Source organism: Pseudoclavibacter sp. RFBA6, assembly GCF_002931575.1.
GTDB lineage: Bacteria > Actinomycetota > Actinomycetes > Actinomycetales > Microbacteriaceae > Pseudoclavibacter > Pseudoclavibacter terrae.
Window position 1 is genome coordinate 1 of the sequence record NZ_PSUA01000001.1, and the last position, 57671, is coordinate 57671.

General features: G+C 66.9%; 51 protein-coding genes (1 of these 51 running past the window's edge). 20 read left to right on the plus strand and 31 right to left on the minus strand.

Annotation, left to right across the window (positions count from 1 at the left end; translation table 11 throughout):
- Window positions 1-878 precede the first annotated feature (878 nt).
- The gene (locus C5C17_RS00005) at window positions 879-1757 is read right to left on the minus strand and encodes a hypothetical protein (RefSeq protein WP_104251333.1); all 879 of its coding nucleotides are present in this window, start codon (window positions 1755-1757) and stop codon (window positions 879-881) included.
- The gene (locus C5C17_RS00010; RefSeq protein ID WP_258065744.1) at window positions 1750-2328 is read right to left on the minus strand and encodes an RNA polymerase sigma factor; all 579 of its coding nucleotides are present in this window, start codon (window positions 2326-2328) and stop codon (window positions 1750-1752) included. The genes C5C17_RS00005 and C5C17_RS00010 overlap by 8 nt, the downstream gene beginning before the upstream one ends.
- 190 nt (window positions 2329-2518) lie before the next feature.
- Here C5C17_RS00010 and C5C17_RS00015 point away from each other — a divergent pair, with 190 nt between their 5' ends.
- Complete coding sequence (locus C5C17_RS00015; RefSeq protein WP_104251335.1) at window positions 2519-3238, plus strand: CHRD domain-containing protein; 720 nt, start codon at window positions 2519-2521, stop codon at window positions 3236-3238.
- Window positions 3235-3939, plus strand: a complete 705-nt coding sequence (locus C5C17_RS00020) for a class F sortase (protein ID WP_258065745.1) — start codon at window positions 3235-3237, stop codon at window positions 3937-3939. Before C5C17_RS00015 ends, C5C17_RS00020 begins: the two co-directional genes overlap by 4 nt.
- Before the next feature lie 147 nt (window positions 3940-4086).
- On the opposite strand, the gene C5C17_RS18405 is transcribed toward C5C17_RS00020, so the two are convergent.
- Window positions 4087-4257, minus strand: coding sequence for a hypothetical protein (locus C5C17_RS18405; RefSeq protein WP_181028404.1), 171 nt, complete (start codon window positions 4255-4257; stop codon window positions 4087-4089).
- A 249-nt stretch (window positions 4258-4506) separates the two neighbouring features.
- Here C5C17_RS18405 and C5C17_RS00025 point away from each other — a divergent pair, with 249 nt between their 5' ends.
- Window positions 4507-5172 carry an RNA polymerase sigma factor gene (locus tag C5C17_RS00025; RefSeq protein WP_104251337.1) on the plus strand — a complete coding sequence of 222 codons (666 nt, stop codon included), beginning with the start codon at window positions 4507-4509 and terminating at the stop codon, window positions 5170-5172.
- Window positions 5173-5327: 155 nt separating this feature from the next.
- The gene (locus C5C17_RS00030; protein WP_146079023.1) at window positions 5328-5858 is read left to right on the plus strand and encodes a hypothetical protein; all 531 of its coding nucleotides are present in this window, start codon (window positions 5328-5330) and stop codon (window positions 5856-5858) included.
- A 36-nt stretch (window positions 5859-5894) separates the two neighbouring features.
- Here the strand turns inward: C5C17_RS00030 and C5C17_RS00035 are convergent, their stop codons facing one another.
- Both C5C17_RS00035 and C5C17_RS00040 read right to left on the minus strand, forming a co-directional pair.
- Window positions 5895-6674, minus strand: coding sequence for a MerR family transcriptional regulator (locus tag C5C17_RS00035; protein WP_181028405.1), 780 nt, complete (start codon window positions 6672-6674; stop codon window positions 5895-5897).
- Window positions 6671-7915 (minus strand): MFS transporter, encoded by a 1245-nt coding sequence (locus C5C17_RS00040; protein WP_104251340.1) that lies wholly within the window; start codon window positions 7913-7915, stop codon window positions 6671-6673. Before C5C17_RS00040 ends, C5C17_RS00035 begins: the two co-directional genes overlap by 4 nt.
- A gap of 231 nt (window positions 7916-8146) precedes the next feature.
- On the opposite strand from C5C17_RS00040, the gene C5C17_RS00045 reads away from it, so the two are divergent.
- Window positions 8147-8419, plus strand: coding sequence for a hypothetical protein (locus C5C17_RS00045; protein WP_104251341.1), 273 nt, complete (start codon window positions 8147-8149; stop codon window positions 8417-8419).
- Here C5C17_RS00045 and C5C17_RS00050 read toward each other — a convergent pair.
- The 5 genes from C5C17_RS00050 to phnD are packed head-to-tail and all read right to left on the minus strand — an operon-like array spanning window position 8392 to window position 12442.
- Window positions 8392-9111, minus strand: coding sequence for a TetR/AcrR family transcriptional regulator (locus C5C17_RS00050; RefSeq protein ID WP_258065746.1), 720 nt, complete (start codon window positions 9109-9111; stop codon window positions 8392-8394). The genes C5C17_RS00045 and C5C17_RS00050 overlap by 28 nt on opposite strands.
- Window positions 9108-9881: a tyrosine-protein phosphatase gene (locus tag C5C17_RS00055; protein ID WP_104251342.1), complete on the minus strand. Its 774-nt coding sequence runs from the start codon at window positions 9879-9881 to the stop codon at window positions 9108-9110. The genes C5C17_RS00050 and C5C17_RS00055 overlap by 4 nt, the downstream gene beginning before the upstream one ends.
- On the minus strand, window positions 9878-10720 hold the full coding sequence (gene phnE, locus C5C17_RS00060) for a phosphonate ABC transporter, permease protein PhnE (protein ID WP_104251343.1): 843 nt from the start codon (window positions 10718-10720) through the stop codon (window positions 9878-9880). The genes C5C17_RS00055 and phnE overlap by 4 nt, the downstream gene beginning before the upstream one ends.
- Window positions 10701-11552 (minus strand): phosphonate ABC transporter ATP-binding protein, encoded by an 852-nt coding sequence (gene phnC, locus C5C17_RS00065; RefSeq protein ID WP_181028406.1) that lies wholly within the window; start codon window positions 11550-11552, stop codon window positions 10701-10703. The genes phnE and phnC overlap by 20 nt, the downstream gene beginning before the upstream one ends.
- Window positions 11549-12442, minus strand: a complete 894-nt coding sequence (gene phnD / locus C5C17_RS00070) for a phosphate/phosphite/phosphonate ABC transporter substrate-binding protein (RefSeq protein ID WP_104251344.1) — start codon at window positions 12440-12442, stop codon at window positions 11549-11551. The genes phnC and phnD overlap by 4 nt, the downstream gene beginning before the upstream one ends.
- Window positions 12443-13260: 818 nt before the next feature.
- Between phnD and C5C17_RS00075 the strand changes: the two genes are divergently transcribed.
- A complete protein-coding gene (locus tag C5C17_RS00075; RefSeq protein ID WP_181028407.1) occupies window positions 13261-14487 on the plus strand; it encodes a toll/interleukin-1 receptor domain-containing protein in 1227 nt (408 codons plus the stop codon).
- Between the two features lie 102 nt (window positions 14488-14589).
- On the opposite strand, the gene C5C17_RS00080 is transcribed toward C5C17_RS00075, so the two are convergent.
- The 4 genes from C5C17_RS00080 to C5C17_RS18290 form a co-directional block, all read right to left on the minus strand.
- Window positions 14590-17754, minus strand: coding sequence for a type I restriction endonuclease subunit R (locus C5C17_RS00080; protein WP_104251346.1), 3165 nt, complete (start codon window positions 17752-17754; stop codon window positions 14590-14592).
- A complete protein-coding gene (locus tag C5C17_RS18410) occupies window positions 17751-18893 on the minus strand; it encodes a restriction endonuclease subunit S (RefSeq protein WP_181028408.1) in 1143 nt (380 codons plus the stop codon). The genes C5C17_RS00080 and C5C17_RS18410 overlap by 4 nt, the downstream gene beginning before the upstream one ends.
- A 125-nt stretch (window positions 18894-19018) precedes the next feature.
- Complete coding sequence (locus C5C17_RS00090; protein WP_104251347.1) at window positions 19019-21007, minus strand: class I SAM-dependent DNA methyltransferase; 1989 nt, start codon at window positions 21005-21007, stop codon at window positions 19019-19021.
- Window positions 21008-21102: 95 nt separating this feature from the next.
- Window positions 21103-22233 (minus strand): hypothetical protein, encoded by a 1131-nt coding sequence (locus C5C17_RS18290; protein ID WP_146079024.1) that lies wholly within the window; start codon window positions 22231-22233, stop codon window positions 21103-21105.
- Window positions 22234-22582: 349 nt separating this feature from the next.
- On the opposite strand from C5C17_RS18290, the gene C5C17_RS18810 reads away from it, so the two are divergent.
- The 3 genes from C5C17_RS18810 to C5C17_RS00105 all read left to right on the plus strand — a co-directional run bounded on the left by C5C17_RS18810 (window position 22583) and on the right by C5C17_RS00105 (window position 25971).
- Entirely contained in the window at window positions 22583-22747 is a 165-nt protein-coding gene (locus C5C17_RS18810) for a hypothetical protein (RefSeq protein WP_258065750.1), read from the plus strand.
- 417 nt (window positions 22748-23164) lie between these two features.
- Window positions 23165-24436: a Fic family protein gene (locus C5C17_RS00100; protein ID WP_104251348.1), complete on the plus strand. Its 1272-nt coding sequence runs from the start codon at window positions 23165-23167 to the stop codon at window positions 24434-24436.
- Window positions 24437-24603: 167 nt separating this feature from the next.
- Window positions 24604-25971, plus strand: coding sequence for an APC family permease (locus C5C17_RS00105; protein WP_104251349.1), 1368 nt, complete (start codon window positions 24604-24606; stop codon window positions 25969-25971).
- Window positions 25972-27550: 1579 nt separating this feature from the next.
- Here C5C17_RS00105 and C5C17_RS00115 read toward each other — a convergent pair.
- The 10 genes from C5C17_RS00115 to C5C17_RS00160 all read right to left on the minus strand — a co-directional run bounded on the left by C5C17_RS00115 (window position 27551) and on the right by C5C17_RS00160 (window position 40928).
- Window positions 27551-29182, minus strand: a complete 1632-nt coding sequence (locus C5C17_RS00115) for a fucose isomerase (protein WP_104251351.1) — start codon at window positions 29180-29182, stop codon at window positions 27551-27553.
- Between the two features lie 32 nt (window positions 29183-29214).
- Complete coding sequence (locus C5C17_RS00120) at window positions 29215-30717, minus strand: FGGY-family carbohydrate kinase (RefSeq protein ID WP_104251352.1); 1503 nt, start codon at window positions 30715-30717, stop codon at window positions 29215-29217.
- Window positions 30718-30808: 91 nt separating this feature from the next.
- Window positions 30809-31792: a LacI family DNA-binding transcriptional regulator gene (locus C5C17_RS00125; protein WP_104251353.1), complete on the minus strand. Its 984-nt coding sequence runs from the start codon at window positions 31790-31792 to the stop codon at window positions 30809-30811.
- Window positions 31793-31944: 152 nt separating this feature from the next.
- Complete coding sequence (locus C5C17_RS00130) at window positions 31945-33483, minus strand: sialidase family protein (RefSeq protein WP_104251354.1); 1539 nt, start codon at window positions 33481-33483, stop codon at window positions 31945-31947.
- 33 nt (window positions 33484-33516) lie between these two features.
- Complete coding sequence (locus tag C5C17_RS00135) at window positions 33517-34383, minus strand: dihydrodipicolinate synthase family protein (protein ID WP_104251355.1); 867 nt, start codon at window positions 34381-34383, stop codon at window positions 33517-33519.
- 71 nt (window positions 34384-34454) lie between these two features.
- On the minus strand, window positions 34455-35717 hold the full coding sequence (locus C5C17_RS00140) for an ABC transporter substrate-binding protein (protein ID WP_104251356.1): 1263 nt from the start codon (window positions 35715-35717) through the stop codon (window positions 34455-34457).
- Between the two features lie 66 nt (window positions 35718-35783).
- Window positions 35784-38468 carry an alpha-L-rhamnosidase gene (locus tag C5C17_RS00145; protein WP_104251357.1) on the minus strand — a complete coding sequence of 895 codons (2685 nt, stop codon included), beginning with the start codon at window positions 38466-38468 and terminating at the stop codon, window positions 35784-35786.
- Window positions 38465-39286 carry a carbohydrate ABC transporter permease gene (locus tag C5C17_RS00150; RefSeq protein WP_104251358.1) on the minus strand — a complete coding sequence of 274 codons (822 nt, stop codon included), beginning with the start codon at window positions 39284-39286 and terminating at the stop codon, window positions 38465-38467. The genes C5C17_RS00145 and C5C17_RS00150 overlap by 4 nt, the downstream gene beginning before the upstream one ends.
- A complete protein-coding gene (locus C5C17_RS00155) occupies window positions 39286-40251 on the minus strand; it encodes a carbohydrate ABC transporter permease (RefSeq protein WP_219820439.1) in 966 nt (321 codons plus the stop codon). The genes C5C17_RS00150 and C5C17_RS00155 overlap by 1 nt, the downstream gene beginning before the upstream one ends.
- Window positions 40248-40928, minus strand: coding sequence for a GntR family transcriptional regulator (locus C5C17_RS00160; RefSeq protein WP_258065755.1), 681 nt, complete (start codon window positions 40926-40928; stop codon window positions 40248-40250). Before C5C17_RS00160 ends, C5C17_RS00155 begins: the two co-directional genes overlap by 4 nt.
- 143 nt (window positions 40929-41071) lie before the next feature.
- On the opposite strand from C5C17_RS00160, the gene C5C17_RS00165 reads away from it, so the two are divergent.
- The 5 genes from C5C17_RS00165 to C5C17_RS00185 all read left to right on the plus strand — a co-directional run bounded on the left by C5C17_RS00165 (window position 41072) and on the right by C5C17_RS00185 (window position 45349).
- Window positions 41072-42025, plus strand: a complete 954-nt coding sequence (locus C5C17_RS00165; RefSeq protein WP_181028409.1) for an ADP-ribosylglycohydrolase family protein — start codon at window positions 41072-41074, stop codon at window positions 42023-42025.
- A 138-nt stretch (window positions 42026-42163) separates the two neighbouring features.
- Complete coding sequence (locus C5C17_RS00170) at window positions 42164-42748, plus strand: hypothetical protein (protein ID WP_104251361.1); 585 nt, start codon at window positions 42164-42166, stop codon at window positions 42746-42748.
- 102 nt (window positions 42749-42850) lie between these two features.
- Window positions 42851-43900, plus strand: coding sequence for a PLP-dependent cysteine synthase family protein (locus C5C17_RS00175; RefSeq protein ID WP_104251362.1), 1050 nt, complete (start codon window positions 42851-42853; stop codon window positions 43898-43900).
- 73 nt (window positions 43901-43973) lie between these two features.
- Complete coding sequence (locus C5C17_RS00180) at window positions 43974-44567, plus strand: TetR/AcrR family transcriptional regulator (protein WP_104251363.1); 594 nt, start codon at window positions 43974-43976, stop codon at window positions 44565-44567.
- On the plus strand, window positions 44564-45349 hold the full coding sequence (locus C5C17_RS00185) for an SDR family oxidoreductase (protein WP_104251364.1): 786 nt from the start codon (window positions 44564-44566) through the stop codon (window positions 45347-45349). The genes C5C17_RS00180 and C5C17_RS00185 overlap by 4 nt, the downstream gene beginning before the upstream one ends.
- Before the next feature lie 65 nt (window positions 45350-45414).
- Here C5C17_RS00185 and C5C17_RS00190 read toward each other — a convergent pair whose 3' ends face one another.
- Complete coding sequence (locus tag C5C17_RS00190) at window positions 45415-45771, minus strand: zinc ribbon domain-containing protein YjdM (RefSeq protein ID WP_104251365.1); 357 nt, start codon at window positions 45769-45771, stop codon at window positions 45415-45417.
- A 135-nt stretch (window positions 45772-45906) separates the two neighbouring features.
- Here C5C17_RS00190 and C5C17_RS00195 point away from each other — a divergent pair, with 135 nt between their 5' ends.
- Window positions 45907-46287 carry an SdpI family protein gene (locus C5C17_RS00195; protein WP_181028410.1) on the plus strand — a complete coding sequence of 127 codons (381 nt, stop codon included), beginning with the start codon at window positions 45907-45909 and terminating at the stop codon, window positions 46285-46287.
- A gap of 50 nt (window positions 46288-46337) precedes the next feature.
- On the opposite strand, the gene C5C17_RS00200 is transcribed toward C5C17_RS00195, so the two are convergent.
- From C5C17_RS00200 to C5C17_RS00215, 4 genes are read right to left on the minus strand one after another with little or no spacing between them, the layout of a single operon-like run.
- Window positions 46338-46640: a cupin domain-containing protein gene (locus tag C5C17_RS00200; protein WP_104251367.1), complete on the minus strand. Its 303-nt coding sequence runs from the start codon at window positions 46638-46640 to the stop codon at window positions 46338-46340.
- Between the two features lie 41 nt (window positions 46641-46681).
- A complete protein-coding gene (locus C5C17_RS00205) occupies window positions 46682-46882 on the minus strand; it encodes a hypothetical protein (RefSeq protein ID WP_104251368.1) in 201 nt (66 codons plus the stop codon).
- Window positions 46883-46919: 37 nt separating this feature from the next.
- Window positions 46920-48062, minus strand: coding sequence for an NAD(P)-binding domain-containing protein (locus C5C17_RS00210; RefSeq protein WP_104251369.1), 1143 nt, complete (start codon window positions 48060-48062; stop codon window positions 46920-46922).
- Window positions 48055-48546 (minus strand): MarR family winged helix-turn-helix transcriptional regulator, encoded by a 492-nt coding sequence (locus tag C5C17_RS00215; RefSeq protein WP_104251370.1) that lies wholly within the window; start codon window positions 48544-48546, stop codon window positions 48055-48057. The genes C5C17_RS00210 and C5C17_RS00215 overlap by 8 nt, the downstream gene beginning before the upstream one ends.
- A 96-nt stretch (window positions 48547-48642) precedes the next feature.
- Here C5C17_RS00215 and C5C17_RS00220 point away from each other — a divergent pair, with 96 nt between their 5' ends.
- The 5 genes from C5C17_RS00220 (at window position 48643) to C5C17_RS00240 (ending at window position 51971) form a co-directional block, all read left to right on the plus strand.
- Complete coding sequence (locus C5C17_RS00220; protein ID WP_104251371.1) at window positions 48643-49731, plus strand: LLM class flavin-dependent oxidoreductase; 1089 nt, start codon at window positions 48643-48645, stop codon at window positions 49729-49731.
- A complete protein-coding gene (locus C5C17_RS00225) occupies window positions 49724-50494 on the plus strand; it encodes an NADPH-dependent F420 reductase (protein ID WP_104251372.1) in 771 nt (256 codons plus the stop codon). Before C5C17_RS00220 ends, C5C17_RS00225 begins: the two co-directional genes overlap by 8 nt.
- Before the next feature lie 96 nt (window positions 50495-50590).
- A complete protein-coding gene (locus tag C5C17_RS00230) occupies window positions 50591-50773 on the plus strand; it encodes an antitoxin (RefSeq protein WP_104251373.1) in 183 nt (60 codons plus the stop codon).
- A gap of 216 nt (window positions 50774-50989) precedes the next feature.
- Entirely contained in the window at window positions 50990-51517 is a 528-nt protein-coding gene (locus C5C17_RS00235; RefSeq protein WP_104251374.1) for a hypothetical protein, read from the plus strand.
- 61 nt (window positions 51518-51578) lie between these two features.
- Entirely contained in the window at window positions 51579-51971 is a 393-nt protein-coding gene (locus C5C17_RS00240) for a hypothetical protein (protein ID WP_104251375.1), read from the plus strand.
- A 131-nt stretch (window positions 51972-52102) separates the two neighbouring features.
- Here the strand turns inward: C5C17_RS00240 and C5C17_RS00245 are convergent, their stop codons facing one another.
- On the minus strand, window positions 52103-56722 hold the full coding sequence (locus C5C17_RS00245) for a metallophosphoesterase (protein WP_104251376.1): 4620 nt from the start codon (window positions 56720-56722) through the stop codon (window positions 52103-52105).
- Window positions 56723-56912: 190 nt separating this feature from the next.
- Window positions 56913-57671: the 3' portion of an NAD(P)/FAD-dependent oxidoreductase gene (locus C5C17_RS00250; RefSeq protein ID WP_104251377.1), read on the minus strand. It continues 570 nt past the right edge of the window; the window shows 759 of its 1329 coding nt (coding positions 571-1329); its start codon lies off the right edge, out of view; it ends in the stop codon at window positions 56913-56915.

Here is a 57671-nt window from a genome sequence, read left to right on the forward strand (position 1 = left end):
CCCATCCGGAAGACCCGCCAGCTGACACCGCGCCTCGAGCAGCGCATCCACCACAGCCGTCTCCGTCGACGACTGACGATGCGCTTCCTGCTCCGACTGTGATGCCACGATAACCTCCCCCAAGATCACCACCAGCCTAGCTGATTGGACCCGTTCAATCTAGCTACGAACAGGAGTTTTCTGACGTAATTCGATGATAGATACGAAGGGTGTCCTTGGTGTCCGGCATGTCCGGCGGCACACGGGTAGCTGCGAAGTCTCGAGCTGTTCGCCGTTGCAGCACGCACTGTGGCCGAGCCGACTCTCTTTTCCCGTTCAGCAGACCACGGACCACCGACGCTGCGCACCACGGCACTTCGGTCCGAGTTGCCCGCACGTGTCGCCAGGGGCAGTTGTCCCTGAACAGATCCTGCCGCGGTGCGCCGTGTCGGCCTGTCGATAGCGTCCGCTGGCGTTCGCGCGTCGTCTGAAGGCGCTCCTGTGTCGCGCGCGTGCTGTCTGCTGAGAATGTCATCCCGCTCGCAGACAGCCGAGTCATCGTGCGGTTTGCTGGCGCCGTGTGCCGGTGTGCCGGTGTGCCCGTGTCCCCGTGGCGCTCGAGAGCCGCGCCTACGCCCGCGTGCTGCACTTGTGTTCGCGTGCTGCACTCGCGTTCGCGTGCCGCGCTTGCGCTTGCTGACGCCGTGTGCCCCCATGGCGCTCGGAGCCCACTTACGCCCGCGTGCCGCGCTTACGCCCGCGTGCCGCGCGGCCGCTCGCGTCCCGGGCTCCTTGTGTGAAGCTCCCGTGACATTGGCGCGACCCCGTGCTAACCGCCTGTCGCCGTGCGTCCGCGCCCCTCCCGCAGTCGACCGCGCGACTCTGAAAGCGTGAGCCGGTTACCCTTCGACTCGCGGCAACGCGGCCGATGCCACTATGTCGCCGCTCTTTGCGCGGATCTCCACGCTCGTGACCTCCTCGCGGAGTGCGGCCGCGTTGACGGCGCAGTTGATCTCGACCTCTGAGCCCAAAAACGTTCCCGAGCCGACGTCTTCGCCGGCGGCATCGACGACGACCACCGAGTAGAACTCGCCGCTCGGCAGCCCGTTGACGGTGAGCAGCGTCTCGGTGCCCCAGGTGTGCGCGACGACGCTGCCGTCGATCTCGACGCCGTCGGGTTCGCCCTGGAAGTCGACGGGCTCGACGGCGCCGAGCGTTCCGGGGTCGCCGATCGGCGGCGGCGTCTCGGGGCGGGGGAGGAAGGAGCCGCCGACGACGCCGACCACGAGGCCGACGGCGGCGATTCCTGCGAGCATGGCGCCTCCGAAGCGTGGGCGACGCAGCGGAGTGACAGGCGCGGCGTCCGCGGGGTCGGTTTCGTCGGCTTCGCCGCGTCCGCTCGCTTCGTCAGTGCCGTTGCGAGCGTCGACGGCGTCAGCCGAGCCGGCAGCTCTGGTAGGCCCGTCCGCTTCATCTGCCCCAGTTTGACCACCGGCGGGCGTGGCTCGGTCTCCGTCACTGAGTTCGCGACTGTCGACGCCGCCACCTGCCCCGATCGCCAGCACGGCGTCACGGAGAACGTCGCTCGGCGTCGCGTCCAGCCATTCGGGGCGCCCGGAGACCTGCCCTGTCAGTGTCCGAAGCTCCGCCAGCTCGGCGTCGATGGTGGGGTCGGATGCGCGCATCCGCTCGAACTCGGCAGCCTCGTCGGTGGTGAGCTCGCCGACGAGGGCGGCGGCGATGAGCTCGCCGCGGCGGCCTGCGGTGTGGTCAGTCACGAGCTCCTCCGGATTCGTCGAGGTGGCCGCGGACGGCGCGGAGGCCGTAGAAGACGCGGGTGCGGAGGGTGGCGACGGGCACCCCGCAGCGGGCGGAGAACTCAGCGTAGCTGTAGCCGGTGAGGTGGATGGCGATGATCGCGTCGCGCTGCTCGTCGGGCAGGAGGGCGAGGGCTTCCGTGAGGCCGAGCCCCGTGAGCGGGTCGAGGGTTTCGGCTGGCACGTCGCGGCTCGCCGCGGATGCGTCGTCTGCGGAGATCCGGGGCAGCCGGTCGCGCGCGCGCAGGGCGTCGGCGATGACATTGCGGGCGATCGCGAACAGCCAGGTGCGCTCGCCGCCCTTCGCGGGGTCGAATCGGTCGCGTGCTCGCCAGGCTCGGAGGAACGTCTCCTGCACGCAGTCCTCGGCAAGCGCGCGGTCGCGCAACGCGTTGATGGTGAAGCCGAGGAGTACGCTGCCGTGGTCGCGGAACGCAGAGTGGAGATCGAACGAGTGCGGCGCATCCGCCATGCGTGCGCATCCTCTCGTCGTCGACCCCCTGGCGCGGTCAACGATAACGGCAGCGCTCACGGCAACTCCCTCCGGCGACTCAACTGCGGTTGGTAGAGGGGTGTACTGCCTGACGGCCCGCCGCGTTCAGGGCGCCCCCGAAAACTCTTGCGAAAAAGTTTGAGCTCGGATGAACGCGGATGCGCTGAGTCACGTATGCCCCTGTACGACGGCTCCACCGGGGAGCTGCGAAGCAGGAAGGCACCCCCTCATGCCCAAGCACACGTTCGCGAAGTCGCTCACCCTCGGCGCCACAGCTGTCGCCGCCATCGCGCTGGTCGCCGCCGCTCCCGCCACTGCCGAGACGGAGGTCGCCGAACCCGACTCCTTCACGAGCGCCTACACGGTCATGGCCACCCCGGATGCGGTCATCAACAACGACGGCGACATGACGCCGGGCGAGCCCGGATCGATGGGCCAGTTCGACTTCCGCATCAACTCCGACCTGAACATCATCTGCTACGACATCACCCTCACGGGCGTGACGGGCGAGTACGAGAGCCCCGCGAAGACGGCCACGCACATCCACGAGGCCGCCGAGGGTCAGGCTGGCCCGCCGCGCATCGCGTTCCCGAACCCCACCGACAACGGTGACGGCACGCGCACCAGCAGCGGCTGCCTCGAGGGTCCGTTCACGACGGGCATCAACAGCGACGCCGGCACGGACACGGGTGAGGGCTTCACGCTCAAGCAGATCGAGGCGAACCCGGCCGGCTTCACGGGCGACTCGCACACGGCTGACTTCAAGGCAGGTGTCGTGCGTGGCCAGCTCGTGCAGGTTCCTGTCGGCGGCGTCGACACGGGTGCTGGCGGCGCTGCTGCCGGTGGCCTCGACGCGACGACGCTCGGCTTCCTCGGCCTCGGCGGTCTCGCCGTCGTCGGCGCGGCTGGCGTGGCGGTTGCGCGCAAGGCTCGCGCAGCGGGTCAGTGACCAGGAACATCTCTCGAAAGCCGGGGCGCGCGCTGCGCGTCCCGGCGCTCGTCGTCGCGGCCGCGCTCCTGTTGAGTGGATGCGCGGCCGCGGCGGGCGGGGACGGATCGGCTCCTGAGGTTGCCCAGCCTTCACCCGCGGCAGTCGAGGCGGCGCCATCCAGTGCCCCCGCGACCATGTCACCGACGACCTCGGCCCCCGCACCCGAAACCCAGCCGCCGGCCGGGGCCGGCGGTGTCGAGGTCATGCCGGAAGGCATCGAGCCCACTGCCGTCTCGATCCCCGCCATCGACGCCGAGGACACGCTCATCGACCTCGGTATCGCCCCCGACGGGAAGATGGAGGTGCCCGTCGACTTCGATGAGATCGGCTGGTTCACGGGCGGTGGCAAACCCGGCGGTCGCGGCCCCACCGTCATCGCGGCGCACGTCGACGGCCTCGCCGGACCCGCCGCGTTCTTCCGGCTCGACGAGCTCGCTCGAGGCGACGTGGTGAGCGTGACCGACGCCGAGGGCGGGGTCACGAGCTACGAGGTCACCGAGGCCGTCACCGTCGAGAAGGTTGACTTCCCGACGGCACGCGTCTTCGGTGCCGTGCCCGGCGACGAGCTCAGGCTCATCACGTGCGGCGGCTACTTCGACCGCGACGTCGGGCACTACGACAAGAACGTGGTCGTGTTCGCGACGGCGGTCTCAGGCTGAGACCGGCAGTGGCTGCGCTGCAAGAAGCGGTGATTGGGGTCGGAGTGTGACCGGCACGGACGTGAGTCCTACCGGCTGTCATGTTTCAGGCCAACGGTGCCGGTGAGGTGGGTCTGGACCATGCGACCGTGAGCGGGACGGGCCGGTTCAGAACAGCGTCGTGATGGCCGTGATGATGCCGACGCTGATGACGAGGCCCGTGCCGCAGATCGCGAGCGCCTCCAGGGGGAGGGTCCTGCGCTGGTAGGCATCCCAGAAGCCGTCGCCGACGATGGCCTGCCGGCTTTCCGTCTCCTGGTCGATGCTCGTGTCCGTCATATAGCTAGTCTAACTAACTATTACCTCGGCGCAAGACACCTGCCGATGTGAGCGAGGAAGAACACGGTTGAGCATGACTGGCAAACACTGGGTCGACGGGGTCCGCAATCCCTTTTCGCGTCCGTTCCGAATGGATGGCAGACGCGGTGCCGCGTCCGGGTTCCGCATGCCGCTCGCCCCAGCGGGGGACCCTCGGTTGGCGACAGGACAGGGCCCCCAAGCTCTGGGCTGTTGGAAGTGAGGTCCACGATGTTGCTCGCGATTGACGCGGCGCCGCAGCTCCCTGAACTGCAGGACGCGCCCACCGCATCCGCTGCCCACGTGGCGACAGGCTCGCAGCGGGCGCGGGCGCTCTCGCAGTTCAGGAGCGTTGCCGCCGCCGATGACACCGACGAGTTCTTGGCCGGGCTCGCCGCCCTCGGTGACGCGCACGCCTTCGACCTGCTGGTGCAGCGCTACCGCACGCTCATGTACGTGTGCGCGAGGCGACGCCTCGGCTCGGACGCGGAGGCCGACGACGTCGTCCAGGAGTCGCTCGCACACGCCTGGACGAAGCTCTCCACGCTCAAGGACCTCGCCGCCGTCCGCTCGTGGATGCTGCGCATCGTCGCATCCAGGAGCGTCGACGTGCTCAGGCGGCGCCGGGAGCACGACCGTGTCGAGGAGGCCGAGTTCGCGGCGCCCGACGACGGGTCGCCGACAACCAACGCGCAGCTCGCGCTCCTCTCCGCGGCCCTCCACATCGCCCTGTCCAACCTTCCCGAGCCACAGCGCCGATGCTGGGTGCTGCGCGAGCTCGAATCGCTGAGCTACCAGGAGATAGCGGACGAGCTCGAGCTTCCGGTCAGCACCGTTCGCGGGGCGATCGCGCGTGCACGGAAGGCCCTCGCGGTCGCCATGGCCGAGTGGCGCTGATCGGGGCGTAAGCCGGCCGGTGACCGCTGGTGTCGGCAAGCGCTCGCGGGTCTGTGCGAGCGACCGTGACTTGCGGTTGGTCACGAGCATCCGGCCTCGCCGGCGACGCCCGCCGCGCATTGTGGCTCGGGCCGGCGTTCTCTAGGCTCGTCCCCATGAGGGCGACTCGTGTGCTTGCCGTGCTGGGCGCATCCGTCATGTCGCTCGCCGGGTTCGCGGGGTGCATGAGCGAGGTGACCTACACGCGCAATGGCGTCGAGGTGACCCCGGATGCGGAGCTCGTCGAGTCTGGCTACGCCGACATCGACCCGTGCAGTGCGATCTCGGACGAGACACTGAAGGCGGCCGGGTTCGCGACTCCGTCGGCTGCACAGACGCTGTCGCCGGACCCGGACTGCGAGTGGCGCGACGGCATGAAGTCGGCGCCGACGCTGCTGCTGTGGGTGGATGGGCCGACCGAGGCCGACGAGCTGTCGGAGGCCATCGAGGTGAGCGGCGTCGAGGTCGAGGTGTACTTCCAGGCGGGCGCCTCTGGCCGCTACGTGGCCCGGTTCGACGACCTCACGCTGACGCTCAACGCCGACCTCGAACTCGAGGGCGAGTTCGACGAGAACTCCGATGCGTTCGGGAAGGACATCCTCGCGCGGGGCATCACCGACGCGATGGAGGCGTACGGGAAGCTGTGAGGGCGGGCACGAGCCGCACGCGGGCCGCGCAGCCGCTCAGGTCGGCGTGACCTCGGGTGCCTCCTCGAGCGGGGGCGCGTCCAGCCGCTCCCCGACGATCGCCATCGCTCGCTGCTGCACGGGGTTGAGCACCGAGGCCGAGTAGTCGTCGAAGAGGCCGGCCGCGTCGGTCAGGTCGAGTTCCGGCGCATCCGCTCGCAGCGACTCGACGACCTGCGCGAACGTCGAGACGAAGCGTTCGATGAAGGCGTCGAACGTGCCGTCGCTGGTGTGGTCGCCGAGCTGATGGAACTCGGCGGTGATCGCGACGATCTGCGGCACGAGGGCGGGGTCGCTGAGCTGCTCGTAGTAGCCGACCAGGTGCGGCATCCCCTCGTCGCCGACGAGGTGCGCGAGGAGCACGGTCTGGTCGCGATCCATCTGCTCGAGCTCGGGGGAGAGGCGGCCCGAGAGGGTTCCCATGAAGGCGGCGAGCTCCGGCGGCAGATCCGGGGTCGTGGGGAGGCCGCGCAGCTGCGCGATGAGGGCCCGCTGCGCGGTCAGCCGCTCGATCTGCGCCGCGAGCTCCGCGTCGAGCCGGTCGAGCATCGCGGGCGCATCGCTGCCGTGCTCATCGAGGAGGGTCGGCATGTCCTCAAGGGCGATGCCGAGTGCGGCCAGGCGGCGGATGCGCAGCACCCGGATGAGGTCGTGCACCCCGTACTGCCGGTACCCGTTGGAGGTGCGGGGTGGCTCATCCAGCACCCCGACCTGGTGGTAGTGCCGCAGCGCGCGAACCGTGACGCCGGCGCGGCGGGCGAGCTCGCTGCTGTTCATCGCACACCACCCGCGTTCACGCTGACTGCCTGGGGTTCCAGTGTACGAAGCGGGCGGGCGGCGAGGCCGTAGGCGAACGCGCATCCCCACGCCCCGAGCAGCACAAACGCGGCCACATTGACGTTCGCGTACTCGGTGAGTACGGCCGCGAGCATGATGCCGACCGACGGGGCCGCCGTGGTGAGCGCGTTCTGGGTGCCCATGATGCGGCCGCGCAGCTGCTCGGGGATGCGCTCGATCATGAGCACGCCCATGAGGCTGCCGAAGAGCCCGCTTGCGAGACCCATGACGAAGGCGCCCGCGAACACGACCCACACCGAGCTGAGGAGGCTGATGAGTCCGATGCCGACGGTCGTGCCGATCATGCCGACCACGAACCACGCGCGACGTGGGCCGCGGGTACCCGCGATCGCGTAGGTGCCGCCGCCGACGAGCATGCCGAGAGCGAGCGCGCTGAGCACGAACCCGAGGAGCCCCGGCTGCTCGACCAGCGTGAAGTAGACAGGCAGCACGAGTCCCTGGAGCCCCGCGAGCACGAACACCGACACGAGGCTGAGCGCCGTGGTGGCGACGAGGAAGGGACTGCGGAAGAGGGCCCGCCAGCCGTCGCGCAGCTGCGACCATCCGCTGCCGACCGGGGCGGATGCGCGGGAGCCGTCGTCGGCGACGATCACGCCGACCGCCCGCGGGATGAGGAGAGTGATGAGGGCCGCGAGGAGGGAGGTGGCGGCGGTGATCCAGAGCACGGTGGAGCCGTCGAAGAGCACCATCAGGGTTCCGGCGGCGGCGGGGCCGATGAAGATGGCGACGGCGCTGAGGCTCTCGCGCACGCCCATGAGGCGTTCGGCGCTGATGCTGCCGTGGCGCACGATCGCGGGGAGCAGTGCTTCGCGGGCCGTCATGCCTGGCACGTCGCCGAGAGACCCGATGATGCCGAAGAGCACGAACCAGCCGAGGTTGAGTCCCGAGACGAGGTCGATGAGCGGGAGCGCCGCGATGGAGGCGGCGGAGATGAGGTCGGTGACGACGGATGAGGTGCGCCGGTTGATGCGGTCGATGACGACCCCCATGAAGAGGCCGGCGAGCACGGCCGGGATGGCGGTGGCCGCCGCGACTGTTCCCGCGCCGAGCGCACTGCCCGTCGTCGAGAGCACGATGAGCGGGAGGGCGATGCCCGCGATCGAATTGCCGAGCAGGGACAGGACGTGCGACGCGAGGTAGGTGACCGGGAGGAGGTTCATGGACCCCAGCAGAAACTATGACGTTGGGGCGGGGTCAAGCGGGCCTTGCGACTGCGCTCTGCGCGGCCTCTCTGATGGGTACGAACTCGAACCAGGCCCTGTCCGGCGGGCTCCAGCGCAACTTCGGTGCTTCGATGGAGGAAACGCTCATGCGGGCGCGAAAGGCTTGATCCTTCAGAACGACTGCGGCCCACCTGCTGTGATGCTGCATCTCGCCGAAAGGAAGAACTCATGAGCCTTCGAAAGAACATCGGATCCGTTGTTGTCGCCGCCGGACTTCTGGGTGGGGTCAGCGTTGCGCTCGCTCCAGCCGCGAACGCGGCCACGCACCGTCAGATGGTCTATGGAAGCACGCTCTACGAGTGCCAGAACAGCCTCAACAACGCGGCGAACACCTACGCGAACGCTGGCAAGGACATCACCGGTGTCGACAGCTGCGTCAAGAACACCCAGACCGCTGGCGGCTTCAACAACTATTACGGCTCTGTGCTCTGGGACATCTGATCCCCCGCCGGGGGCTGCACCTCCATCCCGCGCCACGCCACCTCGAGCCCCGCGCGGCATCGGGCTCGGGCGGCTGGGTCGTCGAAGCGGTCGCCGCGAACGACGAGCTGGTAGTAGAAGATGCCGGCGATGAGGTCGAAGCAGGCCTCGACGTCGAGGTCTGCGCGCAGCGACCCCTCGGCGATGCCGGCGCGGAGGGCGTCTTCGATGGGTCGGCGCCGCACGGAGACGTGCGACTCCCAGTACGCCTGCTGTAGCGCCCGGTCGCTCATGACGAGGCGGATGCGCTGCCGGAACCGCTGGTCCGGGTACCTGGTCTCGTCGAGCTGGGCGGATGCACCCATCAGGAACTCGAAGATGCGCGCCCGCAGGTCGCCGGGCTTGGCCAGGGGTGGGGGCACCGTGCGCCCGACGTCGAGGGCGTCCGCGATGAGGGTCGTCATCGACGGCCACCGTCGGTAGAGGGCCGCCCGACTCACGCCGCTGCGCTCGACGACCCGCGACACGGTCACCGCCTCGTCGGCGTCGATGATCGCCAGTGTGGCGGCCAGGATCTGCCCGTCGAGTTCCTCGGTGCGGGGTCGACCGGGGCCGCGCCGCGCCTCGGCGTCCTCGCCCGCGGACGGGTGCGCCGCGGCGCCCGCATCCAGTTCCGCGGATGCGGGCGTCATGGCCGTTGCGGTGGACGTCACGCCAGCGCCTTCGCACGGAGCTGCGTGACGGTCGCATCGGTGAGCCCGGCCGCACGGAGCGGCGCGAGCGGGTCACCGTGGCGCTCGCGGAGGCGGGCGAGGAGGATGCGCATAGACACGTCCATGGGCTCGGCCCCGTCGAGGAGGGACCCGTTGAGCTTCGACACCTCTTCGAGGTCCATGCCGAACTTCGCGAGCAGCACGCTCATCGTCGGGCCGATGCGAGTCAGAATCGCGCGCATGTTGGCGTCGGTCTTCGCGTAGTCGCGCACGATGTCGTCGTCCGCCGTCCCGAGCGCGAGGAGCAGCATCGCGGCGAGGACACCGGTGCGGTCGCGGCCGGCCGCGCAGTGGAAGGCGGTGGCGCCGGGGGAGACGGCGATGATGCCGAGCGCCGTCGCGAGCTGCGGCGCGGCCGTCTCGACCATGAGCGCATACATCTCACCCATGCCAGCGTGTGCGCTCCCGTGCTCGTCGGCGGCGGGGATGCCCCCGCCGACGCTGCCCATCAGGGGCAGGTGGTGGTAGGCGACGGCGTGCGCGGCGAGCGGGCCTCGGCCCGTGAGCGCGACCTCGTCTGTGGTGCGCAGGTCGATGACCGAGGTGAGTCCGCCCGCGGTCAGCTCGCGCGCATCCGCTTCGGTGATGACGGACAGGTCGTCGGCGCGGATCGCGAGGCCCTCGCGGAGGGTGCCGCCGGCGATGGGGGTGCCGCCGAGGTCGCGGAGGTTGACGGGCGCGGAGAGGGTGATGTCGAGCGTGGTGGTCATGTGAGTCGCTTTCGGATGAGGGCGCTGCCCTGGTCGATCAGCGTGACGAGCACGATGATGCAGATGATGATGGCGCTGAGGTGTCCGTAGTCGTACATCTTCATCGCCGTGGTGAGCTCGAGGCCGATGCCGCCGGCCCCGACGAGGCCGAGGATGGTGGCGCCGCGCACGTTGCCCTCGAAGAGCAGCAGCGTGTACGAGACGAGCAGCGGGGCAGCCTGCGGGAGCACTCCGTACTGGATGAGCTGGCGGCGGGATGCGCCGACGGCCTGCATGGCCGACATGGGGCCGCGGTCGACGGATTCCATGGCCTCGGCGTACACCTTGCCGATGGAGCCGATCGAGCCGAGCGTCATGGCGAGGATCCCCGCGAACGGCCCGAGGCCGACGGCCGAGACGAACATGAGCGCGAACACCAGGTCGGGCACCGAGCGGATGATGTTCATCACCCAGCGGGCCGGGTAGTACATCCACTTCGGGGCGATGTTCGACGAGGCAGCAAACGCCATGAACAGCGACAGCACGGCCCCGAGGACGGTGCCGACGATGGCCATCTGGAGCGTCTCGATGAGGAGCGCGAAGATGGTGCCGAACTTCGAGAAGTCGGGCGGGAACAGGCGCGAGAGGAACTCGCCCATGTTGATGGCCCCGTCGCCGAGCTTCGCGAAGTTGAACTCGGCGCCAGCGAACGACCACAGCAGCACGATGACGGCGACCGGGATGCCGAGCATGAAGCGCGCTCGCGGGGTCGAGAAGGCGCGTTCGAGGCGGTCGCGCTCGGCGGTCGTGAGGGCGGGGGCCGCGGATGCGCGGGGCGGCTTAGGCGCGGTGGTCGTCATCGTGGGCCTCCTCGTCGTCGTAGAGCACGGAGAGCTTGTCGGCGTCGAGCGCACCGGTTGGCGCGGAGACGAGCATCTCGCCGTGGCGGAGGCCGATGATGCGGTCGGTGTGGCGCAGCGCGAGGGGCAGCACGTGCAGGCTCACGAGCACGGGGATGCCGTCGCGGGTGGCGATGTCGCGCAGCAGTTCGAGCACGGAGTCGGCGAGCTTCGGGTCGAGGGATGCGACGGGTTCGTCGGCGAGGATCACCCTCGGCTGCTGCATGAGTGCGCGGGCGATGGCGACGCGCTGCTGCTGGCCGCCGCTCAGCGAACGGGCGGGGTCTTTCGCCTTGTGTGCGATGCCGACGCGGTCGAGCAGCTCCATCGCGCGTCTGCGGTGTGCGCTGCTGAAGCCGCCGACGAGGTTCATGGGGCCGGCAGTGTGGAGGGTGCCGGTGAGCACGTTCGTGAGGACGCTGAGGCGGGGGATGAGGTTGAACTGCTGGAAAACTTGCCCGACGCCGGCGCGCAGCTGCCGCAGCTCGCCCCGGCGGAGGTTGGTGACGTCGTGGCCGGCGACGCGTGCCGTGCCGCCCGTGATGGGGGCGAAGCCGGTCAAGCTGCGCATGAGTGTCGACTTGCCTGAGCCGGATGCGCCGAGGAGGGCGACCATCTCGCCGGGGTGCAGGTCGAGGTCGACGCCGTCGAGCACGGTCGTCTCGTCGTAGGCGACCTGGAGGCCGCGCACGGTGACGAGGGGGAGGCGGGCGAGCGCATCCATGTCGCTGGTGGTTGTGGTTGCTGGTGCGGGCGCAGTGTTAGCGCTGGGTGCTGGGGCGAGGTTCGTCATTCGAGGTCCTCGAGCTGGACGCCGGCGACGCCTGCGATCTCGACGAAGCCGTCGAAGACGGAGGGCTCGGGGTTCACGGAGACGGGCAGTCCGATGAAGCCGGAGCCGAGGGCGCCGAGGGCCTCAGCGTTCTCCTCGACGAAGACGGCCTGGATGGCGTCCTGGATGACGGTGCGCTTCTCGTCGCTGAGCTCGGGGCTGCCGAGGACGCTGCCCATGACGGGCATGGGTGCGCTCTCGCCGACGCCGCGCCATTCGCCGTCGGCGAAGGGGAACATGGGTGCGCCGAGTTCGGTGAGCATGATGGAGGTGCAGGCGGCGTCGACCTGGCCCTGTTCGAGGGCGGCGAAGGAGCCTTCGTGTCCGCCGGCGAAGATCGCCTCGTAGTCGGTGCCCTGCTCGAGGCCGGCCTCGTGGAGCATGTGGACGGGCATGAAGTACCCGGAGCTGGAGGCCTGGTCGGCGAAGGCGACGGTCTTGCCCTCGAGGTCCGTGAGCTCCTGCACGGGGGAGTCGTTGAGGACGACGCAGGTGGACACGGGGTCTTCGCTGCCCTCCCAGGCGAGCAGCGCATCCACTTCGCCCGTGTTGACGGCGAGGGCGGACGGGAAGCCACTCATGATGCCCATGTCGACGTGGTCGGCGCGGATGGCTTCGACGACGCTGAGGTAGTCGGGCACGTCGGCGACCTCGACCGTGTAGCCGGTCTCGGCTTCGAGGAGTTCGACGAGGGCGTCGATGGGGTTGGCCTGCGTGGGGTCTTCGCCGAGAGGGATCGTGGCGATCGTGATGGTGGTGTCGTCGGCGGTGGCTTCAGCGGTCTGGCAACCCGTGAGGGCGAGGGCGCTGACGCCCATGATGCCGAAAGCGAGGAGCGGAGAACGGCGCATGTTCGGGGTCCTTCCGAGGGATGCTCCCGAGATTTCGAGAACACCGGTATGCAAACTCGCGAAGGTGACCGGCAATTACGAGACCGGTGGACTGGAAATTGGCGTGGAGGTGAACAGTTGGGGCGGGGGTGAGGCTGCTGGCACTCTCAGTGGCGCGAGTGCCCGGAGGAAGCGTTTAGCCTCAAAAAGGTCTCCGGCGACAAAGTGCGGGAGGAGAGATGCTTGGTCGGTTGTTCTCGGCACCCCGGGGGGTGATCAGATGTTTGCGATCCCGCGAATCAGCCGAGGTCGCGTCCAGAGGTCAAGTTGAAAAACGGGCGCGCGGCGACTGAGGCGGTCGATGACTCAGCCTCATGAACAATCTAGTGAACTTGGCTGGGCTGGTAGTTGCCGGCGCGACGGCGCCAGCATCAGGAAGCTATCGATTGCGGAGAGCATGATGAGCGAGCGGGCGTTGACGTCGACCGATTTGGCTAGCAGTCAGAAGAACTGAGATGGGAATCGCGTGACCGCCGTCAGCTTCATGCGGTCCAGCAGGAGTCCTGAACTGGCTTTTGACCTGTGGTGCGGGCGCAAGCCACCTGATCAAAGTCGCACATGTATCCCCGGGAGTCCCAGTGCGGTGCATGAATCGCGGGTGATGTTGGGTAATTCAGTCGACAGGACCACTCTGATTCAGCGTTGCGCCGCCGTGGAGGAATTGTGCTCTTGCCATCGCGGTGCAGAAGCGAGCAAGATAGTCTAGCGGACCAATGCGCGTTCGAGATCGCCGTGGCAGTCAGTTCGCCGCGAGTCGAGCTAGCTGGAGGGGGAGCATCATGTCGGGTGGCGGAAAAGGTCGAACGCGGCCGTCTGAGGGGCGTCAAACTACGGGTCGTCGCAGTGATCCTAAGACCCAAGGTGCTAAGTCTCGGACGGGTGATCGTGCCCCTGAACGGGACGAAGTCCCAGGCGAAATCACTATTTTTCTTAGCTACTCGCGGGCTGACGACCGAATTTACAAGATGGTTCGTCCATTCAAGGAGCTTCTTGGGCATCTCATTTACGCGAAGTCCGGGCTCAAAGTCAAGTCCTTCCTGGATCAGGATGACATCCGTTGGGGTCAGATTTGGCGTGATCGCCTCGAGGCAGAGATTCTTGGGGCTTCAGTCTTCATTCCTCTTCTAAGTGCGAGCTACTTGGATAGCGATAACTGCCGCATGGAGTTTAACAAGTTTCATGCCAAGGCAACTGCTCTTGGAGTCTCAGAGTTGTTGCTCCCGGTGTTGATTCTTGAAGCGCCAGCGATCTTTCACGAGGAGGCCGAGGACGACATCGTGCAGGTTTCTGCGTCAACTCAGTGGGAAGTGATCGAAGAGGCCGTATTGTCAGATGCCGGATCATCCGCGTGGAAGAAAACGATGGCGAGGTTGGCAGATCGGTTCGTGGACGCGTATCGGGCCGCCGAGGACACGCTGGCGGATCTCGGCGACTCGGAGGTGGGGGCCGAGGGTTCATTCGGCGATGCGGGTGATGATGATGACGAGGATTCGCCGGGTATCAGTGAGATCTACTCTGAGTTGGAAGAATTGCTCCCCGAGATGACCCAAGCGAGTCAGGATCTGACTCCCGCGCTCACAGGGTTGGGTGACGCAGCACGCGCTGCTGGCAAGCTCCCCGATAAGCCGACTGCTAGACAGGTTCAGGCGTGGAGTCTCAGTTCGGCGAAGGCATTCGAGGTCCCAGCAGGACAAATTCTCGAGGCTGGTGAACGGATGTTTGCAGCAGTGAAGAGGGCTGATGTCGCAGTTAGCCGCTTGCGGGCGATAACCGTGGACCTTTCTCGAGGGTCAGGCAGCGTATCGACCGGTTACAACGAGATGATAGCCGAGATGGGCGGACTCGATGTCGTTGCCGAACAGCTTGAGGGCCTGTTGGACAAAATGCGCCCCGCGGAACACTTCTCTGCTGCTCTCCGCAAGGCACTTCGGCCCGCTCGCTTAGGGGTAAAGCGTGTCAGAGACAGTTTGAACTTGCTTCGAAGCTGGGAACCAGTTTCGGCCTAGCCGGCGATGTAGTCACGGTCATCTTCTTAGTGAGAGCCATGAAGTACGAGATCTCTTCAATTCGATGGACAAATAACGAGCCGTTGACACTCACAGGCTCGTCTACTTTGCATGGTTATGATCGTCCGAGACCCGTCGCAGCTTCTCGTACATATCCATCGCGAGCAGCATCTCCTTCACGCGGTCCCAGTTCTGCGACTGGAGAAGGTGCTGGAACGCGCGATTCTGCTGAGCACCGGACGCGTAGGCCGCGTCTTCCAATTCGACGTTGATGCTCGGCGAGAACTCGAAGTCAACGCGGGTGTTCGCGTTGGCCTGCGATCGGAGCTCGTCGCTTTCGAGCACCTGGCCCATGAGCGTGTTCGCCGCCTCGACGGCCTGAACCTCGTCGATGTCAGCGCCCGCAAACAGGTCGTTGATCTTGTCGATCACCTCCGACAACAGCCCGTACTTCGTCTCCCGCGGCGATGCTGACCCCGCGGCCTTCAGGCCGATCAGCTCACCAGCCTCGCCACCAACAAGACGAAGCCGCGCCTGCTCCTGCTTCTTGAGCTGGAAATGCTTCAGCACGATCTCGTCGGTGTCAATCGCCGACGCCGGGGTGTCCTTCCGCTTGATCACCGTCCGGTACACGCGGAGGAAGATCGCCCACTTCTCGATGTCGGTGTCGTCGTAGTTGATGATCTGCGACAGGAAGTCGTATGACTTCACGAATTGGTTGACGGTGCCCCGGAACTCTTCGAGGCGAGCCAGCTCGACGGCGTCATCTTCGGCAGTCGCCGCATCCCACCGATCCCAGAACACGTCTCGGGACGCCTTGATGTGCGAGTAGAGCGCGTTGTGTCGCTTGCCTTCGAGCCACTCGTGCACGACCCCGTCGATGTCGTGCCGGTCGACGATGCGCATCGCCCGCAGCTTCGACAGCATCTCGTGGATGACGTTCGGGTCCGACTCCTCCGTCAGCTCTGCGTCCTCGTAGTACACCTGGAAGGCCGCGAGGACCTCATTCGGATCGTTCACGAAGTCGAGCACGTACGTGTTCTCTTTGCCCGGGAACGTGCGGTTTAAGCGTGACAGGGTCTGCACGGCGGTGATGCCGGAGAGCTTCTTGTCGACGTACATACCGACGAGCATCGGCTGGTCGAAGCCTGTCTGGAACTTGTTCGCGACGATCATCACCTGAAACTCGTCGCCCGCGAACGCCACCTCCAGCGACCGGCCCTTGAGCTCGGGGTTCAGCGTCGTCTCCGTGCACTCGCTTGTTCCGCTCTCCGGGTCGGTGACGGTGCCCGAGAACGCTACGAGCGCGCCGAGGCTGCCGCTGTATCCTCGCTCGCTCAAGAACTTGTCGATGGCGAGCTTGTACCGCACGGCCTCCTTGCGCGACCCAGTTACGACCATCGCCTTCGCGCGTCCGCCGAGCTCGGGTCGCACGTTTGCGCGGAAGTGCTCCACGATGATGGCGACCTTCTGGCTGATGTTCGTCGGGTGCAGCCGCACCCACCGCATCAGCTCCTTGCCGGCCTGCTGCGTGTCGACCTCAACTTCGGTGCCGCTCGAATCGGTGTGCGCGATTTTGAATGCCAGGTCGTAGGGCAGGTAGTTCTTGAGCACGTCGAGGATGAACCCCTCTTCGATGGCCTGTTTCATCGAGTACAGGTCGAACGCCTGCTTGGTGCCGCTCTCGTCCGGGCGCCCGAACAGCTCGATCGTTTTGCCCTTCGGCGTTGCCGTGAACGCAAAGAACGAGATCGACCCAGTGCCTACGCGACGCTGCATCACGTCGGCGAGCACGTCCTCCGCGTCAACGGATGCGTCAGCCGCGTCGGCACCGGAGGTCGCGGTCGCGGGGGTAGGCGCTTCAGCGACATCGACGAGGTCGCCAGCGGATGCGCCCTTCGCGCTCGCGGTCAGCACCTGTTTGAGAGACGCGGCGGCATCACCGGACTGCGACGAATGCGCTTCGTCGGCGATGACGGCGTAGCGGCGCCCTGCGAGGCCTTCGCGTTCCTCGATGAGCTTCAGCGCGAATGGGAACGTCTGCAAGGTGACGCCGATGATCTGCTTGCGTGCGAGCAGTGCCTCGGCGAGACGAGCCGACTTCGCAGCGTCGCCCCCACGCGTGATCGCCTCGAACACCCCACCTGTCGTCTCGAGCTGTTCGACGGCGCGCTGCAGCTGGCCGTCCAGCACCTGCCGGTCGGAGACGACGAGGACCCCGTCGAACACCTTCTGGCCGTCGCCGTCGTGGAGCTGCGCCATGCGGTGTGCGGTCCAGGCGATGGAGTCTGTTTTACCGGAGCCGGCCGAGTGCTGGATGAGATAGTTGCTGCCCGGCCCCTCGTCGCGCACGGCATCCTCGAGCTTTGTGACGGCCCGCCACTGGTGGTAGCGGGGGAAGCGAATCTGCTTGCTGACGGTCTTCTTGCCGGTGACGGAGTCGGTCTTCTCCTCGAACCGATAGTGCATGAACCGACCGACGATGTCGAGCCACGTCTCGCGTTGCAGTATCTCCTGCCAGAAGTACGCGCTGGGGCTCGTCCCGGGGATGGCTGGATTGCCGGCGCCGTTGTTCTTGCCGCGGTTGAAAGGGAGGAAATAGGTGCTGGCGCCCGCGAGGCGCGTCGTCATGTGTGCTTCTTCGTTGGTGACGACGAAGTGCACGAGGGCCCCGCGCCCAAAGGTGAGGAGGGGTTCGCCTTCGGGGCGTCGGTCTTTCGCGTACTGCTTGAGGCCTGCTTGCAGGCTCTGCGTGAGGTCAGTTTTGAGCTCGATCGTCGACACGGGTAGTCCGTTGACGAACAGCACGAGGTCGATGCGGTTGCCGTTTTTCGTCGAGTACCGCACCTGCCGCATCACTCGGAGGCGGTTGGATGCGTACCGCTCGTTCACCTGCGAGTTCAGGCCTGTGGGTGGCTTAGCTTGGAAGAAGGAGAGCTTCGCTGACCCGCCACCGGCGGTGACGCCGAGCGGATCACGCAACAGGCCGAGGGTGCCGCCGCCATTTTGCGGGTCGGTGCCGAGCTGCTTGGTGATGCGGTCGAGAATCTGCCGTTCCGCCTGCGCTCGCACCTCGGCGGATGCATTCGGCTTGATGAGCTTGTTGAGCTGCGGCTGCTGCGTCTCGCGCAGCCACGCGAAGAGGTCTCCAGGGAAGAGCGCATGTTCGCGGTCGTAGTCGGCGTCGTTGGGGGAGTAGAGCCAGCCGTTCGCGGCGAGGTGCTCGCAGATCTCGACTTCGAAGGCATCTTCTTTGTGGATGCTCATGCGTTGACCTTCCCGTGCTGCCGCACGTCGATCTTGCCTGTCACCGCAGCCGAGATGAGCGCGGCGCGGCGTTCCTTCGAAAGCGCGATCGCCTCCCGGGCGTCCGCGATTGTTGCATCGAGCCTGGAGGTCGATGCTTCGAGGACTCGCTCAATCCGAGCCTGTTCTCTGACCGACGGGTACCAGACCGGCGCGGCCCCCAGTGTGTTCTGATTGAGCTTGGGCATCGCCACGCGAGCCGACTGGTCGATGGCGTAGTCGGTGAACGGCTTGCTCAGAAGCAACCAATAGAGGAACCCGTTGCGCAGGACGGCCGAGCTACGCGTACTGAACGCATACATGTCCGCGCTAGAGAGGCACCTTGTCGGTGCGATCACTGCTTTCACAAGTGCAGGTCGAATCTTTGAGTAGAGAACCTGGCCGGGGCGTACGAGGTACTTCCCGCTGATGGCTGCTTGTTCTTGCGCCGTCTCCAGGTAGAGAAGATGACCGGTTTTGCTCTGGATGTGGTTGGGCGCAATCAAGGGCAGATCCTTGTAGGCGTCGCTACGGGGATCGACTTGCCCTTCGTTGAGCTTCACGACTCGTGAGAATCGGTTTAGTTGCCAGCTCACAGGTAGGTCTTGCAACGACCCAGAACCCTCGACGCCTCCCGTGAGCGTTGACGTGATCAGGGCCACGCGGCGCTCGGTTAGGAGTTCGATGAGCTTCTCCTGGTCCGCTATGAACGCGTCGATCTCTGCCGTCTCCCGGTCGAGGTAGTCGACGATCCTTACCTGGACCGGTTTCGGTGGGATCGGGACGGCGACAGTGCGAGCATTAGCCCAACGGAAGTCTGTGGATCGCTCACGGATTCCTTTTGCTAAGGCCTCGATGTAGCCGGTCAGGGCCAAGTTGCGGAGGAGGTATGCGAAATAGTGCGCGTTGTGCTGTGGGCTGACCTGGACCGCTGAGTAGACAGGGGTCGACTTCCCGTCCGAATCGGAAACTCCGATTGCCCCCGCGAAAGCGTCCATGCTGTGAATGACCAGGTCGCCCCGCCGAATGCCCTGGTAGCCGATTTCTTTGTCGGCTTCAGTGAAACCATCAGTTCTTCGGTTTGCCCGCAGGGTGACCTGGCCATCCCGGAACGCGGTCACGATCTGATCTTGTTCCCGAACTGTGCGACGTCGCAGTCGTCCGACGGTGCCCAATGTTTGCGTGGTCCATCCAGGAGGGACGTTTGGGAGCCAATCCAATGTTCGTTTCTCGGCTCGAGTCGCCGTCACGCCTTGACCGCCTCGAGCCGGGCGCGGATTCGGCCGAGGACCTCGTCGAGGTCCCGGTCGATCTCCTCGAGCGAGCGGGGTGGGACGTACTGGTAGAAGTGGCGGGTGAAGGGGATCTCGCACCCTTCCTTCGTCTTGCTCTCATCGATCCACGCGTTCGGCGCGAACGGCTTCACCTCGCGGTCAAAGTATTCGTGAATATCTTCGCTCCATGGCACGTTCTCCGTGTCGCGCAGTGACGAGTCCGCGATCGGCTTGCCCTTCGGGTCGAGGTTGATCTCGCCCCGCTCATCTTCCTCGCCGAGGGCGTCGGTGAGTGCGGTCAGTGCCGCCGCCGGAAGCGCGACCGACGCTGCCTTCAGGCGCTTGTTGAGTTCGGCGGCGAACGTCTTGCGCGCGAACCAGACGCGGGGCACGGCGCCCGACTCGGGGTCGGTCTCGGCTGCCAAGTTCGCGAGGACGCGGCGGAGTGCATCCACTGCCTGCTCGTCGAGTTTCTGCACCTGCCTCAGCTGCATCGTGGCCTCGACGTTTTCGGAAGTGACCGAGTACGCGCGTTGGAGCGGGCGCTCGACGGTGATGGTGCGGTAGTAAAAGGCCTCGCGGTCGAAGATCTTCGACCGGTCGTTCTCTTCGAACGCTGCGTAGAGGCGGGCGATCTCGTCGATGTTCTCCTGCCCGAGTTCGTTGCGCTTCGATCCGAGGCCCTTGCGCATCTTCCGGAACAGCTTGCTGCCGTCGACGAGCTGCACCTTGCCGCGGCGGTCTGGGTATTTATTGGTGGAGAGCACCCACACGTAGGTGGCGATGCCGGTGTTGTAGAACATGTCGGTGGGCAGGGCGATGATGGCGTCGAGGAGATCGCGGTCGAGGATCGACTTGCGGATGTTGCTCTCGCCGGACCCTGCACCGCCGGTGAAGAGCGGGCTGCCGTTGAGGACGATCGCGGCGCGTCCGCCGCCGTCTTCCGCGCGGCGCATCTTGGAGACGAGGTGCTGGAGGAAGAGCATGGAGCCGTCGGAGACGCGGGGGAGGCCTGGGCCGAAGCGGCCGGCGTATCCGCGTTGCTTGTGTTCTTCGGTGACGGCTTTCTGCTGCTTCTTCCAGTCGACGCCGAAGGGTGGGTTGGAGAGGCAGTAGTTGAAGGTGTCGCCGATGTGGCCGTCGTTGATGAGGGTGTCGCCGAAGAATATGGCGTCGACGCTTTGTCCCTTCACCGTCATGTCGGCTTTGCAGATGGCGTAGGACTGCGGGTTGATCTCCTGGCCGGCGAGGGTGAGCGTCGCCGTAGGGTTCATCTCGCGTATGTGGTCTTCGGCGACAGAGAGCATGCCGCCGGTACCAGCCGTCGGATCGTAGATAGAGCGGACGGTGTGCGGGGTGCTGAGAGCGTCGCTGTCGGGCTCGAGGAGGACGTCGACCATGAGCTCGATGACGTCGCGCGGGGTGAAGTGCTCACCGGCGGTCTCGTTGGAGGCTTCCGCGAACTTACGGATGAGCTCCTCGAAGATGTGACCCATCTCCTCGTTGGGCACGGCGGCAGGGGAGAGGTCGACGCCCGCGAAGCGTTGCGTGACGTGGAAAAGGAGATCGGCTTCGTCGAGTTCCGCGATGCGGTCGGTGATCTTGTACTTGTCGAAGATGTCCTTGACGCCGTCGGAGAAGCCGTTGACGTAGTCGAGGAGGTTCGCGGCGAGGTTCTCGGAGTCGCCGAGCGCGGTGGCGAGGTCGAAACGCGAGGCGTTCCAGAACGAGTAAGTGTGGCCGGCTTGGTTCTTCAGGTATGCGGGACGCACCGGGATGCCGGAGCGGTTCGCGATCTCGACCTCGCGCACCACGGCCTTCTTCGTGGGCGAGAGCACCGCGTCGAGGCGACGGAGCACAGTGAACGGCAGGACGATGTCGCCGTACTGGTGCGCCTTGAAGCTGCCCCGCAGCAAGTCCGCGATCTGCCAGATGAAGTTGGCGTGGTTGTTGCTAGCCATGGGCCGGGTGGGGATCCTCTGTGTGGGGTGCATCTGGTACTGAATCGTGTTCAGGGGGTAGCACGCGAGTGCTGCTCCTATATCGATAACTCAGCTCACTGACCGGTAGTGCCTGCCACCGTTTCGAGCGACGCGCGGTCGCGGGGCGCTGGCTCGTATTCGATGCATTCTCGGCGGCCGACCCAGAGTTTTGTGATCTGATCACGTAACTGAAGCCAGCTTAGTTCCTCGAAAGCACGCGTTGACATTATGAGCACTCCAATCGGTCTGGTCAATACTCTGTTGATTAGAGCTACCCGATCGGCAACGGGTCCGTACCTTCGGCGCACCTTTTCTTCCTCGAAGAGGTAGACAAGAACTCCGGATACAGCGGCCTGTGGTGGATTTCCACGCAGTCCAGTGTAGGCACGCCCGACTTGTAGTCCCTGTGTCGCGATCGCCATATTTACCATGTCTTGAGGTAGCCGCATACGCAGGGTCTGCGGCATAGCAATCTTCAGGTTCAGACCCAATTGACCCCATTGTGCCTCGCGGGGCTCGAGAGCAATGTCAAACATGGCTCCGCTCCCAGCTCCAGAGGTCACCTTTACGTCGCGCTCGACATCGAACTTCTGGCTGTATGCCGTGGAAACCGCGTCATTGAAAGAGTCTTCTAAAGACTTGAGGAGCTTGATGCGGTCTTCGCGTCTGAATTCAGGTGCACTGCCAGTGGTGGTTGGTGTCGCTGACGACGGCGAACCTGCATTCGGGGCTGGCGTCGGCGCGTGGCGTTCTAGGGGTGATTCGGCGGTTGCCGATGCGCTGGTGTCTTGCGAAGAATTGAGTTCATCTTCATCGACCTCGCTCTCCCGCTTGGTCTCCGCTTCTTCGGGAGTCAGAGATCGCAGCTGTGCCCGTTGGAATTCAAGATCTGTTTGCGCTTTGTCGTCGAGGCGATTTTGCCCTTTGCGCCATTCGATCAGGGACCAGACGAGAAGCGCGACTCCCGAAAACGCCATGAGAGCGCTGATGTAAGGGATCCTCCGTTGAAAGTCCGAGATCGACGCCTGGCGGTCTAGGAGAGCTTGTGCGGCGGTGGGAGTGAGGGCAGCGATCTCCTCGCTGCTTACGAGAAACGAGCCCATCGACTGATAGAATAGCCATGGGCCAACTACCGCGGCCACCAGCAACAGTGCCGCGATCGAAGCAACGAATTTGTACAGATTTCCGTACTCAAAATTTGGCACCGATCGTCCTTCTTCTCCCAGAAACTACCCAATGCCGGCCCGACATACGCTCCATCCTAAGTGACTTTTGGGGGCTCACGCGTAACGAGTGGCGCCGAGGGGCAAGCTGGAGCAGCGGGGTGATCTGTCAGTGAGCTGCCTAACAAGGACGTACCTCACCGAGCAGTGTGAGTGGTGTCCAGTGCGAATCGTTCGAGCCTGTCTCGATAGGTCGTTCGATCCTTAGTTCTGCGGTCCGTGAGCTTGGCCGACTACAGTTCTCTGGCGTCGCGAGAGCCTGTCGCCTTCTCTGCGGCTCGCCCGAGAAGAAGGCGGCCCCTCAACGCAGACACTCACGCGCAAGCTCGGCGTGCCCGGAATCGTGTTCATGGTGATCGCGGCCGCCGCGCCCATCACCGTGGTCGCCGCGAACTTCCCGATCATCTTCGGCGCTTCCGGCTCCGTCGGGGCGCCGCTCATGGTGCTCGTCGCCACCGCGATCCTGCTGCTGTCCCGGTTGGCTAGGCGTGGATGACGCAGCACGTGCCCGACGCTGAGGCCTGCTTCTCGTCCGTCGACCGCGGTCTCGGGTGACGCTGGGGCTGGGGGCCGCATCCACCGCCCTGCTCTCATACGTGCTGCTCACCTTGTCGATGACCTGCTACCTCGGTGTGGTCGCCTCCGGGTGCGAGCTCACGACGCTTACGGCAGACGGTCGCGACTTTGGCACCGCTCGGTGGTGTCAATGACGGTTCGGTACATACACCGCCTCGGCAGTTGAGCCCAGCTGACTGGCGAAGCGCGGGGCGGACGCGGATGCTCTGCCGACGATTGACCTGCGGCCACCGGGGCCTCCCCGAATGCAACCTTGGGCACAGCGCCGTCAGTTTTAACTTTAGATACTCTAAAGTTAAGAAATTGCGCACGCGCCAAACCGAAGAGAGGTGGCCCAATGTTCTACGTCGATCGCATCTGGGAGCCACAGGACACCTTCGGCGTGAGCCGGAAAGACCGCGTGGGCGGCAGGTACCGCGCATTTGTTCCCGACGAACTCGACCCCGACCTCGCACCCCTCTCCGCAGCCGCTGAACGCGCCGCGCAGGACGCGCTTCAGGCGCTCACTCGCGCAGACGAGCGCGTGGGAACGAACGGTCAATTCCTCAACCACCTGCTCATTCGATCCGAGAGCATCTCCTCATCCTGGATCGAAGGAAACCGCGTCACGCCCAAGCGTCTGGCGATCGCCGAGCTCTTGCGCCAAGGCAAGCCCGTCGCGCTCGACGTTGTCGCCAACGTGCGCGCCACCGAAGACGCGATTGCCGCTCTAGCCGAGCACACGCGGCCCATCCAGGTCGCCGACCTCGAAGCGCTCCAGCACACGATCGAACCGGGCCTCGCCCTCGGCATCCGCACCGAGCAGAATTGGGTGGGCGGCCCGGGCTCCTCACCGCTCCGCGCAGAGTTCATCCCGCCGCCCGAAACAGAAGTGGGTCGCCTCATCGGCAACCTGGCCGACTTCGTGACCGCCACCGAAGGGAATCCCATCGTGCGCGCCGCTATCGCGCACGCGCAGTTCGAGACGATCCACCCCTTCGTCGACGGCAACGGGCGCACCGGCCGTGCCCTCATCCACACCGTCCTCAAGCGTGCAGATGCCCTCCGGAACATCCTCATACCCATCAGCACAGTCTTCGCCGGCGCCAAGAATGCGTACATGGACGGGCTCACCGAGTACCGATCGGGACGCGTCGACGAATGGGTCATCGCGTTCTCTGAGGCTGCGGAGCTGGCGGCCGCCAATGTGGTTCGTCTCGCGGACGACGTGCAGCGACTCGACGGAGAGACCCTCGAGCAGCTCATCGAGTGGCGCACCGAGCAGCAGCTGTCGCCCGCACGTCCCAGACGCGACGCTGTGGCGCTGCGCATCCTCGGTCGGCTGGCAACCGAACCTGTTCTCACTGCCGAGTCTGTTGCGGCAGTTCACGACGTCTCCAACGTCGCCGCCCATAGGGCGCTCACGCAGCTCGGCGACGCCGGAGTGCTCTCCCGCAACACGGACCATAAGGGGCGCGTCGTCTGCTGGAGCGCAGACCGGCATCTGGCACTCGTCGCGCTCACCGACCGCAGCGACCGGGTCGGCGGCGCCGACACCGCCGGACGGACTCCACCACGCGGGCCGGACGCCCCCGATCGCAGTGTCGTCGGAAACCTCAGAGGCGACTGACGCCTCCTATCTTTACTGCATCCGTGCGTCACGGTGCCGGTAGAGCGCGGACTCCAGCACGACTGCTCGGCTCCGCGCATCCGGGGGCTCGCGACCAAACTAAAGTTCAGGGGTACCCGCGCGAGCCCACCCCCTGTCTTCGGCTCGCCCGAGAAGAGGACTCCCCCTTGACGCAAACGCTCACCCGCAAGCTCGGCGTGCCCGGAATCGTGTTCATGGTGATCGCGGCCGCCGCGCCCATCACCGTGGTCGCCGCGAACTTCCCGATCATCTTCGGCGTATCCGGCTCCGTCGGCGCACCCCTCATGGTGCTCGCCGCAACCGCGATCCTCCTGCTCTTCTCGATCGGCTACGCGTGGATGACCCCGCACGTGCCAGACGCGGGTGCCTTCTACTCGTACGTCGACCGCGGACTCGGGCGGCGCCTGGGCCTCGGCACCGCATCCATCGCCCTGCTCTCCTACGTGCTGCTCACTGTCTCGATGACCTGCTACCTCGGCGTGCAGGCCGGCAACCTCTTCGAGCTGTGGACCGGGATGCAGGTGCCCTGGTGGCTCATCTCCGCCCTCATGATCGCGATCGTCGGGTTCCTCGGCTACCGCAACATCGACCTCTCCGCGAAGGTGCTCGGCGTCGTGCTTGTGCTTGAGGTCATTGCGGTCATCGTCATCGACGTGGGTGTGCTCGCCTCCGGGCGTGAGCTCACGACGCTGCCGTTCAGCGTCAGCGAGGCCGTCTCCGGTACGCCCGGCCTCGGCTTGCTGTTCGCGTTCCTCGGTTTCTTCGGGTTCGAAGCAACCGCGGTGTTCCGCAACGAGGCGCGCGACCCCGAGCGTACCGTTCCTCGCGCCACCTACATCGCCGTCATCGCGGTCGGTGCCCTGTACTTCGTGTCGTCGTGGCTCGTCATCGCGGGCCTCGGCGCCGACGACGCGGTCGCCCTCTCGAACGAGGACCCGGCCGGGGTTGTCGTGGGCCTCGCCGGCGACGTGGTCGCACCGATCATGGCCGACATCGTGCAGGTCCTCGTCGTGACGAGCATGTTCGCGTGCATGCTCGCGTTCCACAACATCGTCACCCGCTACCTGTTCACGCTGGGGGAGCGGGACGTGCTGCCCCGCACCCTCGCCGCCGTGCACCCGAAGCACTCGGCGCCGTCGCGCGCATCCCTGTGGGTGACGATCATCACCGCCGTCGTGGTCGTGGTCTCCGCGCTCGCGCAGCTCGACCCGGTGCTGCAGATCTACACCTGGTACTCGGGAGCTGGCGCGGTGGGCGTCATCGTCATGATGACCCTTGCGAGCTTCGCTGTCGTCGCCTTCCGCGCGCGTCTGAAGCGGGATGCAGTCGAAGGGACGGCCTCGTCGTGGGTCACCGTCGCGTCGCTCGCCGGTGGAATCGGGCTTGTCCTCGTGCTGATGATCGCGATCTGGAACTTCCCGTTCCTCGTCGGCGGAGTCGTTGCCGCGATCATCTGGGGAGCGGTGCTGGCCGGGTTCTTCGCGATCGGGACGCTGCTGTCTGCCCGCGTATAAACCCAAGCACCATTCGAGGAGCACGGTTCAACGCAAGACTTGCAGAATGACATCTCCGAAATGGCGGGGATGCGCGAGGATCCGCCGGGTGTTCTGCGCCCGCGCAGTGAGTATGTTGCGCAGTGTGGTCACCTGCCTAGGTTCCCGGTTTCTTATGACATCGGCGAGATTTGTTGGTCGGATGAAATCGAGACACCCGCCTTGCCGGTCTTGTCCAAGATGAACCAATCGTCCGCGAGTGCGAGCACTTGCGTGCCCTTTCGCAGTTCTCTCATCGCAGCTGCACCCGCGCTACCCGCTGAGGCAAAGAGGTACAGTGCTTCCGGAGTCTCAGAGTCAGTCTCAACGGCGCTTCGAAGGCGTATCGATATACGGCCGCTGCTGTTGACGTACGCGCTGTCCTCCACTATGGCTCGCGCGAGCCTCGGCCACCTCGCCTGCCCATCGAATACGGTCGTGATGCTCTCGCGCAACCGGACTAGGTCGGAAGTCGAAGGGCCGTAGCAAAATTCACTCCAGGTGTAGTTCACTCCGTTGTGGCGAACCCAGTATCGCGCCAGCACGCTCTCGTCGCTTCCGGATTTATCGACCAGGGTCGCGATGTCGGTCGCAGCCTCGAGGATTGCTGCGTAGTTCTCATGGAAGGAGCCGTGATCGCTGGGATTGGGCGTGCCACTTCGAGCGGGTGTTTCGGGTCTAGTTCCCCATCTCAAGAGAAGAGTGTCACCTTTGACGCTGATGAATCTACGGTGAGCCGACAGGAGCGCCTGCATGGCAGCGCGAGCGTTCAAGTAGCAGGTTCGTGAATGATCTCGGTCATCCCCGTGCACGAAGGTTGCATTGCGAGTTACTCGTCCTGGTCCATCTTTGGCGAGCGTCGCAACTCGGTGAAACTTGTATCGAACAGTGCAGCCTTCTCCGTTGCAGAACCAGGGTCCTGTCTTGAGTCCATCAGTTCCGGTTATTGCGTTTGCATCGAACACTGAGCCATTAGCGTGACGAGCGAGCAATGGGCCACATCCTGTCAGTCTTGGCTGCTTCTGCGTAGAGGCGGTGCCATAGTTGGATTTCGATTGAGTAGCTGTAATCATACTTCGGTGCGAAGCGCTCTGTACTTGAATTGGTGTTTTATCTCGATGTTCTTGGGGCTCGCCGTCTCTTTTTCGGGCGATTTGCGGTTCTCCCGGCGCCTGCGTAGGGCGTTTCTTGAGGTAGGCCTCGGGTCCGCGTGGCTCATGACCTTCATGTCTCAGGAAAGGCCCACCCACCGTCGCCGCTCTCGAAGGGCCGAGTTCTTCATCGACTCAGTCCAGCGCCCGACATGTGGCAAGTGTGAGGGGCAATTCCTGCCCCGGTTGCCGGGTCGCCCCTCGCATGTCCATGCCTGAGGCGGAGTGCAGTCCGTTTCCGCCTGGTCGAAAGCTCTAAGAGTCGAGGGGGCGGGCCGCAGAGGGGACGCGCGGAAGACCCGGAATGGCTTGTGTAGGCGCGCTGAGCACTCGTAGGTGATTGAAGCCGGGCGCGTGCGAGGGTTCATCGATGGCGGCGAACCGCCTGCCGCCCGCAAACCCCGCCACGGCTAGAGATTCACCGCACCCAGCACGTGCACCTTGATGCCCATATCGGCGAACATCGCGGCCTTGGCAGTCAGCGCCTTGTCGGCGGTGGCCGCGTCCGGGGCGTACGCCAGCTGCACGTGGTTCGCCTTGTGGCGGGCCATGAACTGGTTTCGGGAGATGCCATGCAGCACCACGTGAGCGATCGGCCACTCCGGGTTCGTCGCCTCCTTGCGGCGCTTCGTCTCCTCCACTGGCAGCTCGACGACTGATCCGCGGAAGACATCCGCCTGCAGGATGCCTTCCGCGATGTAAACGCGACTCAGGACGACCTCGCCCGGCTTCGAGCATCCGTTGATCGTCGCCCCACCGGCAGGGAAGAACACGGGGTCCTGACGCCACGCCTCCGCGTTCGACCAGCCACCCAAGTGCGAGCCAGGAACCGAACCGGAGATCTCGTAGACCCACACGAACTGCCCGTCGAAGTCCTCGCCCCAACGCACATCATGCAACGTGTTGTCGGGCAGAAGACCCATCGCACGCCACACCCGGTCGGTGACGAGCGCGTCGACGGCGACGCCCTCGTCCGCTTCGTTGAAGTGCGGGAACGCGCGCCCCTCGTGCAGCACGCGGGCACCGTCACGCGAACGCACCGGCGGCCGGTCGGTCGAGTTCAGCAGCCCCTCCGCCAGGTCAGACGCCGGCACAAGATCCTTCAACCCCTGCTGGTACTGGATGCCCACCGCGTCCAACCCGAAGTCGTCGGCGATACGCAGCGCGGCAATGTACATCTTCAACTGCCACTGCACCTGCTCCCGCGTCAGCTGCGTCGCGTCGTCAGTGCCGAACTGGAAGTGGAGGCCCTGGTCTACGAGCCATGCGAACGCCTCGTCCGCATCCGCGTCGTCGACCTTGAGCATCTCCGCGTACAGCGCCGACTGCGACAGTCGCTCCTTGTAGATGCCCGTCTTGTTGAGCAGCTCGTCATCGATGATCGCGTTGTACATGCCCATGCAACCCTCGTCGAAGACGCCGATGATCGCCTTCTCCGAGGCGAGCTTCGCCGCCAGCGCCTCGCCAACAGCTCGTTCCGCGCTCACCGGCAGGTCACGCTGAGGATGCACGTGCGAGTCGTCGTGCGCGATCACCCCGGACTGGGTCCACGACCGCAGTCCATCCAGGAACCACTCGTCAGCGAAATCGACGGACCACAGCGTCGAGTAGGCGGTGCCCATCTTCGTGAGCGACGCGTTCAGCCCCAGCAGTCCGACGAGTCCCGGCCACTCACCGCTGAAATTCGCGACCGTCAGAATCGGCCCCCGATGGGTGCGCAACCCCGCGAGCACATGATGCGAGTACTGCCAGACCGCTTCGGCGACGATCAGTGGGGCGTCCACCGGGATGTGCTTGAACACGTCGAGTCCCATTCGCTGGCTCGAGATGAACCCGTGGCCGGTCTTCGGGTCGACGTCATTGGCCCGCTGCACGTTCCAGCCGAGGTTCTCCAGCGCGCGAGTCACGCCGTGCTCGAGTTCCAGTTGCGCCGGCCAGCCCGCGATGTTCGCGGACTCGCGCAGGTCGCCAGATGAGATGAGGTATGCGGTCTTCGGGGTCGTAGCTGGGCGGGGGGACAGGGTGGGAAGCGTGTAGGTCACGGGTCTCCGATCAGAGGGGGTGGATGCGGTGCTCAGCTGTGAGCGCCGCGGTGCAGTGCTGCGAGTTCGTGGACGACGGACTTCGAGTCCCCGTAGAGGCGCAGGTAGAGCTCGAAGAGTCCGTCGTAGAAGTCCTTCAGGGCCGGGTTCGGGGTGATCACCTCGGTGGGTGGATTCCAGTCAGAGATGCTGGGCAGGCCGTCTTCGCCCGCCGCACGGGCGAACGCGCGCGCTGCGAGGAACGCGGACCCGTAGCTGGCGCCAATCGTCACTAATGGCACCTCCTGTGGAAGCCCGCAGACATCGGAGACGGTCTGCAGCCACAGCCGTCCTTGCGTTCCACCGCCCACGGCAACGATCCGCTGCAGGGCAGCGCCCGCCTCCCGCATCGTCTCGATGTTGTGGCGAACGCCGAAAGCTGTCGCCTCCAGTGTCGCGCGGTACAGGTCGCCGCGGGTGTGCTCGAGTGTCAGCCCGGCGATGACGCCGCGAGCTTGCGGGTCCTGGATGGGGGTACGCTCGCCCGCGAAGTAGGGGAGCATCAGCAGCCCGTTCGCACCAGGGCTCGAGGGGGCCGCCTCCTCGAGGAGCTGCGGGTACTCGGCGCCCGTGAGGTTCCGCAGCCACCCCGTCAGCGCACCTGAGGTTGCGAGCCCACCGGCGAGATTGCGAGTGCCAGGGACAGTGCCGACGGTGGTCCACATCGACGGTGAGCGGTGCGTCTCGTCCGTCGTGGCGATGAGGAACAGCGTCGTGCCGTACATGACCATCAAGTCGCCGACCTCGAGCGCGCCGACGCTGGCCGCCTCAGCCCAAGCGTCGATCGTGCCGGTGATGACCGGGGTTCCCGGAGCGAGGTGCGTCTCGGCGGCCGCCTCGGCGGTGATGACTCCGGCGACGTCACCTGCCCACGCGAGCCGTGGCCGCTCGAGTGAGCCAGCGTAGCGGTCCCACCACTCCGCGTGCCAGCGCTCGGCCTCGATGTCATAGAGCGGTGACACCTGGCTCGCCGAATGGTGGTCGAGGCAGTACTCACCGGTCAGCTTTCGCACGAGCCATGAGGCAGGCATGAACACACGCCGCGCCTGCGACCAATGCTCCGGTTCCGACTCCGCTATCCAGGCGATCTTCGGGCCGCCCGCCTGTGAGCTGAGCACCGAGCCGCCGACCGCGGTGATGGCCCTTTCTCCGAGCTCTCGCGTCATCCGGGCAACCTGTTTCGAGGCGCGGGTGTCGATGCCGTAGAGGATCGCCGGGCGCACCGGACGGTCGTCGTCGTCGGCGAGGAGCACGCACGGTCCCATGCCGCTGACACCGACAGCGTCGACGACAACGCCGGGGAGGGAGGCGACCAGCTCCCGCGCTATGTCGGAGAACTCCGACCACCAGATGTCGGCGTCCATCTCAACCCACCCGGTGCGGGGTCGGTCGACCTCATGCTCGCGCACCGCCTGCGCGACGATGGTGCCGTCGCTGGCGACGAGCACGCCCTTGCTGCTCGACGTGCCGATGTCGACTCCGAGTGTGTAACCCATGGGCGGTACCTCCAGGTTTCGAAAGATGTGGCAGTGCAATCGATTACAAATTGGTGGGGAAAGAGAGACGGGGTTGGCCGCTGCTCGCGGGTCAGTCGCGAGCTGCGGCGGCCCGTTGGACGGTGTGAGGCAGCACGACCGTCTGAATCGGGCGCTCATCTCCGGCGATCCGCTCGATGAGCACGCGCGCGGCCACGCTGCCCATCTCCTGGGCGGCGAGCCGCACGATCGTCACGGCGCTGGGTGAGATCGTGCTGAACGGCAGCGAGCCGATGACGGCGACGCCGAAGGTCGGCGGGGTCAGTCCTCGTTCGCCGAGCAGCTGAATTGCCCCGACGCCGATCAGGTTGTTGCCTGCGACGACAGCATCCGGTGGCTCCGGCAGATCGAGCAATTCGCTCATCGCGGCGCGGCCGCCGTCGACGTGGAACGTCGAGAACCGGAGGATGTTCTCATCCACGTCCAATGGAGACGCCCCAAGCGCGGCCCGCCAACCCTCAGCCCGTTCGAGCGCGGTGTCGATGTCCGCCGGGCCCGCGATGTGCGCGATGCGCGTGAACCCGGCCGCAAGGAGTTCCTCGGTCGCGGCCGCCCCTGCTGCCCGGTTATCCATCACGACGAGGTCGGCGTCGTGTGCGGTCCGGCGGTCGACGATCACGACGGGTCGGTTCGTGGCGAGCATCTCGTCCAGTCGGGTTGACGCCGAGGCCGGGGCGATGATGACCCCCGCCATCGACTCCCATCCGCTGACTTGCAGATAGCGCGCCTCCTTATCGAGGCGGCCGTCGGAATTGCAGAGCACGACGGAGTAGCCAGCCTCCGACGCGACGTCCTCGACCCCACGGACCATCTCGGTGAAGTAGGGGTTCTGCACGTCGGGGATGATGAGCGCGATCGTCTCGGACTCCCGTCGGCGTAGGTTGCGCGCCACTCGATTCGGCGTGAAGTTCAGTTCCTTCGCGGCGGACCTGACCGCTTCGGCTTTCGGTGCGGAGACGCTTGCTCCGTTGAACACACGCGAGACCGTGGCCGTCGAGACTCCGGCGAGTTTCGCGACGTCATAGATCGTCGACATGTCAGCACAGTAATCGATTTCGCGGGGGTGGCACGGAGACAGCGGACGCGGCGTTCGAGTTCGCCGGGCCGGCCTGCGCACCGAAGAGGTGCGCGTGCGCAGGCCGCCCGACTCCATGTGTTCCGCTCCTCGTCGTTCCGGTTACTCGCTGGTTACTCGCTGCTCGCGGCCTTGCGGTGGCGGAGCAAGAGCGCCGCAGCGCCGAAGAGGACAAGAGCGAGCGCGGAGGCGGCTCCCAGCCAGGGAACCTCGCCGCCGGTCGTCGCGAGCGAGTCGGTCCCGCCGGCTGTCGCGCTGCCAGTCGACGAGGGCGTGGCCGTCGTCACAGGCGCAGCGGTAGCTGACGTGGTGGCCGTCGGTGAGACGGTCGCCTCAACGTCGGTCGGGACGGGGACAACCGGAGCATCCGTGGGTGTCGTCGTCGGAGCCGTGGTCTCCGATGCCGTCGGCGTGGGAGTGACACCCGGGGTCGCACCGAGCTCGAGGTCGGCAAGCGGGATGCGCGAGAACTCGACGTCCTCCTTGTTGGTGCCATAGGAGACGTAGAGCGAGTCGCCCCAGACGAGGCTCTTCTGGTAGCTGTAGCCCGGGTTCTTGGACTTGCCCTCATAGCGCTTCGGCTGCAGGTCGGCCGAGTCGCGGATCACGAAGCCCTGGTCGAAGGTCACACCGTCGGCGCTCAGCACGATGACGAGCGGGTAGCGGGTCTTCGTGCCGGTCAGGCTCCCCGTCAGGTACGCGGTGCCGTCGGGCAGGTTGCCCGCGCTCTGCTTCGTTCGCGAATCAGGCACGTTCGTGACGACGGCCTGAGACCACGTCTCGCCGTTGTCCTCGCTCTTCGAGGCGAGCTTGAACATCGTGCTGCCGCCCTGGTCACGGAAGGTCATGAAGATGGATCCGTCTGCCGCGACGTGCCAGCTTGGCTCCAGCTCGCGCGACATCTCGTTCTCGAGGTAGGGCTGGTTCTCGAACTCACCCTGAGTCCAGCCGCTCACACCGGTGGGGTCATCCGTGTAGTACGGCTTCACGTGGAGGCCGGGCTGCACATGGAATGCGGTCAGCAGGCGGCCGCTCGGCAGGGCTTTGACGTCCTGCTCGATGATGCCGAGCACCGGCTCGCCGGCCTCGTCCGTCACACGCTGTGGCTCCGACCAGGTGACACCGTCGGTGCTGGAGACGTACTCGGTGTACCCGCCGCGAGGTTCGAGCGCTGCCGGCCAGACGTTCAGGTACGCGATGAGCGTCTCTCCGTCCGTCCACCAGCCGCCGTTCGACGTGTACCCGTCGTCGCGGGGTTCGGTGAGGGGGATCGGTGCGGACCACTCGCTGCCGTTGTCGCTCACGCTGTACGTGACGATCGTCTCGGGGGCGTCCTCGTCGAGCGCCGACGACTGCCATTGCGCGTAGAGGCGGTCCTTGAACGGCATGAGCACCGTCCCGTGGTTGAACTTCGCGTCGTCGTCGCCAGGCTCGAAGATGGTCACGGTCTCGGCGTTCTCTGCCTGGGGGAGGCCGAGCGCATTCAGATCCGTGGTGTCGATCAGGCCTTCGGTGACGCCGATCGTGGTCGGTGGCTCGGCGGTGTCCGCGAGGGCTGGGCCCACGGCGATACCTGCGGTGAGCGCGAACGCGCTGAGCAGAGAGCCGCCGATCAAGACAGGGGCGCGGTGCCGGGTTTGGGGGAGCGTCATTGCATCCTTCTTTTCGGTGTGGGGATCGTACTTCTAGTGGAACCGCGCGACTGCGCGGCGGAGGCGTGCGACGGTGACCTCATCCGGTTCCTGGATGGGCATGCGTCGACCACCTACGTTGTGGCCCGCAAGGCGATGCACTGCACGCATCCGGGCTGGAGAGCCGTCAATCGCCGCGACGGCTTCGTCGATGTCGGGTTGGATGCTCGCAATGCGTGCCTCGTCTCTGTCGATCAGCGCGTCTCGCATCCGCACGAACGGGCGGGAGAAGGCGGAGGCCACCCCGGAGATCACACCGTCGGCGCCGGCGGCACCTGCGCGCGCGAAGTCGCCGTCGGATCCCGTGTAGATCCGGAACTCCTCGGGAAGCTCGCTTCGGAACGAGGTGATGAGACCGAGCGCCTCACCGCTCACCTTGACGCCGACTACCCCGGGCAGGGTGCTGAGGCGAAGCAACAGCTCCCGGTCGACGGGGATCCCGGTCCGCGCCTCGAACATGTACACGTAGACGTCGAGCCCGTCGGCCTCGGTGACCACATCGCGGAAGAAGCCGTACACCTCGTCTGGGTGGGCGGGCAGGTAATACGGCGTCAGGACTGCGATCTCCTTGGCGCCCGCCGCGCGCGCGCCGGCGATGAGCTGCGTGACCTCATAACGGCTCGCTGCTCCGACGTGCACGATGACGCGGATATCGGTCAGCACTTCGACCGAGAGTCGCGCGACGGCGTTGCGCTCCTCGATCGAGAGCGCCGGGAACTCTCCCGTCGTGCCGAGTACAAGCGCACCCTGCACGCCGGATGCTGCGACGTAGTCGAGGATGCGTCGGCACCCGGCGAGATCGAGCCCGTCGCTTTCGTCGAAGGCGAGGGGGACTGCGGTGATGATGTCGTGCGAGGACATGGGTCGCTTTCTGCTGAGGGGGTATGGCCGGGCTCCGGACGCGATCGCTGATCGCGTCCGGAGTCTTAGGGTCAACTGGAGTACGCCTGATCCATCGACTGGAGTACGGCGTCGGGGTCGGCCTGGCCGGAGAACAGCTGCTGGGTGCCGATGAACAGCGCCGACTGCGCCTTGGCGTTCGGCCAACCCTGGTCTGGCATCGGTGCGGTCTCGCCCGATTCGATGACATCGGCGGCGCCCTGGAGCACGGGGTCGAGTTCGACATCGGTGTTCGTCACGGCGGGGAGGCCGGGTGCTGTGTCGAACCAGACGCTTGTCGCCTCCGGCGTCGCAAGCCAGTCGACGAACTCCAGCGCGTTTGCCTTGTTGGCTGCTCCCTCGTTGACGGCGAAGGCGACACCGATGCCGCGCGGGATGGCCGTCGTGCCCGAGTCATCGCCGGGGAGGGCGAAGAAGCCGAACTCGGTGCCCTCCGGTGACGCGGATGCGAGCTGCGGGTACGAGGCGAGCACCTGCACGACACCGACCGCTTCGCCGGTAGCCACGAGGTTGTACGAGGCGGTGACGTCGGTGCCGAGGGGGTCCTCGTTGAAGCAGCCGGCCTCATCCATCTCGAGGTACTTATCGAAGGCGGACTTCCAGCCGGAATCCGCGAAGGTGGCGGAGCCGTCTGCGAGGCTCGCATCGAATTCGGGAGTCTCGCCGTAGACCGTGTTCGCGACGAGTGCGTACGGGATGAGCTGCGTCACCCAATCGGTCTGGATGCCCAGTGCGAACGCGACCTTGCCTTGCGCCTTCACATCCGCGCAGTAGTCGAGCAGCTCCGTGTAGGTCGTCGGAGCTTCGAGGCCGAGCTCGCTCAAGGTCGCGGTGTTGTAGATCGCCCCGACGGCGTCGAGCTTCGACGGAAGGCCGTAGGTGCCTCCGTCGATCTGCAGCGTCTCAGCCGTGCCCGGGTCCACGGTGCCCACCCAGTCGCGATCGGAGAGATCCGCGAGGTAGCCGGCGCCCTGCAGGACATCGATGGCGCCGGGGTTTCCGCCACCGGCCCAGACGGTGAAGACGTCAGGAGCAGTTCCGCTGGAGAGCTGCGTTCGCAACGTCGTCTGGTACTGCGAGGTGTCGGCGACCGTGACGTTGACTTCGATTCCGGTCTTCTCCTCGTAGGCGGCGACAACCGCCTCCATGGGAGCTTGGTTATTCGAGGTGGTGGCGATGTTGAGAGCGTCAGTTGGCTCCATCGAACCCTCGGCGGGTGCGGAGTTCGAGCAGCCCGCGAGGACGAGGGCAGCGATGCTGACACCGGCGACAGCGGCGATGTTGCGCATTTTCATGGTTATGGGTCTCCAGAGAAGGCCGAAACGAAATCAGCCTGAGAGGGGGAGGGGAGGGGGCCGACGTCAGTCGACGGGGAAGTGCAATGAGTACGTGCCCGGTTCGAGCTGCAGCGTTGTGCACGCCGAGCCGAGCTCGGTCACGGTGATGCCCGTGGACCGGCTGATCTCGATACCTCCTTCCGTGATCGTCGAATCGGAGGTGCAGGGAAGCTCTGCGGTAGCGGCGGGCCCCGGCGGGACCGTGACCTGCCAGGTGATCCCGTTCGAATCCCGTTTCCAGGAGCTCTCGACTCGACCTCGTGGTGTCTCGAGGGCACCGGTGGCGTGATTGAGGTGGGGATCGAATCGGGGCGCGAGCGCCAGCTGCCGGAACCCGGCCGAGGTCTCGGACTGGCGTATGCCGAGGATCCCGGAGAGGAACCACTCGCCGACCGAGCCGAGCGAGTAGTGGTTGAAGCTGTTCATCCGTGCCGATTGGAAGCCACCTTCTGAGCTCCAGCCGTCCCAGCGTTCCCAGATCGTGGTCGCCCCGTTCTTGACGGAGTAGAGCCAGGACGGGTACTGCTCGTTGTGCAGCAGCTGGAAGGCGAGGTCCTCACGGCCGATCTCGGCGAGTATCGGACAGAGCAGGCCAACCGTGACGAACCCCGCCGTGAGTGTCGTGTCCGCGCGGACGACAGCTTCCACGAGCTTTTCTGCGATGCGCGCACGCTCGGCCTCGTCGGCGTGCAGGTCGAAGGCGAGCGTCAGGAGATAGGCACCCTGAGTGTCGCCGGCGACGGTTCCGTCGGATTCGACGAACTCGTTCCGGTAGGCCTCGACGATGCGGGCGTGCAGCGACTCGAGCTCATCGGCCTCTTCCGTCCGGCCGAGCACTCGCAGGGAGCGCGCCGTCAGATCTGTGCTGTACGCGAAGTACGCCGTTGCCAGGAGATCCTTGCGAGTCTCCGCCCCGACCTGCAGCCAGTCGCCGTAGTTGTTGCCCACCTGGTTTCGCCAGATGAGGTCCGTGTTGTGCCGCTCGATGTGCCGGACCCAGGCGATCATCGACTCTGCCGATTCCCGCAGGATGACGTCGTCGCCGGTCGCCCGGTAGATGTTCCAGGGAATGGTGACGCCGCCGTCACCCCAAGCGGGGGCTCCTTCCCGGAGGTGGATGAGGTGCGGAGCGATGTCGGGGAAGGCCCCGTCGTCGCTTTGCGCGCTCCGCACATCCCGCATCCATCGGCGAAGCAGAGGCGCGACATCGGCGATGGCGAGAGCTGTCGGCGCGAAGACCTGCGCGTCTGCGAGCCAGCCGAGGCGTTCGTCGCGTTGTGGGCAGTCGGTGGGGATGGAGACGAAGTTGCCGCGCAGCCCCCATTCGATGTTCTTGAAGAGCCGGTCCAGGGCCGGGCTCGACGAGGCGAACTCGCCGATGATGTCGAAGCCGTTGTGGAGGACAACAGCCGAGATGTCGGCAGGATCGAGGTCACCGTCCAGGCCTTGAACTTCGGCGAACCGGAAGCCGTGAAGCGTGAAGCGTGGCTCGAACGTCTGCTCATCGGCCCCGTTAGTCCAGAACACGTCGACGGGCTCCGCGGTTCGGAGGTTGGCCGTGTACAGCTCCCCGGCGTCCAGGACTTCGGCGTGGTTCAGCTGGATGCGCGTGCCGGCAGCCTGTCCTCGCACGGTCAGTGACACTCGGCCGACCAGATTCTGTCCGAAGTCGACGATGTGCCGCCTCGGTTCACGTTCAGTGACCGACACTGCCTGCAGCGTCAGGGTCCGCCGGACCCCGGGGTCGACCTCCGGCGTGAGCTTCGAATGATCGTGGTCGACGACGACAGCATTCGACCACCCCTCGAGATCGCTTCCGGGAAGATGCCAGTCAGGTTCTTCATGCCTGGAGTCCTCGTACTGGCCCATGAGCTGGTCCGCGTAGATGATCTCGCTCGGAGCCTCGCGCCAGGAGTCGTCGGTGGCGATGACACTGCGGCCGCCATCCGAGGCATCGAGCATGAGCTGCACGAGCAGCGCAGGCTCCTTGCCGTAGTGCTGAGCCTGGTGTCGGCGATCTGTGCCGATGAAGCCGACGTACCAGCCGTCGCCGAGGAGGGCGGCGATGCTGTTCTGGCCTGCTCGGAGCAGCCCAGAGACGTCCCAGGATTGGTACGTGATGCGGTCGCGGTACTCGGTCCAGCCGGGCGCGAGCTCGTCGGTGCCGACTCTCGTGCCGTTCACGTAGAGACGGTAGATGCCGCGGGCTGACGCGTGAACCCTCGCGGACTCTGGAACCGCGTCGAGCTGGAAGTGGCGGACGAAACGACGCACCGGCTGCAATTTGTTGACGGTGAAGCTGATGTCCGTGTCCTGCGGCGGCACGGCGGTCTTCCGGAACACGGGGTTCTTGCCGATCCAGGCGGCACTCCATTCATCCGGATGCACGATGCCGGTGGCGAAGCGACTCGTCGTCGTGGAGGTCTCGCCCGTCGCATCCTCGATGTCGAGCGTCCATTCGTAGGCGGCGGAGCTCGACAGCGGGTAACCGCGATACCGAGCCGCGGTCGTCTCGATCGTCTCGACGCGCCCCGATTCCCAGACTCGCACCCGCCCACCGGGCAGCAGTGCGTCGACACGGATGCGGTAGGCCAGCTGCCGCGAGCCACGGTCGGCCGAGCGGAGTCGCCACGAGAACGTGGGGGAGGCGACGATGCCCTGCGGCTCGCGCTGGCCGTCGACGCTGAGGTCGTACGCTGTCACGCTCATCCCTTCAGCCCTCCTGCGAAGCCCTTGATGATCTGCTTCTGCATGAGGAAGTAGACCGTCAGCACGGGGAGGACGCTGATGATGAGGCCCGCGAAGACGACGGGCCAGTTGGAGACGAACTGTCCGACGAACGCGAACAGCGCGACGGGGACTGTCTGCTGGGGCGTGCCGCTGAGGTACAGGAGCGGCACCAGGAAGTCGTTCCAGATGGTGATGGCGTTGAGGATGATCACGGTGCCGGTGATCGGGCGGAGCAAGGGGAAGACGATGCTGACGAAGGTGCGAACTGGGCCGGCCCCGTCGATGGCGGCGGCCTCCTCATAGTCTCGATCCAGGGTTCGGAGGAAGCCCGTGTAGAGGAAGACGGAGAACGGCACCTGGCTGCCCGTGTAGAAGAGGATGAGCGAGAAGAGAGAGCCGAGGAGGCCGAGGTCTCTCATCGTCTGGTAGAGCGGAATCAGCGCCACCTGGAACGGGATCATCATGCCGACGAGGACCACCCAGAAGAGGGCAGTGGAGAGCTTGGACAGCACTCGTGCGAGCGGGTAGGCGGCCATTGCGGAGATCGCGACGATGAGCACGACGCTCGTGACCGTCACGATCGCACTGTTGAGCAGCGCCGACGCGAGCCCCGCCTGGTTCCAGGCCTCGATGAAGTTCCCGAACGTGGGCTGGGTTGGTGGGAGCAGCGGAGATGACGTGTCGCCGGATGGTCGGAGCGCCATGTTGACGAGGATGTAGACGGGGAAGACGAAGACCACCGCGAGGGCGAGCATGACGACTTCACGGGCGAAGGTCGCCTTCGAGTATCGGAACATCAGCTGTTCGCCTTCCTGGACAGACGCTGCTGGCCGACGGAGAAGATCGCGACGACGACGGCGAGCACAAGCGCCATGGAGATGCCGTAGCCGAACTCGTTGAACTGGAAGGCCGACTTGTAGAGCAACGTCGACAGGGTCTCAGTCGACCCACCCGGGCCGCCAGCGGTGAGCACGAACACCTCGGTGAACATCTTGAGTCCGCCGATGATCGTCAGCATGATGTTGATGGCGAGCGCGGGACCGAGCAGGGGCCGCGTGACGTACCAGAAGCGCTGCCAGGCGCCGGCGCCGTCGATCGCGGCTGCCTCGTTGACCTCCTGTGGGATGGACTGCAGGCCAGCCAGGTAGATCACCATCGAGTAGCCGGCGTGCTGCCACACGATCATCCCGATGACCGAGACGGACGCCCAGAAGGGGTCGCCGAGCCAGCTCGGGGCACTCTCTCCGAGGCCCACCCCGCCGAGCAGGGCGTTGACGGCCCCGTCGGGGGCCAGGAGGAACTTCCAGAGGTAGGCGACGACAACCGGTGTGATGACGACGGGTGCGAAGAAGAGGACGCGGAGGAAGTTCTGCGACTTGAGTCCGCTGTTGACGCCGAGCGCCAGCAGGAGGCCGATCAGGTTCTGCAGTACCGTGACCGCGAGGGCGAAGATCAGCGTCATCTTCAGCGCATCGAGTGAACTCTGCGTCGTGAGAATGCGCACGAAGTTGTCGATGCCCACGAAGTCGTAGGACTGGGAGAGGCCGTCCCAGTTGGTGAACGCAAGGACCGCGCCACGGAGCGAAGGCGCCACGACCGCGAACCCGTAGAAGACCAGCGCCGGGATCGCGAAGACGAGCAGCACCTTCGACCGACCGACCGCCACGAACTTCCGCTTGGGGGCGCTCGCGGGCAGGGGCTCAGGCACAGTATCGGGGGTGCTCGCCGGGAGCGTCGCCACTGCGGTGTCGGGGGCGCTCACGACGCGATCTCGTTCTGCGGGCCGTCGGCGAGGAGACGCACAGCGTGCGCCATGCGCGTGCGGGCGCCATCGAGGTGGTCGCGCAGCACAGACTCGAGTTCCTTCGAATCTCCGAGCTCGATCAGGTCGACGAGACGGCCATGGTCAAGTGCTGAGGGGCGCAGATCGACATCTTCCTCCACGGTGAGCTGCATGAGGCTCGCGAAGACCGACTCGTGAGCGACCCAGACGTCCTGGAGGCGGCGGTTGCCGCCCATGACGTAGAGCAGCGCATGGAAGCGCATGTCGGCTTCTGCGAAATCATCCGCCGCCGACTTCTCGGCGTGCTTGACCATCTCGGCCACGATCTCCCGGGCCTCCGCGATCTGCGTGGGTGTGACGTGCTCGATCGCGCGGAGACAGGCCGTGATCTCGATCGATTCCCGCAGCTCATAGAGATCGTTGATGTCGTCCTGGGTGAGGCCGACGACGAAGAAACCGCGGCGACGCGACTCGACCAACCCCTGGGCTTCGAGGAGTCGAAGGGCATCTCTCACCGGTCCGCGACTCACGTCGTGTTCCTGCGCGAGCGCATCCTCAACGAGGTGCGTACCTGGCTGTCGCTGGCGGCGCACGATCTGGTCGCGCAGCACTGCAGCGAGCTGTTCGCCGAGGGCTGGCGCTCGGGTGGGCTTCATCGTCACAACGTCACTCCTTCGTGGACCGTTAACGATTGACAGTTAACTGCAACCGATTACAACAGTCAAGAGGTTCGAGCAAACGAGGCCGATGCCCCCCCTCAGTCCAGCGTCGGATGTGCCGGAGGGGGCAGACTTCAGGCATGACCCTCACCGCACCCCAGCTCGACCGCGCACGCGGCGCCGTCATCGCATCAGCTGTCGGCGACGCCCTCGGCTCGCAGTACGAGTTCGGGCCGCCGCTCTCGGATGCGACGCCCGTCTCCTACGGCGTCGGCGTGTTCGGCCACGGGGTCGGCGAGTGGACCGACGACACCTCCATGGCCATGCCTATCCTCCAGGCCCTCGCGGCGGGGGAGTCGCTGAACGACGCCCACGTGCTCGCGCAGGTCGTCGTCGCCTGGCGTGAGTGGGCTCGGGATGCGAAAGACGTCGGAGCGCAGACGCGCACCGTGCTGTCCGCCCTCGAAGGCGACGTTACAGAAGACCGAGCCCGCAGCGCTGCCCGCGACGTCCACCTGCGCGCCGGCCGAAGCGGCGGCAACGGTGCCCTCATGCGCACCGGCCCCGTCGCCCTCGGCTACCTCGCCGACGGTCAAGAGCGCGACCTCGTCGACGCCGCCACCCGCATCGCGCAGCTCACCCACTGGGAAGACGACAATGCCGACGCCTGCGTGCTCTGGTGCCTCAGCATCCGCCACGCCATCCTCACCGGCGAACTCGACGTGCTCGGCCTGCTCGACGTCATCCCCAGCGGACGCCGCGACCGGTGGCGCGGCTTCACCGAGGAAGCGCTCGCGCCCGGCGCCCACCCGCGCGACTTCTCCGAACAGAACGGCTGGGTTGTCCGCGCCTTCCAAGGCGCACTCGCCGCGATCGCCGGCGCGACCTCCGCAGTGGATGCACTCGAACGTGCCGTCCGCGGAGGCAACGACACCGACACCGTCGCCGCGATCGCCGGATCGCTCGCCGGGGCTGTCTACGGCGCGGACGCGCTGCCGCGAGCCCTCGTCGCCCCCGTGCACGGCTGGCCGCGGCTGCACGTCACCGACCTCATCGCGCTCTCCGACTCAGTCGTCGCGAAGCGGGGTGCCTGACGTATCCGCGTCCCTGAAGGCACGCGCACGGGGTGCATCGGCCTGCTGCCGCACACGCGAGCCGACTCCTCGCTCCGCTTGCGCGCGCCGCTCGGTCTCGAGCCGATCGGCCTTGCCGCCGACCCGTAGCCTGTCGGTATGTTCTCCGCGCATCCCCGACTCCTGAAGGCACTCGCGACCGCGCTGCTCGCCTCCACCGTGCTCAGCGGATGCGGGCCCGCATACCCGGAGATCCCTCGCGACGCCGAGACCGGCGGGCAGACGCTCGCCGAGCTCGAGGACACCCTCGACTCCATCGAAGGGCTCACCTTCTCCGACGTCGGCGGGGCAGATCCCAACATCAAGGGCAACACCGGGTTCGGGATGAAAGTGACCCTGGAGGAGGGGTACCAGCTCGCCAACCCCGGCGCGCTCCTCGTCTTCCTCACCGAATCCGCGTGGTCGGTGCGCGACGGCTACATGCCGAACATCGCCGTCGAGATCCACTACATGGGAGCCGTGGAAGACGACATCGACCTGACCGCCGTCGGCATCGAAGCCGGGTGGGTGCCGAGCACCTACTCGACTCCTGGAGTTGCCGACAACGGCTTCACCAGCGCGTCCGTTCCCGTCGCCGACTACGCCACCGAGAAGGGCGTGCTCGAGAACGCGCTGCGACTCGGGCCGTGGCCCGGCGACGTACCCGAGGTCCCGATCGGGATGGTCGTCGAACGCCGAGACTGACCGACGCGCCGACCCCGCAGGCCAGAGGGAAGCATCCGGCCGCTCGCGTCGCATACTGGATCGGTGGCACACGCAACCGAGACCCCAGACCGACGCCAGTGGATGCGCGAGGCGATCCGCGTGCTCGAGGCCGACGCGAACCGCAGCGCCGACACGCACCTCCACGTGTTCCCGCTTCCGCCGGAGTGGGGCATCGACCTGTATCTGAAAGACGAGTCGGTGCACCCGACGGGCTCGCTGAAGCATCGCCTCGCTCGCTCCCTCATCCTCTACGCCATCGTGAACGGGCAGGTCGGCCCGAGCACGACGCTCGTCGAAGCCTCGAGCGGGTCGACCGCCGTGTCGGAGTCGTACTTCGCGCGGATGCTCGGGCTGCCGTTCGTCACGGTCGTGCCCCGCACCACGAGCCCAGAGAAGATCGAGCTCATCGAGTTCTACGGCGGCCGCTGCCACCTGGTCGACGAGCCCCTCCACGTGTACTCGGAGGCGGAACGGCTCGCCGCCGAGCTCGACGGACACTACCTCGACCAGTTCACCAACGCCGAACGCGCCACCGACTGGCGAGGCAACAACAACATCGCGAAGAGCGTCTACTCGCAGATGACGCTCGAACGCTTCCCCATCCCCAGCTGGATCGTCGTCAGCGCCGGCACCGGCGGCACCTCCGCCACGTTCGGCCGCTACGCCAGGTACTGCGGACACGACACCCGCCTCGCCGTCGTCGACCCGGAAGGCTCGGCGTTCTACGAGGCCTGGAAGACCGGAGACCGCAGCCACGCGACCGGTCGGGGCTCCAAGATCGAGGGCATCGGCCGCCCACGCGTGGAGCCTTCGTTCATCGAGACCGTCATCGACGACATGATCCAGGTGCCGGACGCCGCATCGGTCGCCGCGATCCGCGTCCTCCGCGAACGCACCCAGCACTGGGCGGGCGGATCCACCGGAACGAACCTCGTGGGCGCCTTCCAGATCATCGCGCGGATGCTCGCCGCCGGTGAGAAGGGCAGCGTCGTCACCCTCATCTGCGACGGGGGAGCCCGCTACGCGAACACCTACTACGACGACGCCTGGGTCGCCGCGCAGGGATGGCACCTCGAACCCCACCTCGACCGGATGCATTCGTTCCTCGACACGGGCAAGTGGAACGACTGAGGCCAACTCGAACCTGCACTCGGTCTCGTCCATACTTTCTGGACAACAGTCCGAAACTTGCTAGGCTCGTCGTGTGCCAACGACCGCCACGCCTCGCTCGCCCGACCCTCGCCCCGCCCGGACGCAGGCCGCGATCGTCGCCGCCGTCGAGGAGCTGTCAGCTCGTGGCGAAGAGGTCACGGTGCCAGCGATCGTCGCCGAAGCCGGCGTCAGCCGCTCGACCTTCTACGCGCAGTTCCGCGACCTCGACGCGCTCGCCGTCCGCATCCTCACCGAGGTCTTCACGCAGATCGAGGAACTCGACCTGAGCCTGCGCGCGTCCGCGACCCCCATCGAGACGGCCCGGGCGACGACCTCGCAGCTCGTCGCCGAGTTCGCGAGGCGCCGCACGCTCTACGCCGGTGTGCTCGGCAGCCGCACGACCACGGAAGCGGCCCGGGCCGTCCGCGCGGCCTTCGCCGAGCAGGCCCTCGGCACCATGCGGCTCACGGTGCCCGCAGGCCTCGACCCGAAGGTCGCCGCCGAGTACGTCGCGGGCGGCAGCCTCGCCGTCATCACAGCCTGGCTGCTCAGCGATACCCCAGAACCCACCGAACGCGTCCAGCAGCAGCTGCTCGCGCTCCTCCCCGCCTGGCTCATCAACGACGATAAGGACACTCCCTCATGACCCGCACCTACGTAGTCACCGGCTCGGCCTCCGGCATCGGCAAGGCCACCGCAGACAAGCTCCGCGCCGACGGGCACACCGTCATCGGCGTGGACCTCAAGAACGCCGACATCAACGCCGACCTCACGACCGCCGAGGGCCGGGCCGAGCTCGTCACCCGCGCCGAGGAGCTCAGCGGCGGCGTGGTCGACGGCGTGCTCGCCATCGCGGGCCTCGTCATCCCGGCCCCGGTCACCGTCGCCGTCAACCACTTCGGCGCCGTCGCCACGCTCGAGGGCCTCCGGCCGCTGCTCGCGAAGTCGGACGCGCCCCGCGCAGCCGTCGTCGCATCCCTCGCCGCCCTCGAGGAGGTCGACCAGCAGCTGCTCGAGCTCATCGAGTCGGGCGACGAAGCTGGCGCGCTCGCCTACGCCGAGTCGCTCGGCGCCACAGCCAACGCGACGGGCTCCTCCGTGCTCTACACGACCTCGAAGCTCTCGATCGCCCGCTGGGTTCGCAGGAACGCCCCGAGTGCCGAGTGGGCGAAGGCCGGCATCGCGCTCAACGCCGTCGCGCCCGGCGTCATCCTCACCCCGATGACCGCGGCCGCGCTCGAGACCGAGGAAGGCCGTGCGGCACTGGATGCGGGTGCCCCGGCACCATACGGGGGCCCCGCCGCCGAACCCGTCCAGGTCTCGAACCTGCTCGCCTGGCTCACGAGCGAGGAGAACGGCTACGTCACCGGGCAGATCATCTTCATCGACGGCGGAGCGGAGAGCATCCGCCGACCCGAGCTCGTGTAGCGAGTCCAGGCTGCCCCAATAGTGCCGACCGGCGGCGGGAACCCCGCCGTCGGCCGGCTTCGTCGTCAGACGACCTTCTTGACCACGCTCGACTTCAGCTGCATCTGCCCGAACCCTGGCACCTTCGCGTCGATGTCGTGGTCGCCGACGCCGTCCGTGATCAGGCGGATGCCGTTGACCTTCGTGCCCACCTTGACCGTTCCGCCGCCCGCACCCTTGACCTTGAGGTCCTTCGCGATCGTGACGGAGTCGCCGTCGGCCAGCACGTTCCCGACCGAGTCCCGAACCTCGAGGTGTGTCTCGGCATCGTCGGCGTCACCGGGCGCCCACTCGTGGCCGCACATCGGGCACACCACCAGCGCACCCATCTCGTAGGCGAGCTCGCTCGCACATTCGGGACACGGGGGAAGCTGATCAGGCATCGAGGCTGACCTCCAGGGAATCTCGCCGAACAGGAACGTCGACAACGCTAGGGCACGAGGCGTCGCCGCATCGAACGAGGAATACGCGCTTGCGAGCTGGAATGCGACGACGCCCTGGTCCGTACGATGGTGCAGATGGATACTCCCCTTGCCGCTCGAATAGTGCTGGCAATCGTCATGGCAGGCTCCGGGCTCCTCGTCATGTGGATGGCACAGGCCGCGGCCTCGGGCCAACTGAAGCGGAACGACATCGCCGGCATCCGGACGCCGAGCACGATGTCGAGCGACGTCGCCTGGCTCGCGGCGCACGTGCGGTCGAAGCGCGCCACGATGACCGCCGGCATCCTGGCGCTCGTGAGTGGCCTGGTGGTGCTGGTTCCGATGCCAGGGCCGGCCATGATCGGGGTTGTCATGGCGGGATGTGCGGCCCTGCTCGGGTTCGTCCTCTACGGCGCCCGCGTTGGCGTCAAAGCGGCGAAGGCGGTCGGGGAAAACCCGAGGGGGTCAGCCAAGTAGCAACGCGGTCGTAGCCTCAGCCGACGGAAGGCACCGCGGCGGCGCCTGACTCACGCCACTGGTGCCGCCTTCGCCTCGACCTCCACGAACGTGAACTGCTCGTCGCGGTCGTTCACGATGTTGTGGTGCGCGCCGGCCTCGCGGCTGTAGCTGACGCCCGCCGTGCACTCCATCGCGAACGGGTTCGCAGTCTCGGTCTCCACGGTCAGGGTCCCCGTCGTCTGCGGCACGACGACGTACGGCATCGCGTGCGTATGCCAGCCGGTCTCGGCACCGGGAGGGAAGCGCCATTCGGTGACGCGGAATCGGTCATCGTCGACCTGGACGGTTGGGGTGGCGGCGGGGCGGGTCATGACACGACGCTACCGGTCACGAAGGTGCGACGCGCATCCGCCTAGTTCTGCTCCTCAGCAGGGTCCTCTTCCTCCTGCTGCGTCTCCTCGGTGCGGTCGCGGAGCTTGTCGGCCATCGCGGCTGCGCCGTCCCGCCCGTGCTCACCCTCGACCTCTTCGATGATGTCGCGCAGGTTCTCGTCGCCGGTCGAGGAGTCGTTCGAGTCGTCGGACGCGGGGGATACGTTCTGTGGGGTGGTCATGGCGCGACCGTACGCACCGAGGCTGGACGGCCGCAGATCATCGCCTGACTGCGGGCTCAGGTGGACCCGCGGTGCGCTCGCTCCGCCCCAGCTCGAGCCTCTCGATCGCTCGCACCGCTTCTCGTCCCGCCCGGTTGGCGCCGACCGTCGACTGCGACGGCCCGAACCCGATGAGGTGGATGCGCGGCTCGTCGGCGACCTGCGTGCCCCGCATCGTGATGCCGCCGCGCTCGTTGCGCAGCGCGAGCCCGTCGAGGTGCTCGAGATCGGCGCGGAACCCAGTCGCCCACAGGATCGCGTCGACGGGGGTGAATGAGCCGTCGGCCTCCCGCACACCCTCCGGCTCGATCGCCGTGAACATGGGGTGCCGCACGAGCGCGCCCCGATCGCGGGCCGCGATGGCATACGGCGACCAGCCGAGGCCCGTGTACGAGACGACACTGCTCGCGGGCTCGCCCGCCTCCGTATCGGCGGTCACCTTCGCGATGGTGGCGCGCCCCTCCACCTCGGGGTTGAAGCCGTGCTCCAGGAACACCGGCTCGCGACGCGTGTACCAGAACGTCGTCGCGTCGCGGGAGATCTCCTCGAGCTGCTGCACGGCTGAGATGCCGCCGCCCACGACCGCCACCCGCTGACCCGCGAACTCCTCCGCCGACACATAGTCACGCGTGTGCAGCTGCCGCCCGAGAAAGGATTCCTGGCCCGCGATGCTCGGCAGCAGCGGATTGTTCCAGGTGCCCGTCGCATTGATGATCGCGCCCGCCCGCCACACGCCGGCCGCATCCGTGCGCACGAGCAGCTCGCCCCGGGGGTCACCGTCGGCGCGCGAGACGTCGAGCACCTGAACCGGCCGCACGATGGGCAGCGGATGCGCGTGCTCGAACTCCGCGAAGTAGCGCGGCACCGCATCCCGACTCGGTTCGTCCTCGCTGCCGGGTGTCCGCGCGAACGTCGGCAGGTCGAAGATGCCGTTCACGGTCGCCATCGTCAGCGACTCCCAGCGGTGCTGCCACGCGCCGCCCGGTTCGGGGTTCGCGTCGAGCATCACGAAGGTGCGCTCGGCCCCCGGCTCGTCCAGGGCGCTCACGAAGCCGCGCCGCTGCAGGTGGAACCCCGCCGACAGTCCGGCCTGGCCGGCGCCGATCACCACGACCGTCGCGGAGCGGGTGGTGTCAGCCAAGATCGGAACCGCCCTCTGACTCGTCGAGCCCCAGGTGCCCGCGAAGCGTGTCCGTCAGGGCCTCGACCTGGGCGAGCTGCTCGGGGGAGAGGGCGTCGAGGAACAGCTCCTGCACGGCCCTGAGGTGCGGAACCGAGCCGCGGCGGAAGGCGGTCGCCCCCTCCTCGGTGAGGCTCACCACCGACCCTCGCGTGTCCTCTGGGCACGGGTCGCGGCGCAGCAGGCCGCGCTTCTCCATGCGGCCGAGCTGGTGGGACAGGCGGCTGCGTTCCCAGCCGACCGACGCCGCGAGCTCGGATGAGCGAAGTGAGCGCCCTGGCGCCTCACGCAAGGCGAGCAGCACTCCGTAGTCACCCGTCGACAGCGACGACTCGCTCTGCATGCGGCTCGCGAGGCGGGAGTTGAGCACGCCCGTCGTCTCGATGAACCCGCGCCAGACGCGCAAGTCCTCGGCGCTGATCTGCGTTCTCGACGATGCGTTCATGCGGCCTCCAGGGTTCGGAATGCCTCCATCATGCCACTTAGTTGACATATCAACTACCCTGACGCATGATTGACGCGTCAACTACTTGGAGGACCCATGAGCACGCAGCAGGGAACGCAGATGAGCGCAGTGGATGCAGCCCAGTTCCCATTCGAGATCGGCCTCAACTCGTTCGGCGACGTGCCCAACGTCGACGGCACGCCCCTGTCCGACGCAGCGACGGTTCGCCTGCTCGTCGACGAGGCCCGCCTCGCAGAGAAGGTCGGCCTCGACGTCTTCAGCATCGGCGAGCACTACCGCGAGGGCTTCGTCGACTCCGCGACCCCCGTCATCCTGGCCGGCATCGCGACCGCGACCGAGCGCATCCGCCTCGGCTCTGCCGTCACCGTGCTCAGCACCAACGACCCCGTTCGCCTCTACAACGAGTTCTCCACCCTCGACGCGCTCTCGAACGGACGCGCCCAGATGGTCGTTGGCCGCGCCTCGCAGACCCAGTCGTTCCCGCTCTTCGGCTACGACATCGCCGACTACGAGCAGCTCTTCGAGGAGAAGCTCGACCTCTTCATGCAGCTGCAGCGCAACGACTCGGTCACGTGGTCGGGCAGCGTTCGCGCGCCGCTCGTGAACCAGACGCTGCATCCGACCATGCGCCCCGGCGGCATCCCCACCTGGGTGGGCGTCGGCGGCAGCCCAGACTCGGTCGTGCGCGCCGCCCGCTACGGCCTGCCGCTCATGCTCGCCATCATCGGCGGGCAGCCCGAGCGCTTCGCCGGCCACGTCGACCTCTACTACCGTGCGCTCGAGAAGTTCGGGATGCCCGCGAACAGGGTCGGCCAGCACGCCCTCGGCCTCGTCGCCGAGACGGATGAGGAAGCCGCCGAGACCTGGTGGGAGTCGTGGAAGCCCATGGTCGAGATGATGGGCAAGGAGCGCGGCTTCTACCCGCCAACCAAGGAGCGCTACCTCATGGAGCTCGAGACCGGCGCCCTCTTCGTCGGCTCTCCCGACACGGTCGCGAAGAAGATCGCGCGCATGGTGGAGGTTCTCCGCATCAGCCGCTTCGACCTCAAGTACGACGTCATCGGCCTGCCGACGGACGCCCGCGCCCAGACCATCAGCCTGCTCGGCACCGAAGTCGCACCCCGAGTGCGCCGACTGCTCGCGAAGGAGTCCATCAATGTCTAAGGCCCAGCTCGACCCGAACCGCCCCAGTGAGGCCCTGCCGACGATCGGCATCCTCGGCGCCGGCAAGGTCGGCACCGTGCTCGCCCGCCTCCTCATCGGCAGCGGCTACCGGGTGCTCATCTCGGGTTCCGGGGCGCCGAGCAAGATCGACCTCATCATCGACGTCCTCGTGCCGGGCGCGACCACGGGCACGAGCGCTGAGGTCGCGGCCGAGGCCGACGTCGTCATCCTGGCCCTGCCGCTCGGCAAGGCCCTGCCGCTCGCCGAGCGCGACGCGCTCCCCCTCGACGGGCTGCGGGGCAAGCTCGTCATCGACGCCATGAACTACTGGTGGGAGATCGACGGCGTGCGCGACGACCTCAACGACTCGACCTTGGCGACGAGCGAGCTCGTGCAGCAGCTGCTGTCCGACTCGCGCGTCGTGAAGGCCTTCAACCACATGGGCTACCACGACCTCGACGAAGGGCCGAAGCCGACCGGCGCCCCCGGCAGGCGGGGAATCGGCATCGCGGGCGACGACGACGCCGACCTCGCCGCCGTGGCGACGCTCGTGGATGCGGCCGGTTTCGACCCCGTGCTCGTCGGCACCCTGCACGAGAGCTTCCTGCTGCAGCCGGGCAGTGAGCTCTTCGGCGCGAACTTCCCCGCCGACGAGGTTCGCGCCGCCGCCGGGCGCTTCCCGGGCACCGAGCGTGGCCTCGAACTCACGGCGCGGCGGGCCGAGAACGCCGGGAAGGTACCAGCGGACACCGTGCGAGTCTGACCGGACATCAAGCTCCCGCACACCGCGCATCCACGTCAGGATGCTCAACTCGATGCAACGCAATCGCGTTGATCCGACGAAGCGAAGGAGACCACCATGGTGTTCGAGAACATCGGCGACAAGGCAGCCCAGGCAGCGAACAGCGAGCAGGGCGAGCAGCTCACCGACCACGCCTTCGACGCGGCCGGTGACCACGCGGAGACCGCGATCGGCAACCAGCACGACGAGCACATCCAGAAGATGCGCGACGGCGCAGACGCGGCAGTCGGCAACGAGTGACGACGAGCGCCCAGCTCGCCTGACAGCGCAGGAAAGGCCCGCCATCGGCGGGCCTTTCCTGCGTCCAGGCCGCTTCCTGGACGAAGCATGCGTAAGCCTGGGCGTCCCGTGAATCCATTTGACTGACCCCGGACCCAGCCTCATAGGGTCGAAGACGTCGGGCCACAACCGGCACTCACGCAACATGCACTCGATGAGCACACTCACGGAGGAACCATGAAGCTGAAGAACACCGTCACCCTGGCCACATCCATCGTCGTCGCTGGAGCCCTCGGCGTCGCAGGCAGCACCGCCGCGAACGCCGCCCAGGCACCCGTCGTCACCGCAGCGTCCGCAACCGCAGACAGCGGAGGCTACTCGCAGGAGGCCTTCGCCGCAGAAGTCGAATACACCGCCTCCCTCAGCGCCGAGGAGCAGGACGCCCGCGTCCAGCAGCTCATGGCGGAGGCGAGCGCCGAAGCCGAGGCGGTCGAAGGCCGCGCCGCGCTTCCGCTCATCCCGTTCGCGGTCGTCGCGGCCTGCATCGGCTCCGCCGGCTACGGCGCGTACTCGTCGTACAAGTCCGGCGACCCCGTCGACTTCATCGCGCAGACCGTGATCGGCTGCATCCCCTTCGGCGCCGCAGCCAAGCCCGTCGTCGTGACCCTCATCAACGCCAACAAGCCGCTCGTCATCTCCGGCCTCAAGGCGCTCGGCCTCGGCGCGAACTCCGCCATCATCCTGGCCCTCGGCGGCGACAGCTGAGACAACCCCGCTGACATCGCGTCCACGACCGCAGACGACACGACGAAGAGGAGTCCTCCCCATGAGCAGCAGCACTGAACAGCGAGACGGCAGCCGGCTGGCCGTCACGGCGTCAGCGGTCTTCCTCGGAGGCGCCGTCGCCGCATCCGCCGTGCAGAGCACGGCAGGGTGGGCGGATGCGCTCCTCGCGGGACCAGTCGTGCTCGCGTTGATCCTGCTCGCCGCGACAGCCTGGGTGGCGCGATCCCGTCCGGCCGCCGCCAGCAGCCGCGCATCCGCGACCTACCTCGGCGTCGCCCTCGCGGCCAGCATCGGGATCACCGCGACGCTCGCCCTCTCGGGCCTCGAGGGCGGCCTCCTGGTCTACGCGCTGCCGCTCGGATCGGCGCTGCAGCTCGCGCAGCTGGCACGCTCCCTCGCCGAGGGACGAGCGGGCCGAACCGTGAACGGCTGACGGGCGCGCACAAGCACGGCGCACGCCCTGAACGACAGACTGCGGGCGGTGGAACAGAGGTTCCACCGCCCGCAGTCTGTTGGCGTCTCCGCCGCTGACTCGCCGCTGACTCGCTGGCTTGTCGCTGTCAGCTACGCGCTGTCAGCTCGACCGCGCCGGATGAGCGTGAGCGCGGCGCCTCCCGCGAGGAGCGCGAGCGCCCCGAGCATCACGGCGAGCGTCGGACCGTCGGCGCCCGTCGCCGCGAGCTCACCACCGTCGGCCTCGGGTGCATCCGAGCCGTCAGCCTCGCCCGAGCCGCCAGTCTCGCCCGATCCGTCAGTCTCGCCCGATCCGTCTGGGGAGCCGCTCTGGCCAGGATCCGATGGCGGCGTCGTCTCGGAGGGCTCTTCCGGAGCAGACGGCTCTCCGGGCTCGCCGGGCTCGCCGGGCTCACCTGGCTCGCTCGGCCCCGGCGTCTCTCCGGGACCCGTCGCCTCGATGACCGTCAGCTCGGACACCCGCGACAGGCTCACCGCTCCGAACGGGTCCGCGGTGCGCACGTACCAGCCGAGCTCTCCGAGGGGCGCATCCGCCCAGCTGGCCGTGAGGGTGGTGCCGCTCGCCACGTCCTGGAACGAGGCGATCTCGTCGCCCGTGAGGATCTCCGCTGAGAACGAGTCCGTGCCAAGCGTCCGCTCGCCGGGTTCGATCCCCAGGTCCGCGTAGGCAAGCTCGAACTCCTGCGGGGCATCCGCGAGGCTCGGGTCGTCCGAGTTGTGCACATCCAGCGACGGCGAGTAGGTGCGCACGATCATGCGCTCGCCCTCGTTGTCGAAGTGCATGAGGCGCAGGAAGCCGAGGCCGCCCTCCGGCAGGCCCTGGTAGTCGAAGAGCATCGAGTGCACCTTGCGGTCCGGGGTTCCGTCGCCGTTGTCGTCGAACTCGTCGACCCGCGTGAACGCGTCGTGGTAGTGCCCCGAGATGACCATCTTGACGTTGGGGTTCGGCGCGACGACCTCGTCCATGACGCGCTGGGGGATCTCACCGAGACCGCCGGTCGTCAGCATGAACTCGTGCTGCGCGATCACGGCGACCCGGTCGGGGTGCTCGGCGAGCACCTCGTTCATCCACGCGATGCTGTCGTCGTTCGGCAGCCATCCCGTGTAGAGCATGAGGAAGTCGATGCCGCCAGCCGACACCAGGTCGAAGTGGCCGCGGTTGTCCTCGTAGGAGCCGCCGTACCAGGGGTTGTCCGCGAAGCGCTCCTCGCCGAAGTACTCGCCGTAGTACGAGTAGTCCTCGAGGTCGTTGCCCACGTCGTGGTTTCCGGCCAGCACGCCGTACGGCAGGCCGGCGTCGTCGAGACGCTGGTACTCGGGGTCGGCGTTCTCCCACTGGTAGCGCTGGTCGTAGTCGTCGATGATGTCGCCCGTGTGGAACAGGTACTGCAGGTTCAGCTCCTCGCGCTGCTCGAGCAGGTAGGAGTGCATCGCCTGCTGGTGCTTGTAGGGCTCGCCCTCCATCGTGTTCTCGTTGTAGTACTGCGTGTCCGACTCCCACGCGAGCGTGAAGTCGTACTCGGAGCGAGGGGTGTCCGCCTCGTTGTTGGGGGTCACGGGCGTCGTGCGGTCGCTGAGGTTCTCCCCGGCGAAGCCTTCCGAGTGCTGCACGAGCACCCGCACGGCCCCGTCTCGGGTGTACGCCGCCGCATCCACGGTGCCCTCGAGCGAGATCCTCTCGTCGTCGGCGGATGCGGTGTGCCGGGTCACCTCGTCCCAGCCGCTCCCGTCCGCTCGCAGCGCGGAGAGGATGACGGTGCCGTCGGCGTTCGCGGTGCCGTCCCAGCTGACGCGCACCTGCGCATCCTCTTCGCCGTCCCGCAGCGCGACGTCGAAGAGCTGATACGGGAACTCGGCGTTCGAGGTCACCTCGGCGGTCAGGCCATCGACGTTCGCGAGCTGCTCGAGGGACGGCCCGGTCGGGACGCTCGTCGGGTCGCGGTCGACGCTGGCCGCGTCGTTCACGGTTCCCGCCGACGTCGTGACGCCGCCGTCAGCGACGTCAGCCTGGCGACCCTCGAGGAACGTGACGTCGAGCGCGTCACCGGTCGGGTCCTCGACCTTGGCCTGCAGCTCCACGCCGCCTGCCTCGACCTCGGCTCCCTCCGCGGGCCAGATCGACGACGAGGAGGGGTGCTCCTCTGGGGTCGTGAACCCGGTGCGCCACGTCTCGACGTTGCCGAGCGCATCCGTCGCCGTCACCTCGACCTCGTGGCCGCCCGCGGGCAGCGTCACCGAGGAGGTGGTGTGCGGCAGCTCGATCGGCGCGCCGTCGAGGGTCGCGGTGACCTCGCGGACCCCGGACCCGGCGTCGCTCACCTGGGCGTCGATGACGAACTCGCCCTGGTACTCACCGCCGTCGCGGAGCTCGGAGGAGACCGTGGGGGCGGTGTTGTCGACCAGTACCTGCCTGGTGACGCTGTCGGTGCCGTCGGTCGCAGCGATCTCGACCGGGCCGTCGGCGGTGGTCGTCGTGTCCCACTGCGTCGAGGCCGCGGCGAACGCGTCGTCCGGCAGCGCGAAGCGCGCGTCGTAGAAGTCGTACTTCCCGGCGCTGTCGCCCATGGCCAGGCGCAGCGCGGGGTCGTCGTAGCCGATGGGGCGCAGGGTGCGGCCATCCGGCAGGACGAGGCGCAGGTCCCAGACCGTGAAGTCGTCGTTGTTCTCGGCCTCGTCGATCTCGGGCGCCTTCTTCGAGCCGGCCCAGATGCTCACCACGAGCTCGTCGCCGAGCTTCGTGTACTCGAGCGGCACGGGCGTGACGATCGTCTCCGATCCCTCGTAGATGCCCTGGTCGAAGATCGTGAGCACGTCGTCACCGACTCGCACGCCGTTCTTGAAGTAGTAGTCGACCCCGGTCGCCTCGAAGGCGAAGACCGGAGCGCCCTCGAGCGACGGCGTCGTCTGCTGCGGCTGCCCGCCGATCAACAGCTCGATCGGGCTCGGGTACTGGTCACCCGCGGCGGCGATCGTGGTCGTGCCGCCCACGTACTGGCCTTCGTCGACGTTCAACCGCACGGGGGCCGAGCTCGCGCCGGCCACCTGCACCCGCCGCGGCTCCGTGACGACACGGTTGGTGCCGTCCGAGACCGTGACCGTGTACTCGTACCAGCTCTTGCCCGTCAGGTCGGCGACGTTCACCGAGGTCGTGAACATGCCGTCGCCCGCGTCCGTCAGGTTCAGCCGGACCGGGGTCGCGTCGACGTCGTTGCGGAGCTCGACGGCGACGGTGCGCAGCTGCGTCTCGTCGCTCGCCGCGAAGCGCAGCTCGAAGTCGGCGGCCGGGTCGATCTCGGCCGCGGTGTGGTCCTCGATGGTGGGCGGCGTCGCATCCACCGGCACGATCGTGAGCCCGGCCGGAACCTGGTCGGCCTGCACCGAGCCTGGGGTGGCCGGGGCGAGGCCGAGCAGGTCCTGCTTCGTGAGGTCCGCCGCCGACGTCGTGTAGCGGATGCCCTGATCCGCCTGCGTGTCATCCGTGCCGGGGGTCCGGTTGTAGAACGCCTGGTTGACGGTGTGCCCCGTGTTGGTGGCGATCTCCATGCCGCGGGCGCCGCTGTTCGCCATGCCGCCGGAGTAGACCTCGACGAGGTTCTCGCCCAGTGTCAGCTCGGTGCCGAACGTGGCGTTGAAGTCGGTGTCCCCGAGGTCGTCGTTCTGGCCGTTCTTCACCCACAGCACGAGCGTCTCACCGGCGGGGATGCTGACATCCGCCGGCGTCGCGGGCCAGAGCGCGGACGTGCCGCTGTCCGGGTACAGGTAGGTGAGGGCGTAGTCGCCGAAGCCGATCGCCTCGCTCGACGCGTTGTACACCTCGATGAACTCGTAGCCGTCGCCCGTGCCGACGTTGCTCGAGTCGGGGAGCAGCTCGGTGATCTGGAGGGGCGACGTCACGACGCTCGTGTCCGGCTGCGGATCGAATCCCGGTTCGGGTGGGAGCGTCGGCGTCGGTTCCGTCGGCGTCGGCTCGGTGGGCTCCGGCTCGGCGGGTTCCTCTTCGCCATCCTCTGGCGCGCCGGGCTGGAGCGCCTCAGGCACGACCACGCCGGGGGAGCGCTCGGCCTGCTGCCCGAAGACGTCGAGGCTCGGCTTCGAGGCTTCCGCGGGCACCCGGAAGTGCACGGCGAGGTCCTCGCCCATGGAGTCCTTCGGTGCATGCGACCACGAGGTCAGCGCCTCGCCGCGGAGCACCCGGATGCCGCGGTCGCCGCCGTTGGCCATGCCGGCCTGGCCGGTCACGCGCGCGACCTGGGTTCCAGCATCGACGCCGTGATAGTCGCGGAACTCGTCGACGGTGCGGGCCGACGAGTCGACGGCGCCGTTCGCGCTCGTGTAGCTGAGCCAGAGCACGGCGGTCTCGCCGGGCTCGAGGACAAGCGGCTCCTCGACGGTGAGGGGGACGTCGCGTGACCGGTCGTCCGAGTCGACGTACGAGTACGCGAAGGAGTAGCCCTCGGCCGCGAGGTCGACGGGGGCCGCCGACGTGTTGTGCACTTCGAAGTACTCGAAGTTGTCGTCGCCGACGTTGTTGGCGACGATCTCGGTGACGATGATGGCGGACCGGCCCGTGTCTGCGGGCGACGAGACGGGCGCCGCTGGCAGCCGGTCCGAGACGGCGGCGGCCGCGGCGGGGGCCATCGTGAGGACGGCGGCCGCGACGCAGGCGGTGGTCAGCGCAGCAAGCGGGGCTCTGACGTGGTGGCGTGGCATGGGGGAATGCACCTCCGGGAGCATGTGGGGGACCCGGGGAACCGTATGACTCGCGAGCAACCGGCCGGTGACATGAGGTCGATGGGAGGTGACGGGGAGGTTGCCGGCCGCGTTACCGACGTCTGCTACCGCGCGAGGCGGGGCGGGGTCGCCGACTGGTGACTCCGCCCCGCCTCCGTGCGTCAGGTGGTCAGCGGATGCGCGTGCGCAGTGCTTCCGTCGACGTCACGCCCTCGTCGATGACCGCGCGCGCGGCGTCACGCAGCGCCTCATCCTCGCCGACGTCCCAGAGCAGCACGCCGACCGGGGCACCCGAGTCGTCGCGGTAGTAGAAGACGCGGCTCCCGTCGGACTCGCCCGATTCGGGCAGCTCCACCTCGAGCACGTCGAGCTCCGGGTCGAGCGTGCCGACCGCCTCCCACCGCGTGCCGAAGACCATCGAGTAGAAGTACGGCGTGTGCGAGTAGGGGTCTGTTGCGCCTGCCATCGAGCGCCCGACTGCGGTGCCCATCTCGGTGGCGTTGTCGACGTGCTCGACGCGCGTCTGCCCGAGCACGGGGTCGGGGTAGACGGCGATGTCGCCGGCCGCCCAGATGAACGGGTCGCTGGTGCGCAGCTGCTCGTCGACGACCACGCCACCCTCGTCGACGACGAGGCCCGCCTCCTCCGCGAGATCGACGACGGGGGTCACGCCCAGCCCGAACACCACGAAGTCGGCCTCCGTCTCGGCGCCGTTGTCGAAGACGACCGTGACGCCCGTGGTGGCGGTCGGCGATGCTCGCACCTCGGAGGCGGCTGCTTCCGCCGCGATCCCGTCGGCGGCCTGCGCGGATGCGTCCTGGAGCGTGTGCGCGTCCGCGGCCACCTCGAAGTCGGCGCGCACCTCGTCGCGCACCGTCTCGACGCGGCGCCCCGGGACGAGGCCGACGCCGTGCTCGACGTAGAGCTC

Coding starts and splice junctions, on each gene's coding strand:
- C5C17_RS00160 (WP_258065755.1), bottom strand. CDS start 40,928: ATGAAGCCCACCCGAGCGCCAGCCCTCGGCGAACAGCTCGCTGCAGTG.
- C5C17_RS00215 (WP_104251370.1), bottom strand. CDS start 48,546: ATGAACGCATCGTCGAGAACGCAGATCAGCGCCGAGGACTTGCGCGTC.
- C5C17_RS00015 (WP_104251335.1), top strand. CDS start 2,519: ATGCCCAAGCACACGTTCGCGAAGTCGCTCACCCTCGGCGCCACAGCT.
- phnE (WP_104251343.1), bottom strand. CDS start 10,720: ATGACGACCACCGCGCCTAAGCCGCCCCGCGCATCCGCGGCCCCCGCC.
- C5C17_RS00075 (WP_181028407.1), top strand. CDS start 13,261: ATGTCGGGTGGCGGAAAAGGTCGAACGCGGCCGTCTGAGGGGCGTCAA.
- C5C17_RS00175 (WP_104251362.1), top strand. CDS start 42,851: ATGCGCGAGGCGATCCGCGTGCTCGAGGCCGACGCGAACCGCAGCGCC.
- C5C17_RS00130 (WP_104251354.1), bottom strand. CDS start 33,483: ATGACGCTCCCCCAAACCCGGCACCGCGCCCCTGTCTTGATCGGCGGC.
- phnC (WP_181028406.1), bottom strand. CDS start 11,552: ATGACGAACCTCGCCCCAGCACCCAGCGCTAACACTGCGCCCGCACCA.
- C5C17_RS00170 (WP_104251361.1), top strand. CDS start 42,164: ATGTTCTCCGCGCATCCCCGACTCCTGAAGGCACTCGCGACCGCGCTG.
- C5C17_RS00055 (WP_104251342.1), bottom strand. CDS start 9,881: ATGACCACCACGCTCGACATCACCCTCTCCGCGCCCGTCAACCTCCGC.
- C5C17_RS00240 (WP_104251375.1), top strand. CDS start 51,579: ATGAGCAGCAGCACTGAACAGCGAGACGGCAGCCGGCTGGCCGTCACG.
- C5C17_RS00120 (WP_104251352.1), bottom strand. CDS start 30,717: ATGGGTTACACACTCGGAGTCGACATCGGCACGTCGAGCAGCAAGGGC.
- phnD (WP_104251344.1), bottom strand. CDS start 12,442: ATGCGCCGTTCTCCGCTCCTCGCTTTCGGCATCATGGGCGTCAGCGCC.
- C5C17_RS00045 (WP_104251341.1), top strand. CDS start 8,147: ATGAGCCTTCGAAAGAACATCGGATCCGTTGTTGTCGCCGCCGGACTT.
- C5C17_RS00090 (WP_104251347.1), bottom strand. CDS start 21,007: ATGGCTAGCAACAACCACGCCAACTTCATCTGGCAGATCGCGGACTTG.
- C5C17_RS00100 (WP_104251348.1), top strand. CDS start 23,165: ATGTTCTACGTCGATCGCATCTGGGAGCCACAGGACACCTTCGGCGTG.
- C5C17_RS00030 (WP_146079023.1), top strand. CDS start 5,328: ATGAGGGCGACTCGTGTGCTTGCCGTGCTGGGCGCATCCGTCATGTCG.
- C5C17_RS00205 (WP_104251368.1), bottom strand. CDS start 46,882: ATGACCACCCCACAGAACGTATCCCCCGCGTCCGACGACTCGAACGAC.
- C5C17_RS00200 (WP_104251367.1), bottom strand. CDS start 46,640: ATGACCCGCCCCGCCGCCACCCCAACCGTCCAGGTCGACGATGACCGA.
- C5C17_RS00140 (WP_104251356.1), bottom strand. CDS start 35,717: ATGAAAATGCGCAACATCGCCGCTGTCGCCGGTGTCAGCATCGCTGCC.
- C5C17_RS00150 (WP_104251358.1), bottom strand. CDS start 39,286: ATGTTCCGATACTCGAAGGCGACCTTCGCCCGTGAAGTCGTCATGCTC.
- C5C17_RS00165 (WP_181028409.1), top strand. CDS start 41,072: ATGACCCTCACCGCACCCCAGCTCGACCGCGCACGCGGCGCCGTCATC.
- C5C17_RS00190 (WP_104251365.1), bottom strand. CDS start 45,771: ATGCCTGATCAGCTTCCCCCGTGTCCCGAATGTGCGAGCGAGCTCGCC.
- C5C17_RS00080 (WP_104251346.1), bottom strand. CDS start 17,754: ATGAGCATCCACAAAGAAGATGCCTTCGAAGTCGAGATCTGCGAGCAC.
- C5C17_RS00145 (WP_104251357.1), bottom strand. CDS start 38,468: ATGAGCGTGACAGCGTACGACCTCAGCGTCGACGGCCAGCGCGAGCCG.
- C5C17_RS00125 (WP_104251353.1), bottom strand. CDS start 31,792: ATGTCGACGATCTATGACGTCGCGAAACTCGCCGGAGTCTCGACGGCC.
- C5C17_RS00035 (WP_181028405.1), bottom strand. CDS start 6,674: ATGAACAGCAGCGAGCTCGCCCGCCGCGCCGGCGTCACGGTTCGCGCG.
- C5C17_RS00025 (WP_104251337.1), top strand. CDS start 4,507: ATGTTGCTCGCGATTGACGCGGCGCCGCAGCTCCCTGAACTGCAGGAC.
- C5C17_RS00230 (WP_104251373.1), top strand. CDS start 50,591: ATGGTGTTCGAGAACATCGGCGACAAGGCAGCCCAGGCAGCGAACAGC.
- C5C17_RS00235 (WP_104251374.1), top strand. CDS start 50,990: ATGAAGCTGAAGAACACCGTCACCCTGGCCACATCCATCGTCGTCGCT.
- C5C17_RS18405 (WP_181028404.1), bottom strand. CDS start 4,257: ATGACGGACACGAGCATCGACCAGGAGACGGAAAGCCGGCAGGCCATC.
- C5C17_RS00195 (WP_181028410.1), top strand. CDS start 45,907: ATGGATACTCCCCTTGCCGCTCGAATAGTGCTGGCAATCGTCATGGCA.
- C5C17_RS00135 (WP_104251355.1), bottom strand. CDS start 34,383: ATGTCCTCGCACGACATCATCACCGCAGTCCCCCTCGCCTTCGACGAA.
- C5C17_RS00185 (WP_104251364.1), top strand. CDS start 44,564: ATGACCCGCACCTACGTAGTCACCGGCTCGGCCTCCGGCATCGGCAAG.
- C5C17_RS00040 (WP_104251340.1), bottom strand. CDS start 7,915: ATGAACCTCCTCCCGGTCACCTACCTCGCGTCGCACGTCCTGTCCCTG.
- C5C17_RS00245 (WP_104251376.1), bottom strand. CDS start 56,722: ATGCCACGCCACCACGTCAGAGCCCCGCTTGCTGCGCTGACCACCGCC.
- C5C17_RS00225 (WP_104251372.1), top strand. CDS start 49,724: ATGTCTAAGGCCCAGCTCGACCCGAACCGCCCCAGTGAGGCCCTGCCG.
- C5C17_RS00220 (WP_104251371.1), top strand. CDS start 48,643: ATGAGCACGCAGCAGGGAACGCAGATGAGCGCAGTGGATGCAGCCCAG.